The organism is Streptomyces sp. NPDC030809 (assembly GCF_055572195.1).
On record NZ_JBVIDV010000013.1, the window covers coordinates 116,002 to 168,305 of the forward strand.

Here is a 52,304-nt window from a genome sequence, read left to right on the forward strand (position 1 = left end):
CGGCGGCCGTCCGTACCTGCGCGGCTTCGACCAGATCGACGTGAGCCTGACCCACACCGACGAGATGATCGCGGTGGGCATCAGCAGCACCGGCCGGATCGGCATCGACACCGAGCCCGCCAGCCGCAGGCTCTCCTTCCGCCTGCTCCAGGACCAGGTGTGCACCCCGGCGGAGAAGGCCGAACTCGGGGCGCTGCCCGAGGAGGAGCAGCCGGCGGCGATGCTGCGGCTGTGGACCCTGAAGGAGGCGTACACCAAGGCGCTCGGGCAGGGACTGCGGCTGGGCTTCTCGGAGTTCGGCTTCGAGAACGGCGGCGGGGGCGAGACCGGCCTGCTCGCCCCGGACGGCACCCCGGCGGCGAGCGGCGAGTGGGCGTTCGGCACCTACCCGGTGCTCGGCCGCTACCTGGTCAGCGTGGCCTGCCACGACACGGGCCTGGGCTCCTCGCGCGACACCGCGGCCGCCACGATGCTCGACGAGGGCTTCCTGACGATGGTCGCGGGCCTCCTCGACCAGCGCTGAGGGGCGCGCAGCCGCGGTCGGTCCGCCCGGCCGGGCGCCGGGGCGGCCGTACGGGCCGCGGTCGGTCCGACAACCGGCGCCCGGGCGGCCGTACGGGCCGCGCTCGGTCCGACAACCGGCGCCCGGGCGGCCGTACGCCCCCACCGACCACCGCCCCCCGGCGGCGCGACCGCGGCTGCGCCGCCGCTCCAGGGGCGTCCGAGTTCTCCGGAGGAGACTCGGTTGTGCGGCCGGCACCCCGGTTCCCCCGGCCGGGAGCGAGCCGCTCCTCTTGCCCCGCCACCCGACGCCCCCCACGCTCGGGCGGCGGGGCACAGGCATGTCCGGACCCGTCCTCGACCGGTCCTCCACCGGTGCGCGACCGGTGCGCGACCGGTGCTCAAAGGGGGTTCGAAGGAGGTGCGAAGGGCGCTCCACCGCATGCCCAGAGACTGTCCGCAGCCATGCGACAGGGCATGGAGGAGGAGGGCAGGCCAGATGACCATCGAGACCGTCGGCCGCACCCGGTCCGCGGCACCGGACCCGGCGTTCGCGGCGCTGTACGCGGAGGTCCAGCGCTTCTACGACCACCAGATGCGGCTGTTCGACGCCGAGGAGGCGCAGCGCGCCGCGGGCTCCCCGGCCGCGCGGCACTGGATCGGCATGCTCGACGCGCGCCCGCAGCCGGACGGGACGGTGCTCGCCAAGTGCAGCGCGCTGGTGTACGCGACCCCGCGCGGCGGCGGCCGGAAGGGCCTGCACGTACGGGTCCTGGAGGACGTTCTGGTCCGCTCCGGGGCGCCGGGCGAGGCGGGGCCGTGGACCCTGCACCACCGTTCGGTCACCCGCGACGACCTGGTCTGAGGCACGGGAGAGGACCGGAGCAAACCGGTTCAGCCGTTTTTTGCGGGCCGCCGGACCCCGGTGCGGAGCAGCCCGCAGACAGCGAAAACCCCCTCACCGGCAGGTAGAGGGGGTTGGCGGGTCCCAGGTTCACGCCAAGGGGGACGGAACCCGGGAGACCGCGCGACATCGACACGTAGATCCAAACATACCGTTCTGCGGGTTTACAAGAGGGACGCCGAGCTTCCGCTCGCACCCGCTCAATCCGCCCCGCCGCCCCCTTCCGCGGCCCGCGCCCCCGCCACCCACGCGACGCCGCCGGCGCCCGCGCCGTCCGCAACCGCGGCCCGCGCATCCGCGGCGTCCGCACCCGTGACCGCCGCCCGCGCATCCGCGGCGGCGGTCCCGGCGGGGACCAGTCCGGCCCCGGCGGGGGCCGCCGCCAGGCACGGCAGCAGCAGGGCCCAGAACCGGGTGAGGGTGGCGGCCGAGAGCCACCAGGCCTCGCGGCCGCCCAGCACCTCGAAGCCGACCGTCGCGGCGACGACGAGCGTGGCGGCGTCATCCGCCGTCACCCCCGGGGCCAGCGCCCCGAGTTCGCCGGCCCGCACGAGCACCGCGTGCACCCACCGCTGCCAGTCACCGCGCAGATCGGCCCCGCCACCGCCCCCGCGGCCGGGTACTGCCGAGAGCGCGAACCCGGCCCGCACCACGGCATCGCCCTCCAACGCCCGGGCAAGGGCGTGCGTGGCATCGATCAACTCCTGAAGCGCCGCACCCCGCTCCGCGCCTTGCGCGGTGATCCGCCGGACCCGGTCCGAGGCCTCGGCCTCGACCGCCGCGGCCAGCTCCCGCTTGCTGGGGAAGTGGAAGTGCAGGGCCCCCGTGCTCACCCCGGCCCGGCCGCTGATCACGGCGAGCACGGCCGGCTCGAACCCGTCCCGGTGGAACACCTCGGCGGCGGCCTCGATCAACACGCGGCGCGTCCGGAGCGCGCGTTCCTGTCTCGCCATCATGGCTCCGTTGCTGCGAGGTCAGCCGCGCTGACGGGACGGTCCTTCCACTCGCGGCGGCATCCACACGCACGCGTCCCAGCGATCATGGAACGCTTTCCTCGAGGGCCGCTCGAGGCCTCCTCGAGAATGCCTCGCGTCCGTCCGCCGTTCTCCGGGCCCCGCAGCGCGCGGCCTCCGGCAGTCCCTCGGGCCCCGGCCGCCCCAGGCGTTTCCCGGTCGCCCCGCCCACAGAAACCGGAAGCCCTGCTTCATGAAATGGAGCAGGGCGGACAGCAGGTCGGTCGGGCAGCAAAAGGACCCGGCCCCGGCGCATCTGCGCCGGGGCCGGGTCCGGGCCTTCCGAAAGGGTCTGCCGGTACGGGCCTCAGTTCGCCGCGGGCCGGGCCGGGCCGGGCTTCAAGTGCGCCGAGGCCTGCGGGTCGAGGCCGGTCAGGACCACGGAGGCGACCTGCTCGCCGTCCTGGTGGAAGGTGACCTGGACGCGCATCTCGCCCGGCCGCTGCGTGGGCAGCAGCTCGGCGTCCGCCCAGCAGGGGCTGTCGAGCTCGGCGTACCGGTGGAAGGTGATGGAAGAGGAGCTCAGCGCGAAGAACTCGGGGTCCGACACCGCGCAGGCCGCCTGACGCGCCGCCTCCTGGAGGACCATGCCGGGCAGGTGGTCGCCGCCGTGGTCGAAGAGGATCGGGTGCGCGGGGTCGGGGCTGACCAGGAACCGCCCGGGCTCGTCGGCGACCGCACCGAGCACCACGTCGAAGGGCATGTGCCGGCCGACCAGGACCGGGTCGACCAGGGCGGACCGGTTGACGCAGGGCGCCGGCGCGCCGTCCTCGGCGAGCTTCCCGGCGCGGATCCGGCGGTAGCTCGCCGCCGAGATGCAGCTGAACTTGCCGCCGCCGGTGGCCGCCACCTTGCCGTCGCGCAGGATCGTGACGCGCATGGTGAAGTCGGCGAGACGGCTGCCGCGCCAGTTGATGTCCGTGCACTCGGCGTGCAGGTCCAGGTCGCTCGGGGCGGGCCCGATGACCAGGTGCTCGTGGTGGACGGTGAGGTCCATGTCCCAGATGACGAACTGGTGCCCCAGCGGCACGCCGAATTCGGCGTGCGCGAGGAAGAGGCCCACCTGGCGAATGGTTTCGGCAGCCTGCAGCGGGTCATGCCGCCGGCCGTCCGAGCTCGTGAAGAAGGTGTGCGCCCGCGGCCACTGGCCGGTGAGGGCGAAGTTCTGGTCGTCGATCTTGCAAGCGCCGGTCAGGAAGACCTCCGCGTGGGAGGCCCGGTGCACGTACTCCCTCGGCACGGTCGTCGTCAGCTGAAGCCCTCTCGCCTGGCCGGCCGCACCACGTTCCGTGGCCGTCGACCGGATGGAAGACGTGGCTGCCTGCTGAAGCGTCATCAGTGACATGGGGACCTCTCCGCGCGACGTTGGATGGGTCGAGGGTCCCCCGTTTGGACCCCACGCCTCATAAGATACGTACTAACCGGTTTTCTTTTCAAGCCGTTCCGGAACGCCCGGTCCACAGGATTCCAGCCGACGGGCTCCCGCTGGATGATCTTGACGCTTCCTTGGCGGAACGGCAGGCGGCACCTCGGAAGATCCGGAACTTCCGCTTCATACAGGCGATCCAGCGCCGCACGAGAGGCTCAAACAGGGGGGTCAATACCGGACATCGGCGCGTCGGCCAGGCGCGCGAGGGGTCTGACGAACACCCTCAGCGATCACCGGGAAGCGACCACAAAACCGCCGCCGTGGTTTATTCTCGTCCCGTCAGCCGGGGCATCCGGGTCCTCCCGGGCAGGTCTCAGCAGCCCACCTCCCGGTCCGCGCAAGGTCGCTCTCGATCACCTCACGCCACCACACAGGCATGTCTCCCCTGACGCCGCCTGAGCTTGACTGTTAAGATACGAACCTGACGGTTTTCTTTCAGCAGCCTGTAAGCGCGGGTGACGTCGTACGGAGGTGCGGGATGGCGCGACAAGAACGAGCCATTCGAACCCGGGAGGCCATCCTCACCGCGGCGGCGGAAGTCTTCGACGAAGTCGGCTACCAGGCCGCCACGATCTCCGAGATCCTCCAGCGCTCCGGGCTCACCAAGGGGGCCCTCTACTTCCATTTCGCCTCCAAGGAAGAACTCGCCCATGCCGTCCTCGCGGCCCAGGTGGACGCCGTCCCCGAGATCCCCCGGCAGGAGCTGAAGCTCCAGGAGGCCATCGACCGGGCCTACCTCCTGGCCCACCTGCTCACGAAGGAGCCGGTGCTGCGCGGCAGCGTCCGGCTGGCGGTGGAGCAGGGCCGCGACGGTGTGGACCGGGCGGCCCCCTACACGGCGTGGACCGAGGCCTCCCTGGAACTCTTCAACGAGGCCAAGGCCGCCGGCGAGGTGGTGCCGCACATCGACACCCTGAGCTACGCGAAGCTGATCACCGGCGCCTTCGCGGGCGTCCAGCTGATGTCGCAGGCCGTCACCGGCCGGGCCGACGTCCTGGAGCGGATGGCGGACCTGTACACCTGCCTGATGTCGTCGATCGCCGTGCCGTCCGTACTGGTGAGGCTGGACCTCAGGCCGGAGCGGGGCGTCGACGTGTACGAGGCCGCGACGCGGCTTCGCGAGGAGAACGAAAAGGCCCGGGCCGCCGACGCGGAGAAGAGCTCCGCGTAAACGGCGTCCGGCCGGGGGGACGGATGCAACACATGGAACAGGGCTGCCCGTACGCGCTCGATGCCACGGGACGTGATCTCGCCGGCGAAGCGGCGATGCTGCGCGAGCAGGGCCCGGCCGTGCAGGTCGGACTGCTGGGCGACGTCACCGCCTGGGCGGTCACGGGGTACCGCCAGGTCAAGCAGCTGGTGAAGGACCCCCGGGTCTCCAAGGACGCGCACCTGCACTGGCCCGCGTTCCTCGACGGGCAGATCAGCCGGGACTGGAAGTTCTACGGCTGGGCCGCGGCGCGGAACATGATGACCTCGTACGGCGAGGAGCACGCGCGGCTGCGGCGGCTGATCGCGGGCGCCTTCACCCCGCGCCGCATCGCCGCCCTGCGGCCCCGCATCGAGGAGATCACCGCCGCGCTGCTGGAGGACCTGGCAGCGGCTCCGGAGGGGGCAGAGGTGGATCTGGTCGAGTCCTTCACCCGCCCGCTGCCCATCCGGGTCATCTGCGAGCTCTTCGGGGTGGACGAGGACGTCCGGGCGGACCTGTGCGACGCGATCGCGCCCAGCGCGCGTACGGACGTCGGCCTCGAAGAGGCCCGCGCGGCCCGCGCCAGGGCCAACGAACTGCTCACCGCCCTGGTCGCCGCCCGCCGGGCCGCGCCGCGCAACGACCTGACCTCGGCCCTGATCGCGGCCCGGGACGCGTCCGGCGAGCAGCTCGACGACCAGGAGCTCATGGACACCCTCAAGCTGATGATCGGCGCGGGGTACGACACCACGGCGAGCCTGCTCGGCAACGCCGTGGCCGCACTGCTCACGCACCCCGAGGAGCGGGCCCACGTGACGGCCGGGCGGGTCGGCTGGGACACCGTCGTCGCCGAGACCCTGCGGGTGCGGGGACCCGTCGCCTACTCCCCCCTGCGCTTCGCCGCGGAGGACATCGAGCTGGACGGGGTGCTGATCCCCAAGGGCGATCCCATCATGGTCTCCTTCGCCGCCACGGGCCTCGACCCGGAGCTGCACGGGGAGGACGCCCGCGCGTTCCGCCTCCGGCGGCCCGGCGGACACGAGAGCCTGGCCTTCGGCCACGGGGTCCACTACTGCCTGGGGGCTCCGCTCGCCCGGCTGGAGGCCGCCCTCGCGCTGCCCGCGCTGTTCGAGCGCTTCCCGCACCTCGCGCAGGCCGGGCCGTTCGAGCCCCTGGAGTCCTTCATGGTCAACGGCTACCGGGCGCTGCCGGTCGTGCTCGGCACCCGGAGCGGCCGATGACCCGCCGCACCCGGCCTTCCGAAGGCCCGCTGGCGGGCCGGACCGCGCTCGTGACCGGTGCCAGCCGGGGCATCGGCCGCGGCATCGCCGAACGCCTGGCGGCAGACGGCGCGCTCGTGGCCGTGCACTACGGGGAGAACACCGCCGCGGCCCACGAAGCCGTGGACCGCATCCGCTCGGCGGGCGGGGACGCCTTCCCGCTCCGGGCCCGGCTCGGCGTCACCGGCGACGCCGCGGAGCTCTACGCGGCGTACGACGCCGAGCTGGCGCGACGCGGCATGGAGCCCGGGCTCGACATCCTGGTCAACAACGCGGCCGTAAGCGGCTCGGCGCGGATCCACGAGGTCACCCCCGAGCTGGTCGAGAGGATCTTCTCGGTCAACGTCACCGCGCTCCTCTTCGTCATCCAGGAAGGCCTCGCCCGCATGCGGCGGGGCGGCCGGATCGTCAACATCTCCTCGATCGTGACCCGCGCCGCCTATCCCAAGTCCGTCGTCTACTCGATGAGCAAGGGCGCGGTGGACACCCTCACTCCCGCCCTCGCCAAGGAGCTGGGGCCCCGGGGCATCACCGTCAACACGGTCTCCCCGGGCTTCGTGGCGACCGACATGAACGCCAAACTCCGCACCACCCCCGAGGGGGCCGCGCAGCTGGCGAGCGTGTCCGTGTTCGACCGCATCGGAGAACCCTCCGACATCGCCGGCATCGTCGCCTTCCTCGCCTCCCCCGACTCCCAGTGGATCACCGGCCAGCGTCTCGACGCATCGGGCGGCACGAGCCTCTGACCCGCAGCCACCGGCGGCGGACCCCCCAGAACAGAGGGGGTCCGGGGGGCTGGGGGCGGGCGGGGGTGGTGCTTAGGATCCGCGGATGAGGACCAGTCGGGAGATCCGTCTTGCCGCCCTGCTCCGGGGGGAGCCCGCGGAGGGGAACTTCGCGGTGGTGGAAGTGCCCGTGCCGGAGCCGGGGGCCGGGGAGGTGCTGGTGCGCAATGCGTACATGGCGCTCAGTCCGGCCGTGGTCTCGCGGATGTCCGCGGACGGGCCGCCGGTGGCGCGGTACGAGGTCGGGAAGGTGCTGTTCGGCAGCGCGCTCGGCGAGGTGGTCGCGGTGGGGTCCGCCCGGGACGCCGGTTCGGGCCCTGGGGCCGGTTCCGGGCCTGACGGCCCGGACGGGGGGTCCGCCGCCGGAGCCGGTGGGGGCGGCGGCGGGCTGCGCCCCGGGGACGTGGTCGTGCACGAGCTGGGGTGGCGGGAGTACGCGGTCGTGGCGCAGGGGCGGTGCCGGCGGGTGCCGGGGCGGGCGCTCGACGCGCCCGCCCGGTACCTGGGCAACGGGCTGCTCGCCTACCACGGGCTGCTGGACGTCGCCGCGATGCGGCCCGGGGACACCGTGTGGGTGTCGAGCGCCGCGGGTGCGGTGGGCGGCATGGCCGGGCAGATCGCCCGGCTCAAGGGGGCGGGCCGGGTGGTCGGCAGCGCCGGATCGGCCGCCAAGACCGCCCACCTCACCGGGGTGCTCGGCTTCGACGCCGCCTTCGACCACCGGGCCGGGCAGCTGGCGCGGCAGCTGCGCGCGGCCGCCCCGGACGGGATCGACGTGTACTTCGACACCGTGGGCGGGGCGCATCTGGAGGCCGCGCTCGAGGTGCTCAACCCGTACGGCCGGGTGGCCCTGTGCGGGATGCTCGCCGAGCAGCGGCAGCAGGTCGGGGGCGGCCGCGGGGCGGCCGGGGCCGCCGCCGGTCCCCGCAACCTCGGGCTGGCCGTGGCCAAGTCCCTGACCCTGCGCGGGTTCCTGGCCCGGGACTGCCCGGCAGCGACGGCCGCCCGCTACGAGGCCGACCTCGACGCCTGGCTGGCCGCCGGCGCAATCCGGCTGCCGGGGACGGTGGTGGACGGTCTGGAGTCGGCCCCGGCGGCCCTGCGGGACCTGGTGCGGGGGGACTGCCTCGGCCGGGTGCTGATCCGCATCGCTCCCCCGCTCGCCCATACCACCGGTCACACGGACACCAGCAGCAACACCGGCCCCAACGTGTGCGAGTAGCAGCGGGAGTTCCCTACGGCAACGCGGAGCAATCCAGAAGTGGTCCGCGGTTGAACGCGGCGGCAAGGATCGTCCTGCCCGGGTGCCACCGGCACCCCCGCGCGGGCCCGACCATCCCGCGCCTTCCCGCTTCACTCGTGCCAAACGGAGGATCCATGCCCGCCCAGCGCCGGATGATCGCGGCCCTGACGACCACGGCCACCGCAGTGGCCCTGGCCCTGGTGCCGCACTCCGCCCTGTCCGCGACCGCCGCGGCCAACTGCTCGTACACCTCCAGCGGGCAGGTCCCGCTGAACGACCTGGGGACGGGCACCTACCAGGGCATACAGGGCGGGCTCTACCCGAACGGCAGCAACACCCGCCCCTCCGCGCACAACACCGCCGGGATCAACCTCGCGCAGAACTCGGTGCTCCCGCGCAACGCCTCCGGCCAGGTGGACCTGGTCAACGGCAAGATCGTGCTGATCTCCATCGGCATGTCGAACACCACCCAGGAGTTCCAGAAGTTCATCCAGACCGTGAACGCCTGGGGCGGCAAGAACCCCAAGCTGGTCATCGTCGACGGCGCCCAGGGCGGCAAGGACGCCTCCGCCTGGGCCAACCCGAACGACGCCACCTGGTCCGTGCTCGCCACCCGGCTCTCCAACGCGGGCGTGACCCCGGCCCAGGTCCAGGCCATGTGGCTGAAGGAGCAGTTCATCGGGGACAACCTCGGGACCTTCCCGACCGGCGCGAACAACCTGCGCAACTCCCTCGCGTCCATCGCCCGCAACGCCCGCAGCAAGTACGCGAACCTGGCCGTCGGCTACGTGGCCAGCCGCATCTACACCTACGACCCGGCCCGCAGCGCCGGCGCGTACCAGCAGGGCTTCGCCGTCAAGAAGCTGATCCAGGACCAGATCAACGGGGACAGCACCCTCTCCTACGGGGCCGGCGGGGTCGCACCCTGGCTGTCCTGGGGCCCGTACCTGTGGGCCGACGGCCTCGGCTCCGACAACGCGGTCGGCGGGGTCCCCGGCCGCAGCGACGGCCTGGAGTGGAAGTGCTCGGACCTGGAGGGCGACGGGGTGCACCCCGGTCCCACCGGTGAGCAGAAGGTCGCCGACCTTATGCTGAGCCAGTTCAGCACGGATCCGAGCTCCACCCCCTGGTTCAACAACTGAGCCGCAGGACAGAGGAGAGCCACACCGCATGCCGCACATAGCGATTCCGGCCCAGGTCCCGGGCATCCGGGGCCTGATGGCCAGCAAGCCCGCCTCCGGTCTGAAGATGAACGAGCTGGCGCAGCAGCTGCTGCGCGGCGAGTCCCCGCTCAGCCCCGGCGAGCGGGAGCTGATCGCCGCGTACGTCTCGCACCTCAACCAGACGCGCTACTGCACGGGTTCGCACACCGCGGCCGCCGCGCACACGCACGAGGGCGGGTACGAGCTCGTCGAGGCGGTCAAGAAGGACCTGGAGAGCGCTCCCGTGGACGAGCGGCTGCGGTCGCTGCTGCGGATCGCCGCGAAGGTGCGGGGCGACGCCCGTACGGTCGGCCCCGAGGACGTGGCGGCGGCGCGGGCCGCGGGCGCGGACGACGAGTCGATCCACGACGCGGTGCTGATCGCGGCGGCGTTCTGCATGTTCAACCGGTACGTGGACGGGCTGGGGGCGATCACCCCCGAGGACCCGGCGGACTACGACCAGATCGGCGTGCACCTCGCGACGAACGGGTACCTCCCGCCGAAGACCGCCTGAGCCGGCCACGACGTGGCGAAGGGGCCGGGCGGGAGCGCAAGCCCCCGCCCGGCCCCTTCGTCCCCGGCGGGCCGTCGTGCGGCTACTTGGCGGCCGCCAGCACCCGTTCCCCGGCGGGCACCGCGACCACGGGCTCGACCGGGGGCAGGGCGGGCGCCCAGGCGCGGGACAGCAGGACGGCAACGCCGGGCAGCAGCACCATGACGGCCACGCCGCCCATGAACCAGCCGGAGGCGCCGTGTTCCCCGAGGTAGGTGGCGAGGGCCGGGGAGACCCCGCCGAGGACGGCGGTGGTCACCGCGTGCGGCAGGCCGATGCCGACGACCCGCAGCTGCGGCGGGAAGACCTCGGAGAGCAGCTTGGGCAGGACCGTGGTGACGCAGACGAGGTAGACCACGCCGCTGCCGTAGGCGAGGAGCAGGCTGCCGTAGGTGCCCTCCATGTTCAGGTAGCCGTACGAGCCGACGGCCGCGAAGGCGACGCCGGCGCCGACGATGAAGCGGCGGGCCCCGATCCGGTCGGCGAGCAGGCCGAGCGGCACGTTCACCACCAGCAGCACGGCGGTGGCGGTGATGGCCACCTGGAACATCGTGCCGGCGGGGGCCAGGCGCTGCCCGGCGGCCGGGACCACCGCGGTCCAGGTGCCGCTGACGGTGGCGGCGCCGGAGACGAAGAGCACCGCGAGCAGGACGGGGCGGCGGTGGCCGGTGAGGACGCGGCGCAGCGAGCCGCGGTCGGCGTGGCTGCGGACCTCGCGCCGGAACACGTCGGTCTCGGCGAGGCGGTTGCGCAGCAGCATGAGGATCACGCCGAAGACGCCGCCCACCGCGAACGGCACCCGCCAGCCCCAGGCGCCCATCGCCTCGGAGCCGAGCCAGGCGGTGAGACCGCCGCCGAGGCAGGAGGCGACGAAGACGCCGGCGCAGGTGGAGACCGAGAACAGGCTGCCGTAGAGGCACTTGCGGCCGGCCGGGGCCTGCTCCATCAGGTAGGCGGCGGCGGTCGGCCACTCGCCGCCCGCGGAGATGCCCTGCCCGATGCGTGCGAGCAGCAGGAGCAGCGGGGCGGCGATGCCGATCCGGTCGTACGTCGGGGCGGCGGCGATCAGGAAGGAGCCGCTCGTCATCATCGCCACGGCCAGCATGAGCGCCGGACGGCGGCCGCGGCGGTCCGCGAACCGGCCGAACAGGATGCCGCCCAGCGGCCGCGCCAGCACCCCGATGCCGAGCACCGCGAACGCTCCCAGCAGGGAGGTGACCGGGTTCGAGGACGGGAAGAACTGCGGGGCGAACAGGCTGGCGAAGAGCCCGTACGCGAGCCAGTCGAAGGATTCGACGAAGTTGCCCACCACGGTCGCGGCGACGGACCGGCGGCTGGGCGAGGGCGTACGGGAGGGCGGTGCGGTGGCTGTCATGGAGTCTCCAGGCGGATGCGCCGTAACGACGAGCAGCTCATGGTCCCGGCCACCGGGGGCCGCTCCAACTCCCAGATTGCTGACTTTCGGCACGTTGGGAGTGGGCAGCGGCCGCCGGCGGCGGGGACCATGGCCGGGTCGCCCGCACGGAAGGCTGCCGCTCATGAACCGAGACGATGGCCTTGACCTGCGGCGATGGTGCCTGGAGTTCGCCGGTTACGTCGGGCTGCCCGAGGCCGGCGGGGGTGTCTGGACGGAGCCGCCGGGCACGATCGCGTCGATCGCGGACGGCTCGAAATTGACGGCGCTGGTCCAGCCGCCGTCCACCAGTCGGAACCAGAGCGAGCTGGTGATCTCCCCGCAGGTGTGCTCCCCCTCGACCACCTCGTCGCCCACCGACCAGCCGTCGGAGTCGTAGGAGACCCAGTCCTCGGGGAGCAGCAGGCGCACGATCGGGCTGTCGAGGGAGGGCCCGGTGCGGACGTTGGAATCGCGCCAGACGGGGCCGGGCGTGCAGGGCTGCGCGAACTGCGGGGCCGGGCCCGGGGCGTGGGCGGCGGACGGAGCGGCGGCGTGCGGGTCAGCGGTGGGCGAGAGCGTGGTCACGGGTGTCTTCCTTCCGTTCGGCGGTCGGGTGCGGTGCGGGGTGCGGGTCCGGCTGCCCGGCGGGTTGCGGGCCGGGGCGGGGGCCGTGGGCGGCCCGGGGCGGGTCGGGGTGCCAGTCGTGGATGTCGGCGACGGCGGTGTCCTTGCGGCCCTGGGACCGCATGAGCTCGTCGCGGCGGCGGGCCGCCGCCGCGCCGTCGCCCTGGTCCACGGCGCCCTGGGCGCGGGAGCGGAGCACGACGGCGGAGGTGCGCGGCAGCCGGGCGCGCTCGTACGCGGCGAGGGCGCGGGGCAGGTCGGCGGGGTGGTCGGCGACGGCGCGGGCGAGGACGACGGCGTCCTCCAGGGCCATGTTGGCGCCCTGTCCGAGGGCCGGGACCATCGGGTGGGCGGCGTCGCCGAGCAGGGCGAGCCGGCCGTCGGTCCAGCGGGGGGCGGGGTCGCGGTCGTGGATGTCGGTGACGACGGTGTCCCCGGCGGCGGTCGCGTGCAGCAGCCGGACCACGGCGGGGTCCCAGCCGGCCGTGGCGGCGCGCAGCTCGTGCAGGGCCGCCGCCGGGCCCTTGGCGGGCCAGCTGCCGGCCGGTGCGGTGATCTTGGCGGTCCAGTAGACGGTGCCGGGGCCGGCCGGGGAGACGAACAGCTGCACGCCCTCGCCGTTGACCACGCGGGCCGGGTGCGGGATGCGCACGCCGCGGGCGCGGCCGCGGACCGAGGTGTAGCCGCGGTACTGCGGCGGCCCGTCGGCGAGGAGGGCCTGCCGCAGCGCGGAGTTGATGCCGTCGGCGGCCACCAGCAGGTCGCAGTCGAGGGCGGTGCCGTCGGCGAGCAGGGCCCGTTCGCCGTCCGGCAGGGCGGTGCGGCCGGTCACCGCGGTGCCGGGGCGCACGGTCGCGCCGGCGGCCTCGGCCTCGTCGTGCAGGGCCTGCCGGAGGACCGCGCGCAGGACGGGGATCTGCGGGGTGCCCAGGCGGGCGCCCTGGGCCCCGATGGGCTCCGCGGCGAGGACCCGCCCGTGCGGGTCGGTGACCACCCGGGTCTCCTCGGGGCCGGTGACGTGGCCCTCGGCCCGGATCCGGGCGCCCAGGGCGGGGCCGATGGCGTCCAGGGCCCGCACTCCGTTGGGGTACAGGACCAGGCCGCCGCCGCCCGTCCCGGTGCGGCGGGTGCGTTCGAGGACGGTGACGCGGGCGCCGGTGCGGGCGAGGGCCGCGGCCGCGGCGAGCCCGCCGATGCCGCCGCCGGCGACGAGGACGCGGAGGCGGTCAGGCACGGTGCGCACCCTCCTGTGCGGGGCCGCCGAGGAAGCGGCCGTCGTAGGCGCCGTACTCGCCGGTGGCGGCGTCCCAGACGGTGCGGCCGGCCCGCAGGGTGCGCTCGACGCGTCCGGTGAAGGTCCAGCCCTCGTACGCGGACCAGCCGCACTTGGAGCGGACGTCGGCGGCGGAGAGCATCCAGGTGGCGTCGGGGTTGAGGAAGACGAGGTCGGCGTCGGCGCCGGGGGCGATGCGGCCCTTGCCGGGCAGCCCGAACAGGTCGGCGGGGCCCGATCCCAGGCAGCGGGCGAGGAGTTCGGCGGCCCGGTCCGGGTGGTCCTCGGGACGGCGGCGCCGGCACAGTCCGGTCCAGACCGCCTGCGCCAGCTCCTGCACTCCGGGCAGTCCGGGCGGGGAGTCCTGCACCGAGCGGGTCTTCTCCTCGATGGTGTGCGGGGCGTGGTCGCTGCCGATGGTGGCCGCCTGGGAGTCCCGTACGGCCGCCCAGAGCCGCTCCTGGTCGGCGCGGGTGCGGATGGACGGGGAGAGGCGGGTGCGGGCGCCGAGGCGGGTGGTGTCCTCGTCGGTGAACGACAGGTGGTGGCCGGTGACCTCGAAGGAGACGGGCAGCCCGGCGGCGCGGGCGGCGCACACCAGGTCGGCCTCCTCGGCGCTGGACAGGTGCAGGATGTGGGCCTTGGTGCCGTGCCGTCGGACGAGTTCGAGGACCTTGGCCACGGCCACGATGCCGCCGCTGCGGGGCCGGCGGGCCTCGTACTCGCGGTAGCTGCCGGGGGCGCCCCACCAGCCGTCGAGGAGGGAGAACAGCTCGTCGTCCTCGGCGTGCAGGACCAGCTGCACCCCGCCTTCGGCGGCGGCCGCGAAGGCCTTCTCCAGGACGGCGAAGTCGCGGACGACGGTCGGCGCGGTGTGGTGGCCGCACATGAAGATCTTGGCGCTGGTGGCGACCGCCGGGTCGAGCTCGGCGAGGAGCTCCGGCCGGGCCGGGTCCAGGCCGATGTGGAAGCGGTGGTCCACGAGGGAGCGGCCGGCGATCTCGTCCGCCTTGGCGAGGACGGCCTCGTGGCTGAGGGTGGGCGGGACGGTGTTCGGCATGTCGATGACGGTGGTGAAGCCGCCGGCGACGGCCGCCCGGCTGCCGTGCTCCCAGTCCTCCTTGTGGGTCAGGCCGGGCGTGCGGAAGTGGACGTGGGAGTCGATCAGGCCGGGCAGGACGTAGTGGTTCCCGGCGTCCATCCTCGGGACGCCGGCGGGGACGGGGGCCGCGCCGGTGAGCCCGTCGGGGCCGGTGACGGCGGTGATCCGGCCGCCGCGGATGTGGACGGCGCCGGGGCGGACCCCGTCGGGGGTGACGAGCCGCCGCGCGGTGACGACGAGCTCGGGGGGCAGGTCCCGCTGCGGATCGGCGTGCGCGTGCCCGCCGCGGGCCGGGGGGGATGCTGGGTTCAGTGCTGCCATGAGGCCACCGCCAGTTCTCGGCACAGGTTGTTGGCCGGACCCATCAGGGCCACCCCGCGGGCGTCGGCGAGCAGCCGGGCCAGGGGGTCTCCCGCGAGGTATCCGGAGGAGCCCGTCATGCGGGCGATGTCGAGGCAGATCTCCTCTGCCGTCGTGGAGGCGTGGAGCTTGCTGTAGAGCGTGGTCAGGCCCGGGTCGGGCGCGGTGCGGGCGCCCGCCCGGCCGACGAGTGCGCGGGCCGCTTCGACCCGCGTGGCCAGGTCCGTCAGCCGGTGGGTGACGGTGGGGTCGGAGAGCAGGCCGTGCCGGTTGGCGTGGCAGACGGCGAGGTCGAGGGCGGCCTGGGCGATGCCGACGGACACCGCGCCGAGGGTGGCGCCCGAGCGCCGCACGCCGGCGATGATCTCGGGGGCGGCGCCCTGCGGGCCGAGCCGGCTGCCGTCGCCGACGGCGCAGTCGGTGAGCCGCACCAGGCCGGTGGCGGAGCCGCGCATGCCGAGGAGTTCGGGGCCGGGCAGGGCCACGATGCCGGGGTTGTCGGCGGGGACGAGGAAGAAGGTCTGGCCGGGCGCCCCGTACGCGGGGGCCTCGGCGTCCGGCGCCTCCGGGGCGAGGGGCGGCTGCCCGGTGCTGACGAGGACGAGGTAGAGGTCGGCGACCCCGGCGCCGGTGGTGAACGCCTTGGTGCCGTGGAGCACCCAGGTCCCGTCCTCGCGCCGGATGCCGGTACTGGCGAGGTTGCGCTTGGCCGCTCCGGCGCCGGTCTCGCTCCAGGCGGAGGCGGCCAGCATGCTGCCGTCGGCGAGCCGCGGCAGCAGGTCCTCCTTCTGCTGCGCGGTGCCCCATTCGGCGATCCGGGCGCAGACCGCGAAGTGCTGGAAGGCGATGATCGCCACCGACGGGTTGACGGCCGCGAGGGCCTCGACGACCAGGTTCACCCGGGCGCCGTCCCCGCCGGCCCCGCCGTACTCCTGCGGGACGGCGGTGGCGAGGAGGCCCGACTGCCGCAGCAGGGCGAGGACTTGGCCGTCGGGCCGGCCGGTGCGGGCGCTCTCGGCGGCCGCCTCGGCCAGCGCGGCCCGGAACGCGGGGGCGATGTGGCTGCTCAGGCGGCCGTTGACAGTGCCCGGCATGAGCCGACCTCCTTCGGTTGCCGGCGCACCGGCGGGGCGAGCGGGACGGATCCCTGGAAGCTGACGTGCTTGTCGGCGACGGTGGCCCAGGTCAGGGCCGGGCCCTCGGCGCTCTCGCCGGACACGGCCGTGACGGCGGTGCGGCCGCCGGGGGTGGTGAGGGCGAGGGGGCCGCCGGTGTGCCCGCTCTCCCGGGCGATCGCGTACGGGAGGGTGCCGGGGATGCCGGCGGCCGCGCCCAGGCAGATGGCGCCGGTGAGGGCGAGGGTCGGGTGCCAGGAGGGCACGGACACGGCGCGGACCGCGAGTCCCCCGTCCGGGCCCGGGAGCAGGGCGGCGACCTTCGGGAAGGCGCCCGTCAGGGGAAGTCCCAGGTGGGCGGCGGCGGCCCGGCGGATCGCCACCAGCCGGTCGAACAGGTCGCTGCCGGCGGCGAAGAGGGCCTCGGGGGTGCCGATGCCGAGGTGGCGGGCGTCGAGGAAGGCGTACGGGTTGCCGGCGGAGACGAGCGACACCTCCTGGAGGGTGCCGTGGGCCGCGAGGACGGTACGGGGCTCCGAGGCGGGCAGCAGTTCGGTGAAGGGGACGGCGCGGGGCTGGACGAAGCTGACGGTGAAGCGGGCGCCGGCCGCGGTGGCCTCGTCCACGTCGCAGACCACGCTGTCGGAGGTGTTCAGGACCCGGACCCGCACCCGCGCGCCGCTCTCCAGGGGCGGGAGCATGCCCCCGCGGGCGGCCGAGACCACCGCGGCGAGGATCGAGTGGCCGCAGGAGCCGCGCAGGTCGAAGCGGTCCGGCCGGCCGGGCATGGCCTGCGCGAAGCGGTAGTCCAGGTCGAACATGGGGTGTTCGGCGGGGCGGACCAGGGCCATCTTCAGGACGTGGGAGCCGCCGGCCGCGCTGAGCCGGCCGCGGACCTCGGCGAGGTGGGCGACGAGGGCGTCCTCCTCGCGGGGGGCGAGCCTGCTGTCGAGGACGACGGTGGGGCATGGGCTGCCGGTGGCGTGGGCGAGGTGGCCGATCATGCGGCGGCTCCGGCTCCGGCCAGGAGGCGGGCGGCGGGCAGCGAGGCCCGCCACACCTCGTGGACCATGAGCGCCCACAGGGTGAGCGCGGTGGTGTCGTCGGGGGCCGCGGCCTGCCGGGCGAACAGGTCCTCGACCGCCTCGGGGAGGAGCTGCCCGTCGGCGGCGAGCGCGTGCGGGTGCAGGGTGTCGCGGGCGTACTCCCACAGCGGGGTGCCGGGCACGAGCATCGCCGTGACGGGCAGGGTGAAGGGCTGCTTGGGGCGCTGGAGCACGCTGTCGGGCAGCAGTCCCCCGGCGGCGGCGTACAGGGTGCGCTTGACCTGGCCGAGGTGGATGCGCAGCCGGTCGGGGAGGCGGCGGCCCAGCTCGATCACGCGGGGCTGGCAGAACGGCAGCCGGGCCTCGACGGAGTGGGCCATGCTCAGGTGGTCCACGCGGCGCAGGTGGTAGGCGGGCAGCCGGTGGCCGAGCTCGAAGTCGGTCAGGCGGCGCTGCACCGTGGTCCGGTCGCCGCGCAGCAGGGCGTCGAGGACCTGCGGGGCGACGGGCGGGTGCTCCTGGGCGAAGGCGCGGTAGGCGGGGGTGTAGAGGGCGTGCCGCAGCCGGGCCGGGAGGACGGCGAGCTGGTCGAGGTAGGCGGAGTCCCAGGCCCGTCCGCAGGCCGCGGAGACGGCGGCGGTGCGCATCCGGTCGTACCCGCCGAACACCTCGTCCGCGGCGTCGCCGGTGAGGACGGCCTTGAACCCGGCGCTGCGGACCGCGGCGAACAGGGCGTACGAGCTGAGGGTGATGGGGTCGGCGTTCGGCTGCCCCAGGTGCCGGACGGTGGCCTCGACGAGCTGCGGGAAGTCGGCGGGGTCGAGTTCGACCTGGTGGTGGACGGTGCCCGCGTGTGCGGCGACCTCGCGGGCGAAGTGGCGCTCGTCGAAGGGCCAGCGGCCGCGGTAGGCGATGTTGAACGAGTGGAGTTCGCGGCCCTGGGCGGCGGCCAGGGGGGCCGCGAGGGCGGTGACGAGGCTGGAGTCGAGGCCGCCGGAGGTGATCACGGCGACCGGTACGTCGGCCCGGAGCAGCCGGTCCACCTCGAAGCGCAGGGTCTCGCGGACGTCGAGGGCGTGGTCTTCGAGGGCCGGGCTCAGCCGGCGCGGGGAGGGCGGCGGGGGCGGGGTGCGGTCGGTGGTCCGCGGGGTGCCGCCGAGGACGAGGCTGAGGGTGGTGGCGGGCGGCAGCACGCTGATGCCCTCGTACATCGTGTCCGTGCCGAAGGGGGTGCGGGTGGCGAGGTAGGCGTCGAGGCCGCGGGGGTCGGCGCGGTGCGGGAGGCCGCCGAAGCCGAGGAGGGCGGGGATCTCGGAGGCGAAGTGCAGGGACCGGGCGGATGGGTCCCAGTGGTAGTAGAGCGGCTTCATCCCGGCGTGGTCGGTGGCGAGGACCAGGCGGGGGGCGGCGCGCAGGTCGACCAGGGCGATGGCGTACATGCCCTCCAGGTGGTCGGTGAAGGCGTCGCCGTACTCCTCGTAGAGGGCGGGCAGGATGCCGCCGTCGCAGCGGTCGGGGAAGGTGTGGCCCTTCCTCTCCAGGCGGCGGCGGAGCTCGTCGTGGTTGTAGATCTCGCCGTTGAACACGGCCTGGATGCGCCCGCCCCGCCCGTACGGCTGGGCACCGCCGTCGAGGTCGACGAGGGCGAGCCGGTTGTTGCCGAGGCCCCAGCGGGGGGCGGTCAGCAGGCCGGTGCCGTCGGGGCCGCCGTGGCGCTGCAGGGCGGCGACCTCGCGCATCTGCCGGTTGCTCGCCGTGGTGTTGAAGTATCCGTGGATGCGGCACATGCCAACACGTCTCTCTGTCCGGGCCGTTCGGGCGGTGGGGCGGTCGGGCGGCGGTGCGGAGTGCTCGGGCGTGCGGGTGCGGTGCGGGTTCGGGTGCGGTACAGGTGCGGGTGCGGAGGGCCGGGCGGGGCCGCTAGGGCGTGCGCACCGTGGAGAGGTAGCGCTCCCCGGTGTCGGGGAAGACCGTGACGACGGTGGCGCCGGGGCGGGCGCGGGCGGCCTGCCGGCTCGCCCAGGCGGCGGCTCCGGAGGAGAGGCCGACGAGCAGTCCGGTGGCGCGGGTGATCTCGCGGGCGGTGGCGGCCGCGTCCGCGTCGGAGACGGGGACCACCTCGTCGATGAGGGCGGTGTCGGTGAGCTCCGAGACGTAGCCGGCGCCGATGCCGGGGATGCCGTGCGGTCCGGGCTCGCCGCCCGAGAGGACGGCCGAGCGGGCCGGCTCGACGGCCACCACGTGCAGCTGCGGGAGGCGTTCGCGCAGGTGGCGGGCGATCCCCATGAGGGTGCCGCCGGTGCCGACCCCGCAGACGAGGACGTCGATGTCCCCGCCGGTGGCCTCCCAGATCTCCGGGCCGGTGGTCTCGTAGTGGGCGCGGGTGTTGGCGGGGTTCTCGTCCTGGTGGGCGAGGAAGGAGCCCGGCAGGGAGCGCTGGAGGGCCTCGGCGTGCGCCCACGCGGCCGGCAGGCCCTCGCGGTGGTCGACGAGGACCACGTCGGCGCCCAGTTCGCGCAGGATCAGGCGGCGTTCCTCGGTGGCGTTGTCGGGCATCACGATGATGCAGCGGTGGCCGCGGACGGCGCACAGCGCGGCCAGGGAGATGCCGGTGGAGCCCGAGGAGCACTCGATCACGGTCCCGCCGGCCGGGGGCAGCAGCCCGTCGGCCTCGGCCTGGCGCAGCATGGCCAGGGCCGGGCGGTCCTTCACGCTGGAGAGCGGGTTGAACATCTCCAGCTTGGCCAGGAGCCGGCTGTGCTCCGGCAGCCCGGGCAGCGCGACCCGCAGCAGGGGGGTGGCGCCGACCAGTTCCTCCACGGAGCCGGCGATCCGGTGCGGCGCGGCGGTCGCCGTCAGCGTCGCGGTCATGCTCGTGCTCCTTCTCGAGTGCGGGGGGAGGGTCAGGCTGCGGCGGCCAGGCCGTGCGCGGCCGTCAGGTGGCCGGCGGCGGCCTCCTGGAGGTGGGTGATGTCGCTGGAGACGGTGGTGAAGGTGAAGCCCTCGGTGAGGCGGCGGGCCGCCTCGGCTCCGGTCATGCAGTGGATTCCGCAGGCGATCCCGGCCCGGCGGGCGGTGTCGGTGATCTTCTCCAGCGCCTCGGCGAGGTCCGCGGCGGCGGCCGGGTCCCCGAAGTGGCGGGCGCCCAGGGCCACGGACAGGTCGGCGGGTCCCACGTACACGGCGTCGAGGCCGGGGGTGGCGCAGATGGCCTCCAGGTTCTCCAGCGCGGCCGCGGTCTCGATCATCACGATGCAGGCGACGCCCGCGTCCACCTCCGCGGGTACGGAGCCCAGGTGCAGCTCGGCGCGGACCGGGCCGCCGAGGCTGCGGTTCCCGAACGGCCAGTGCCGGCAGGCCCGTACGGCCGTGAGGGCCTCCTCGGGGGTCTCGACCATGGGCACGATCACGGCGCGGGCTCCGGTGTCGAGCGCGGCGCCGATCGCGGCGGGGTCCACCGACGGCACCCGGATGACCCCCGCGGAGCGGCGGCGGGCGTCGACGGCGAGCATCGCGGCCTGCCAGCCGGGCTGGTGCAGCACGCCGTGCTGGCCGTCCACTCCGATGTAGTCGTAGCCGAGGGCGGCGATGCGCTCGGTGCCCACCGGGTTGTCGAGGGCGATCCAGTAGCCGATCAGCGGCTCGCGGGAGCGCAGCCGGGAGACGAAGGCCTCGGGTCCGGGGCGGCGGCCGTTCATGCGTCCTCCTCCCCGACCCGGTGGCTGGTGCGGCCGTCGATGCCGACGGGGAGGTCCCCGTCGATGGAGACCCGGTGCAGGACCCGCTTGTGGCTGCCGTAGTCGTTGACCGCGTAGTGCTGGGTGTTGCGGTTGTCGAAGATCAGGACGTCGCCCGGGCGCCAGGTCCACCGGACGCAGTTCTCGGGCTTGCGCACGTAGGACTGGAGGACGTCCAGCAGCGGGCGGGACTCGCGCAGGGTCATGCCGGCCAGCCGCTGGGCGAAGCCGCCGAGGAACAGGGCCGGTTCGCCGGACTCGGGGTGGACGCGCACCACGGGGTGGGCGGTCTCGTACCGCTTCTTCAGGAAGGCCTCGCGGATCCGGTCCCCCCGCTCGGTGCCCAGCCGGGGCTGCTCGGCGTGGTTGGTGTGGACGGCGAAGAGCCGGTCGGCGATCTCGCGGAGTTCGGCGGGCAGGTCGGCGTAGCCGGCGGCGCCGCTGGCGACGAGGGTGTCGCCGCCGTAGGGCGGCAGGACCACGCTGCGCAGGGTGGTGCCCAGGGAGGGGGTGAGGGTGAAGCTGACGTCGGTGTGCCAGTGGTCGGCCCGCTGGTCCTCGCCGTCGACGGGGATGACCTGCGGGGTGCCGTCCAGGGTCCGCATCATCGGGTGCGGAGCGGTGAGGGGGCCGAAGCGCGCGGCGAACGCCAGCTGTTCCTCGTCGGTGAGGACCTGGTCCCGGAAGAACAGGACCTTGTACCGGAGAAATGCGTCGTGGATCTCACCGAAGTCGGCGTCGGATATCCCCGATCCCAGATCGACTCCGGTGATTTCCGCGCCGATCCTCCCACCGAGCCTGCGTATGCCCAAATCGGCCATTCGCTCAATTCCTTCCGAGCGGTCAGCGTCCTGAAATCGATCGCTGTGAGGGCGCCGAGCACACCACGCTCCACACGACTTCGGCAACTCCGCTGAACGCCTACTTGAACAAGTCGGCGGCGAATTGTTCAAGCGGCCGCCGGCTGAACAGGAGGGTTGTACGCCCGTGCCCCCGCGCCCACAGTCGGGAAATCCACTGCAGGCAGGAGGGACGATGAAGTTCCGGGAACTGCACCCGAACATCAGGCTCCGCATCGGGGTCGGCTTCGTGCAGCGCCTGCTCGCCGTCATGCTCACCCCCCTGCTCGTCGTACATCTGGCGAAGCTCTACGGGGCAGCGGCGGCGGGCGTGCTCACCGTCGTGGTCGCCTTCGCGGCCATCGGCAGCAACTTCCTCGGCGGGCACCTCGCCGACGTGTACGGGCGCAGACCGCTGCTCGTGCTCGGCGAGCTCGGCGCCACCGGAACGTTCGTGCTGCTCGCCGCAGCCAATTCGCCCCTCTGGGAATCCGGGCCGGTCACCTTCGTCCTGTTCCTGCTGAACACCTGCCTGGCGAACATTTCCACGCCGGCCGCCGACGCGATGATGGTCGACGTCTCCACCCCGGAAAACAGGCCGCTGGTCTACACGATCAACTACTGGTCCATCAACCTCGCCTTCACATTCGGCGCACTGATCGGCGGATTCCTTTACGGGGACCATTTCTTCGGGCTGCTCGCCGGCGCCGCCGCGTTCAGTGCGGCCACCACCTTCGTCATGTGGCGCTGGGTGTCCGAGACCGCGCCCGAGGGGGCCCGCGAGGCCGCCGCGGGCATCGCGGCGATGCTGCGCGGCTACCTCTCCGTCGCCCGGGACCTGGTCTTCGTCCGGCTGCTGACGGTGGCCGTGCTGACGCGCGCCATCGAGGTGCAGATCGGCTACTACATCGCCGTCCGCCTCGCCGACGAGTTCCCCGAGCAGGTGCTGCTCTCGGTGGGCTCGTGGGCCCCGCGGGTCGACGGGGTGGAGATGCTCGGCGTGCTGCGCGCCGTCAACACCGCGCTGGTGGTGGGCCTGGCCCTGTTCGCCGGGCGGCTCTTCGGCCGGCTCTCCGAGCGCACCCGGCTCTACGCCGGCATCGGGGCCTTCACCGCCGGCTACATGGTCTGGGCGGTGGGCGAGTCCGCCTGGCCGCTGATCGCCGCGGCCGTCGTCCTCACCATCGGCGAGCTGGCCAACGTACCCATCAAGCAGGCGATCCTCGCCGACCTGGTCCCGGCCGCCGCACGCACCAAGTACATGGCGGCCTACGGGCTCAACGCCCGGATCGGGCTGGTCATCGGCTCCGTGTCGGTGATCGTCGGCGCGTACCTGCCGCCGGCCGCCATGGCCGCGCTCTACGGCGTCTGGGGGCTGGGCGCCGTGCTGATGTACCGCTCCCTGCTGCGGGTCCGCGCCGAGCGGCAGGCCGCCGAGGAGCCCACCCCCGCGAAGGCGGGCGCCGCCGCCTGACCGGGCGCCCCCGCCCCGGCGCCCTTCGAGAGAACGGACGGACGAGAGATGGCACATCCGTGTACTCCGCAGCGGCTGCTGATGGTGATGCCCTACCACCAGCTGGTCCGCAAGGCCGTGGCGGCGGGCTTCCGCGTCTGGTCCATCTGGGACCCGGCGCTCCAGGAGCCGGCCTACCTGGACGAGGTCGAGCGCCACAGCGAGCAGCTGCTCCTCGCCGACTTCAGCAACGAGCCCGCCCTGCGCGCCCTGATCGCCGAGACGGCCCGGGCCCACGGGGTGGACCTGGTCCTGCACCTGGGCGCCGAGGCCAGCATGGGCCCGGTGGCCGCCGAGGCGGAGGCGCTGGGCCTGGCCCCCAACCCGGCCGAAGCGGTGCGCAGCCTCAACGACAAGGCGGCGATGCGCCGGATGCTCAACGCCGCGGGGCTGTCCCCGGTGGAGGTCCGGCGGGCCTCGACGGTCGGCGAGGTGCGGGAGGTGCTGCGCGGGATCCGGCTGCCGGTGATCGTGAAGCCGGCGACGCTGGCGGGCAGCCGCGGGGTCGCCCTGATCCGCCGTCCCGGGGACGTGGACGAGTGGGCGGACCGGGTCCGCGCCGGCTCCCTCGCCGGGCCCTACCTGATCGAGGAGTTCCTCGACGGCCCGGAGTTCAGCGTCGAGACCCTGTCGGCGGGCGGGGTGCACCACGTGGTCGGCATCACCGCCAAGCAGACCACGGGCGCCCCGGGCTTCGTGGAGACCGGGCACGTGTTCCCCGCCCCGCTGCCCGCGGCCGCGCGGTCGGAGATCGAGGGGCTGGTGACGGCCCTGCTGGACCTCGCCGGCTACCGGTTCGGCCCCGCCCACACCGAGGTGATCCTGACCCCCGGCGGCCCGCGGATCGTGGAGTCGCAGGCCCGGCTGGGCGGTGACCGGATCCCCCTGCTCGTCGAGGCCGCCACCGGCTTCGACATCGAGGCGTGGATCTTCCGGGCGCTGGCGGGGGAGCCCGTGGTGCCGCCCGCCGCCCACCGGTACGCGGCGATCGAGTTCTTCCGGCTGCCGCCGGGCCGGCTGGAGTCGGCCGCCCCGGTGGAGCTCCTCGCGGCCGCCCCCGACGTGCACGCCCTGCACTTCCCGCTGCGCCCCGGCGACCGGGTGAACCCGGTCACCGACTCCGCGACCCGGCACGGGTACGCCGTCGTCCACGCGGCCACCCCGGCCGCCGCCGCCGGGCGGCTGGCCGCCCTCCACCGGGAGCTCTCCCCCGTCGTCCGCGAACCCCTCCTGGAAGGAGCGCTCTGTTGACCACCGCCCCCGCCGTCCTGCTGATCGGCGGCACCGACGCACATCTGGAGTACGTGAAGAAGCAGGGCGTGCGCGTCGTGTTCCTCCAGCACCCCGACAAGATCAACGAGTTCCAGACCCGCACCGCCGACGTGCTGCTGATGGTGGACTACACCGACTGGGACACGGTGCTCCCGTACGCGGAGACGGCCCGCGCCGTGCACGGCTGCGAGAAGGTGCTCTCCCTGACCGAGGGCGGGCTGAGCAACGCGGCCCGCCTGGCCGACCACTTCGGGTGGAGCGACGGCCGCCGGTACGAGGTCAGCCGCCGGATGCGGGACAAGCTCAGGATGCGCACCCACCTGGCCGCGCACGGCGGGGCGGGCGTGGAGTTCGCCCCCGTGACCGGCCCCGGCTCGCTGCGGGAGTTCGGGGAGCGCGCCGGCTACCCGTTCATCGTCAAGCCCACCGACACCACGGCCGGCTTCGGGCTGCTCAAGGCGGCCGGGCCGGAGGACCTGGACCGGGTGTGGCAGCGGATCGGGCAGCTGCACGGGCAGCGCACGGACCGCGGCTCCACCCTCTTCAAGGTGACCGGGTTCCTGATGGAGTCGCACGTCGCCGGGCCCGAGTTCAGCGTCGAGGCGTTCAGCTTCGCCGGCCGGCACGTGGTGCTGGCCGTCACGGAGAAGCTCACCGACGACGCGCACTTCGCGGAGCTCGGGCACGCCGTGCCGGCCCGCCTGGACCCGGACCGGCGGGCCGCCCTGACCTCGGCCGTCACCTCGTTCCTCACCGTCATGGGGGTCACCGACGGCCCCAGCCACACCGAGATCCGGCTGGGCGCGCAGGGCCCGGTGGTCATCGAGTCCCACAACCGGCTCGGCGGCGGGCACATCGCGGAGCTCGTGGAGGCGGCGTACGGGATCGACCTGTACGCGTACGCGGCCGGCTGGCCGCTGGGCACCGTGCCCGAGCTGCTGTCCGAGCCGGTGCCCTCGGCCGCCGCCTGCACCCGTTTCGTCCTGCGCGAGCCCGGCACGGTCACCGCCGTCTCCGGGGTGGCGGAGGTCGCGGCCCGCTCCGACGTGCTGGCCGTGTCGGTGGGCGTGCGGCCCGGCGACACCGTCCGCCCGCTGCGGGACAACTGGGACCGGATCGGCTTCGTGGCGGTGCGCGCCGCCGACACCGACGCCGCGGTGGCCCTGGCCGAGGAGCTGGCCGCGCGGGCGATCCGGGTGGAGACGGCGCCCGCGGACGGCGGGCCCGCGGCCGCCGCCGGCCGGGGGGACTGAGCGCATGCCCGGAGCGACGTCCGCCGGCCTGACGGCCGAGCTGCGCGAGGACCTGGAGACCGCCTTCGCCCGCGACCCGTCCCTGCGCACCCGCCGGGAGGCCCTCGGCCATCCCGGGCTGCGGGCCCTGTGGGCCCACCGGGTGGCGCACCGGCTGTGGCGGCGGGGCCTGCGCGGCACCGCGCAGCTGCTCGCCCGGCGCTCCCGGCGCCGTACCGGTGTGGAGGTGCACCCCGGGGCCGTGCTCGGCCGGCGGGTGTTCATCGACCACGGGGCGGCCGTGGTCATCGGGGAGACGGCCGTGGTCGGCTCCGATGTGACGATCTACCACCAGGTGACCCTGGGGGCCGTCGGCTGGTGGGTGGACCTGGGGCGCCCGCAGGGCGACCGCCGGCATCCGGTGGTCGGCGACAAGGTCGTGCTGGGCGCCGGTGCGAGCGTGCTGGGCCCGGTGGAGATCGGTGCGCGCGCCCTGATCGGTGCGGGCGCGACCGTCTGCCGCGACGTCCCGGCCGGGGCCCGCGTGTACGCCTCCGCCCCGGTCGTCGTTCCCCCGCGCCCCGCGCCCGCGACCGCGCCCGCGCCCGCCGAGGACCCCGTGCGGCTGCACGCGTCCGCGGGGGCCTGGTGACCCGGTCGGGCGGGCCGCCGCCCGCCCCCCGCCGCCCCGTCCTTGTGTCCCGACCATCCCTGGAGCAGAGCCCATGACCACCACCACCGCGCCGGCGCCGTCCGGCGTGCGCCGGATCGCCGACGGCGTCGAGGACCTGATCGGCGGCACCCCCCTGGTCCGCCTCGGCCTGCCGGGGGCCGATCCGCGCGTCGAGGTCCTCGCCAAGCTGGAGGCCGCCAACCCGTACGCCAGCGTCAAGGACCGGGCCGCCCGCCACCTGCTGCGGGCCGCCGAGGAGCGCGGGGACATCGGCCCCGGGTCCACCGTGGTGGAGTCCACCTCGGGCAACACGGGGATCGCGCTGGCCGCGCTGTGCGCCGTACGCGGCCTGCGCTGCATCGTGGTCCTGCCCGACACGGCCACCCCCGAGCGGAAGGGGCTGCTGCGGGCGCTGGGCGCCGAACTGGTGCAGACCCCGGGCTCGGAGGGGTTCGCCGCGGCGATCGCCCGCGCCGAGGAGATCGAGCGGGAGGTGCCCGGCGCCTGGTACGCGCGCCAGCACGAGAACCACGACAACGTCCTCGCCCACTACGAGACGACCGGCCCCGAGATCTGGGCCGACACCGCCGGGAAGGTGGACGTGCTGGTCGCCGGCGTCGGCACGGGCGGCACGCTGAGCGGCGCCGGCCGCTACCTCAAGGAGCGCAACCCGGAGATCGAGATCGTGGCGGTCGAGCCGGAGAACTCCCCCGTGCTCTCCCGCGGCTGCGGCGGCCTGCACCGCATCCCCGGACTCAACGGCGGCTTCGTCGCCCCCACCACCGACGAGGCGCTGGTCGACCGGGTGGTCACGGTGCCCGACGAGGCCGCGCCCGCCGAGGCCCGGGCGGTGCTCCGCAGCCAGGGCCTGTTCGTCGGGGTCTCCGCGGGAGCCGCGCTGTTCGCGGCCGGGCAGCTGGCCCGGGATCCCGCGTACGCCGGGAAGACGATCGTCGCCGTCCTGCCCGACACGGGCGAACGCTACGTCAGCATCTGGAACGAGGAGCCCGCCGCATGACCGTCCTGATCCTGCACCGCGGTTCGCTGGCCGCGACCCCCTACCACGAGTGGCTGGCCCCCACGGGCGCCAAGCTGGTGCTGCTGGCCTCCGCCGAGCTGCTGGCCTCCTTCGGGGAGAAGCTGCCGGACTTCCCGCCGTACGTGCACGCCGAGGCGGTGCGCGACTACGACGCCGACACCCCCTGGGTGGAGGAGCGGGCCGCCGAGCTGATCCGCACGTACGGGGTGACCGACATCGTGGCCTGCGCGGAGCGGGACATCGAGCGGGCGGCGCTGCTGCGGGCGCGCTTCGGGATGCCCGGCCAGCAGCCGGACACGGCGGTCCCCTACCGCGACAAGTGGGAGATGAAGCGGGCCGCCGTCCGGGCGGGCATTCCGGTGGCCGCGCACGTCCTGCTGCGCACGGCCGGGGACCTCGGCGCCTTCGCCGGGGAGCACGGCCTGCCGGTGGTGGTCAAACCCCGGCGCGGCGCGGGCTCGATCGGGCTGCGGATCCTGCGGACGCAGGAGGAGCTCGACGGGTGGGCCGCACAGGCCTCGCTCACCGCTGCGGACGGGGAGCCGGGCTGGCTGGCGGAGGCGTTCGTCGAGGGCGCGATGTGCCACATCGACGGGGTGGTGACCGGCGGTGGGACGGCTTCCATCTGGCCCTCGCAGTACCGGTACGCCCTCGCCGACTACACCGACCGCACGGGCCGCGTGGACATCGCCCTCGACGCCGGGGACCCGATGGCGCACCGCCTCGTCGGCTTCGGCCGGCGGGTGCTGGAGGCGCTGGGCGGGCCCGCCGACTTCGCCTTCCACATCGAGGTGTTCCGCACGCCCGACGACGAGCTGGTGCTGTGCGAGGCCGCCTGCCGGGCCGGCGGGGCCGGGGTGCGGGACCTGCACCGGCACATGTTCGGGCTGGATCCGGCGCAGCTGCCGGTGCTGCGCCAGTTCGGTCTGCCGGCCGAGGTGCCGGGGCGGCGGGCGCCGGAGCCGGCCGCGGGGCAGCTGGCGTTCATGATGCGGCCGGGCACCCTGCACCGGCTGCCGGACCCGGCCTCCCGGCCGCCGGGGGTGTTCAAGCAGACGTACTTCGCGGCCGAGGGCGACGTGCTGGCGGAGTCCTCGCACTCGGGGGACTTCCTGGCGGTGTTCCTCGTCGAGGGGGCCGGGCGGGCCGAGGTCGAGGCGCGGATCGAGGACCTCACGAAGTGGTTCCTGGGCGGCCTCGACGTGCACTGATTCCCCACCTGGTTCCCCCGGCCCCCCAACTCCCCCTAAAACAGAGCAATTTCGAAGAGGACCGGTCGTGTCGGCGGTGTGAGGATCGCGTGGCGGACCGTGCGCGCCGCGCCCCGGCGCCCGGCGCCGCTCCTTGACCAACCGGGTGCTCCCTTGGGGGATACGAATGCTGAACAGACGACGGATGCTGGCCGTGGGCGGCGCGCTGGCGGGCGGTGCCATGCTGTGGCCGGTCGGCGAGGCGGCGATGGCCGCCGCCGACACCGACTCCTCCCACCACGAGCACGGTGCGCCGGCCAAGGCGAAGAACGCCGCCGCGGCCGGACCGCCGCCGCCCATCACCCCGTTCTCGCAGCGGATGCCGCTGCCGCCTTCGCTGAAGCCGGTCGCCTCCATCGACAACACCGACTTCTACGAGATACCCCTCCAGGCGTCGACCACGGAGATCTTCCCCGGCTACCGGACGCCGGTGCTCACCTTCGGCGGCACCTTCCTCGGCCCCACGATCCGCGCCAAGTCCGGCCGCACCGCCAAGGTCCGGTACGTCAACAAGCTGGACCGGGCGGCCACCGTGCACCTGCACGGCGGCCACGTGGCGCCGAGCAGCGACGGCTACCCGATGGACCTCATCGAGCCCGGCACCTCCCGCCTGTTCGAGTACCCGAACAACCAGCCCGGCGCGACCCTCTGGTACCACGACCACACCCACCACAAGGAGGCCGAGCACGTCTACCGCGGCCTGCGCGGCCTGTACCTGATCGAGGGTGCGGACGAGGCGGCGCTCAACCTCCCCTGCGGCGCGTACGACGTCCCGCTGCTGGTCTCCGACGCGCGGTTCGACTCCGAGGGCGGGATGATCTTCGAGCCGAGCCCGGAGCCGTCCACGCTGCTGGCCAACGGGAAGATCCAGCCCTACTTCCAGGTCGCCGCCCGCAAGTACCGGTTCCGCGTGCTCAACGCCACCCTGCACCGCATCGTCGAGCTGGACTTCGGCGGTCTGGAGGTGCAGCAGATCGCGGGCGACCACGGCCTGCTCCCGGCCCCGCTGCCGCGGACCAGGCTGCTGCTGCCCCCGGGTGAGCGCATCGAGGTCGTCGTCGACTTCTCGAAGAACAAGGTCGGCGACCGGCTGATCCTCAACGACACCCGGCAGAACGAGGCGGTGCTCCGCTTCGACGTGGTGCGCACGGCCTCGGACACCAGCCGGGTGCCGGCCCAGCTGCGGCCGCTGCCGGCGCTGCGCCCCGCCACGAAGGTCCGCAAGATCAAGCTCTCCCTGTCGGCGTCCGGCGAGGAGTTCGCCATCGACGACAAGACGTGGGACCCGGGCCGCATCGACCAGACGATCCCGATCGGGTCCACCGAGATCTGGGAGATCTACAACGCGGACCCGGCGGACACCCCGTTCGGGGCGATCGACCACACCTTCCACATGCACCTGGTGCCGTTCCGGGTGCTGGACCGCGACGGCAAGCCGCCGCTGCCGGGCGAGAACGGGCTCAAGGACACCGTCCTGGTCCGGGCCGGCGAGACCGTCCGGGTGCAGGCCACGTTCACCGGCTACAAGGGCGTGTACATGTACCACTGCCACCTGCAGGAGCACAGCGACATCGGGATGATGGCGCAGATGGAGATCGTCTGACGGCCGTCCCCCCGCACTCCGGTGCGGGGGGACGCACGGGAGCCGGGCCGCTGGGGCGGCCCGGCTCCGGTGTTTTTCCGCACCCGCGCACGGAGGCCGCGGCGGGGTGCGGGGGTACGGGGGTACGGGATACGGGACACGGGGATGCGGGCCGGGGCGGCGGGGCCGCCCCGGCGGGCTCAGATACCGTACGCGACGCCTGTCAGGCGCTCGGACTCCTCCCACAGCCGCAGCCGGACCCGCGGGTCGCGGGCCGAGCGGCGGGGGCGCACGGGGCCGGGGTGCCCGCGGGTCTCGGTGAGGCCGAGCGGGCCGTAGTACTGGCCGCCCTGCACCGCGGGGTCGGTGGCCGCGCGGAGCAGCGGCAGGGCGCCCTGTTCCGCGCTCTGGAGGAACAGCGGGGCGAGCGGGGCGCCCAGGCGGCGCACGACGGCGGGGATGTCCCGGCCGAGGCCGGTGTCGGCGAGGCCGGGGTGGGCGGCGACCGCGAGGGTGTCCGCGCCGGCCGCGGCCAGGCGCCGCTGGAGTTCGAGGGCGAACATCAGGTTGGCCAGCTTGGACTGGTTGTACGCGGTGAAGCGGTCGGGGACGCGCCCGGCGGCGAGGCCCGCGAAGTCGATCCGGCCGAACTTGTGCAGGTAGCTGCTGACCGCGACCACGCGGGCTCCGGGCGCGGCGCGCAGCCGGTCCAGGAGCAGTCCGGTGAGGGCGAAGTGCCCGAGGTGGTTCGTGGCGAACTGCAGCTCGTGCCCGTCGGCGGTGCGGGCCCCGGGGGTCCACATCACCCCGGCGTTGTTGACCAGCAGGTCGATGCGGCCGAAGGAGTCGTTCAGTTCCTTGGCCGCGTCGCGTACGGAGGCCTGGTCGGCCAGGTCGATCCGCTGGACGGTCAGCGCGGCCGACGGCGCCGCGGCCCGGATCCGGGCCGCGGCGGTCTGTGCGCGTTCGGTGTCGCGTACGGCGAGCACCACGTGGGCGCCGCGCAGGGCGAGCGCTCTGGCCGCCTGGAATCCGAGGCCGGAGTTCGCCCCGGTGACCACGGCCGTGCGGCCGCTCTGGTCGGGTACGTCGGCCGTGGTCCACGTGCGGTTGGCGCCCATGGCGCGGACTCCTCTCAGACGGCCTGCGGCTGCGGGGAGCGCCCGTAGCCGTCGGCGACGATGCGGCGGGCGGATTCCGCGTAGTAGCCGGGGTCCTCGGGGAGCGCGGTGGCGAGCCCGCTGACGTACCGGTTGTACATGCAGAAGGCCGCCGCGATCAGGACGGTGTCGTGCAGGTCGCGGTCGTCGGCGCCGGCGGCGCGGGCGGCGGCCACCGTCTCGTCGGCCACGGCCCGCGCGGCGGCCTGGACCTCGGCGGCCACCTTGAGCAGGGCGCGCAGCTTCTCGCCGACGGGAGCCGTCGCGGGGTCGGCGAGGACCGCCTTGACGAGCTCCTCGCCGCCGTCGAGCTGGGCGGCGGCGAAGGCGCTGTGCGAACCGGAGCAGAAGCTCGTGGAGTTGAGCTCGGAGACGTACGCGGCGATCAGCTCGCGCTCGCCCGGGGTGAGCGAAGAGGGCGCCCGCAGGAGGGCGTTGGCGAGCATGCCGAGCGGCTCCGCGGTGTCCGGCCGCTGGGCCATCAGCCCGCTGATGCCCGGGAGGTCGTTGTCGAGCCTGATGTGCGCCATGGTGCAGGTCCTTTTCAGCTCAGGTCGTGCAGCGAACCGGGCCCGCTCTGTGCCAGGAGCCCGGAGAGGAGTGCGTAGGGCGGCCGAGCGGCGAGGTAGAAGTGATCGCCTTCGACGGTGCGATCACCATACGTTCCGCGCGTCTGGAGCGCCCAGGCGCCGAGGTCTCCGGTCTGGAGCAGGGGGTCCACGTCCCCGGCGATGGCCGTCAGCGGGCAGGACAGCGGCGGTCCGGGGCGGTACACGTAGCTGCCGGCGAGCCGGAAGTCCGCCCGTACGTACGGGAAGACGAGCTTGAGCAGGACCGGTTCGGCGAGCAGTTCGGCGGGGGTGCCGCCGAAGTCCACCAGGGCCTCCGCGAACTGGCCGTCGTCGAGGTCGGCGAAGCCGGTGTCGGGCCGCACCCGGGTCTGCGGGGCGGCGGCCCCGGAGACGAAGAGGTGGTCGAGCGGGATCCCGTCCGCCTCCAGCACCCGGGCGCACTCGAAGGCGAGCCAGGCGCCCATGCTGTGGCCGAAGAGGGCCAGCGGGCGGTCGGCGAGCGGGGCCACGGCCCGGGCGATGTCGGCGGCCAGCCGGTGCAGGTCGGTGGCGCAGGGTTCGGCTGCGCGCTCGGCGCGGCCGGGGTAGCGGACGGCGTGCACCTCGGTGTCGGGAAGCCCTTCCGGCCACCGGGCGAAGAACGCCGCCACGCCCCCCGCGTGCGGGAAGCAGACCAGCCTTCGCGCTGCCTCCGGCCGCGGGGTGGTGCATTGCAGCCAGTCGGTCATCTGTCAGGGCCAGTCGATGTTCTCGCCGGAGGAGGAAGACGTCAGGCCCGTCTTCGGGACGACCGGCCAGTCGATGTCGGCACCGGTGCCGGAGGCGAAGCTCGGCGCGGCGGCGAACGCGGCGACCAGGCCGAACACACCGGCCACGACGGACATCCGGGCAGCGTGCATGACGGTTCGCATGGGTTCTCCTTGGCAGAGCGGGTGCTTGAGCGGCCGTACGGGCCTGATGGAGGCAGACGCTAACGAAGCCCGACCCGGCTTGGCAAACATTTGCCAGACTTTGGCAACTTGCCTGGGTGGAGCGCAAACCGGCCACCGGTGTCATGAAAAACGGCCCCCGAGGAGGGGGCCGCAGGGCAGCGGGCGGGGCCGGACGCCGGGACGCACTCCGGGACGGGAGGAGCCGGCGTGCGCCCGCCGGGCGGGCGCACGCGGGCGGGCCCCGGACCGGCGGTCCGGGGCCTGAGCAGGAAGGATGCAGGGGAGGACGCCCCGGGAGGGCGGGGGCCCACCGGGGTGCGGGAGCGCGGCGGAGCCGCCCGGGGCGGGCCGCGCGGCGCAGGCCGCACGGCGGGCCGCGGGCGGAGATCAGGACACGCGCCCCGGCAGGGTCAGCGCGGGCCGCGGGCCGGCCGCGAGCGCGGCCGCGACCAGGCGGCTCTGCGCCCCCACGGTGGGCACGGCGAGCATGTCGTGGACGGGTACGGTGACGCCGAACTCCTTGGCGATGCGCCGCACCAGACGGGTCATCTGGAGGGAGTCCCCGCCGAGGGCGAAGAAGTCGGCCTGCTCGCCCGGCTCGGGGCAGCCGAGGAGGTCGGTCCACGCCTTGGCCACGAACCTCTCGACCTCGCCGGGCCGCACGGCCCGCCGCCCGGAGGCGCGGCCCCGGGCCCGCGAGCGCAAGGACTGCACCAGGTCGGCCTGGTCGCCGAGGTTGCGGCAGGACATGTCGTGGACCGACACCAGCACCCCGTACTCCACGGCGATCCGCCGCACCAGGCGGGTCATCAGCAGGGAGTCGCCCCCGCGGGCGAAGAAGTCGGAGTGCTCGGTCAGGCCGGTGCAGCGGAGCAGGTCGCTCCAGGCCGCGGTCATGAACTCCCGCACCTCGCGGGCCTCGTCGCGATGACTGCCGGGGGTGCGCGCCGAGGTGCCGGAGGCGGCGATGACGGCAGAGCTGTCACAGGTCATTTACGCCACTCCTGTGGGCATCGTCGGCTGATGTTGCCAAGAAGCGTACGACAATCACGCCAACTTGACAACTACTTGCCAAGGTCCGCGACAAGGGAGGTTGCCTCGATCATTGCGCTCACAGCGGAGAATCGCAGGCCAGGCCATGCGACACCTTGCTAAGCTGCGCGTTTTTTGGATACCCTGGGCACAAGAACCACGAATCATGTGACACGGCAACGGCAAAACGGTCCGGCCCGGAACCACGAAGTCAATCCACCGTTGGGGCATAAACGTGCTGGAGCAGCCATCTTTCGGTCGTCGGCTGAGGCAGCTGAGGACCGAGCGGGGCCTTTCGCAGGCCACCCTCGCCGGCGACGGCATGTCGACCGGCTACTTGTCGCGCCTGGAATCCGGCGCCCGCCAGCCGACCGAGCGCGCCGTTGCCCACCTGGCCGCCCAGCTCGGCATCAGTCCCGCGGAGTTCGAGGAGTCGAAGGCCACCTCGCTGGCCCAGAGCCTGTCCCTGGCCACCTCGCTGGAGTCGGACGAGACGAGCGAACTGCTCGCCGAGTCCCTGGAGTCCGCCCGCGGCCAGGACCCGATGCTGCGCTGGCAGGCCCTGTGGCTGCTGGCCCAGTGGAAGCGGCGGCACGGCGAGCAGGCGGCCGAGCGCGCCTATCTGGACGAGCTGGTCAAGGTGAGCGAGGAGATCGGGCTGGCGGAGCTGCGCTCGCGCGCGCTGACGCAGTACGCCCGCTCGCTGCGCGTCACCGGTGAGATCGTCCCGGCCGTCGAGGCCGCCACCACCGCCTACCGGCTGGCCCGCGACCACGCCGCGTCCTCGCAGGACGTGGCCGCGGCCCTGGTGGCCCTCGTCTCCGTGGAGGCGGAGTCCGGCCGGCTGCCCGACGCCCGCCAGCACGCGGACGAGCTGACGGTGCTGGTCGAGGGCCGCACCGACGCGCTCTGGGCCGAGGCCCTGTGGACCGCGGCCGCGCTCCACATGCGCCAGGGCGAGGTGGCCGGCGCCCAGAAGCTGCTGGAACGGGCCCTGGAGGGCTTCGAGAGCCGGGAGAACCTCACCCTGTGGCTGCGGCTGCGGGTGGCCATGGCCGAGCTGCACCTGCAGAAGCTGCCCCCGGACCTGGACGCGGCCCAGCGGTGCATCGAGGCGGCCGAGTCGGGCCTGCCGTTCGCCCGGACCCCCGCCCTGGAGCAGGCGCTGGCGGTGCTGCGGGCGCGGCTCGCCTTCGCCGAGGGCAGGCTGCCGGACGCGCGGGCCCTCCTGGACCGGCTCGCCCGCTCCGAGCTGCGGCTGTCGTACCAGACCCGGATCCGCCTCGACGTGCTCGCCAACCAGCTGCGCATCCTCGACGGCGAGGAGGACGAGGGGCTGGCCGGGCTGCAGCGGCTCGCCCTGGAGGCCCAAGAGAGCTCGAACATAGACCTGGCCGCGGAGATCTGGCGGCTCGCCGCCGAATGCCTCATGGAGGCCCGCGGCAAGAGCCGCAGCCAGGCCTGATCCCTCCGACGCACCCGTACCGGCCCGCACGACAGCGCCCGGCGCCCCCCACACGGGGGCGCCGGGCGCTGTCGTGCGCGGTGGTGGCGGCACGGTCGTTGCCAGCCACACCGACCTGTGGCAAACTCTTGCCAAGAACTGGAAACCCCAATCGCGAAAATGATCTCTGCGGCCAGGGCTGGAGGGGAGGGCAGAATGGCACGCACCGCGCTCATCAGCCATGATCCCGGCTCCGCCATCCTCGTAGACGCTGGCATATTTGGCAATGTATGGGCCCAAGCTTTTGCCAAATGGGGGGTCCGCGTCCTTCACGTACGCAGCGGGCCGGCCGTGGACCCCGCGGAGACCGCCGCCCGGCTGGCCCCGTACCGGCCGCACTGCGTCCTGGCCGGGCACGACTCCGGGCTGGCCCTCGCCGCCGACCTGACCGGGCTGCTCCGGCTGCCCGTGAACGACCGGGCCGCCGCGCACCCGCACGGCCTCCGCCCGTACGGCGCGGGGCCGGGACCCGGTCCGGCCGCGGAGCCCGCGTACGGCACCGAGTACAGCGTGGACACGGTCTCCCGGGACGGCCGCCGCCACGTGGTCTCGGTCCGCCGCCGGCACCGCCCCGGCGGGGCGCCCGGCCCCGGGGGCCACACCACCCTCGTCGCCCCGGACCGCGGCCCCGCCGCCGAGGCCGTCGCGTACACGCACACCGTGCTCGACGCCCTGGGCATCGAGCACGGGCCCGCCCGCACCCGGGTGGCGCTCGGCCCCGGCGGTCCCGTCCTGGCCGAGGCCGCGGCGGGCCCGGGCGAGGCGGTCCTCCCGGGCTACGACGACCTGTGCCTGGGCGCCAACCAGGCCGACCTGACGGCCCTCGCCTGCCTCGAACCGGACACCTTCCTCCGGCACTGGGCGGGGCGCAGCTACGAGAAGCGGTGCGAGGCCCAGGTGATCGAGACCGCCGTCCCCGGCGGCGGTCCGGCGCCCCGGCTCGCGCCCGCCGCGGCCGGCGCGCTCGAATCCCTTCCGTCCGTCTACTGGTTCGGGAGCAGACCGCACCCCTGCGGCCGCGCCCGCACCGTCGTCCACACCCTGCACGGCTCCCGGCGGCAGCTGGACCGCGACCGCCGGCGGATCCGCGAGCTGACGGCCCGGGAGCGCACCGCGCCTCCGGAGCCCCGGCCGCGCGGCCGCACCGGATCCCCCGTCTGAGGCCGGCCGCCCCACGGGCCGGACCACAGGCGGTCCCCCCGTACCGAGAAGATTGCCGAGGCGCTGCCATGACCCGAGAACTCTCCCAGCGCGCCCTCCTGGAAGCGGCGGCCGAGGGGCTGCGCAAGCTCGCCGGCGATCCCCGGTGCCATGCCGCCTTCGCCGCCCCCGGATCGGCGCTCCAGGACCTCCTGGCCCCCGCCGCCCGGCGCTACGTACTGGCCTCCGACCGGGAGGGGTTCCTCACGCAGATCGCGGGCCTGCGGGCCAAGGGCTACCGGGTGACGGCCGAGTTCGCGGGACCCGCGCACGACAACGCCGATCCGGCGGAGGTCGAGCGGGTGGTGACGGAGTACCTGCACCTGCTCGCCCACGAGTGGGCCCCCGACCGGATCGGCTTCGACCTCTCCCAGGTGGGCCTCGCCGTCTCGCGGGAGCTCGCCGCGGAGAACACCGGCCGCATCGCCGCCGCCGCGGCCTCCCGCGGCAGCGAGGTGGTCCTCAGCATGGAGCGGCACCCGTCGGTCGACGCGGTCCTGGCGGTGCACGCCGACCTGGCCGGCCGGTACGCGAACCTGGGCATCACCCTCCAGGCCCACCTGCACCGCACCGAGGGCGACGTGCAGCGGCTGGCCCGGCCCGGCCGGATGGTCCGCCTGGTCAAGGGGGCCTTCCCGGAGCCGCCGGAACTCGCCCTGGGGCGCGGCCCCGCGCTCGACGACCGCTTCCTCGCCCTGGCCGGGCGGCTCGTGGACGGCGGCGTGCGGCTGAGCCTGGCCACGCAGGATCCGGTGGTGCTCGCCGCGGCCGGGGAGAGCGGGCTGCTGGCGCGGGCCGCGGAGGTGGAGATGCTGTACGGGGTGCAGCCCGGGCTGCTGCACCGCTACCGGGAGGCGGGCCTGACCACGCGGATCTACGCCACGTACGGCACGAACTGGTGGCTGCACCTGCTCCAGCGCCTGACCGAGCACCCGCCGATGGTGCTGAGCGCCCTCGCCGACATCGGCGCGGGCGGCGACCTCGCCCCCGAGTCGGGCTACTGAGCCGCATCCTGCCCGGCGCCCCCGTGCTGCCGCCGGCCCCCGCCGCGCCGCGAGCCGACCGCGGCGGCCGCCGCTGCGCCGGACAACGTACGCAGGCACGCGGGCGAGGGGGCGAGCGGCACCCGGCGGACCGGTCGGGGCCGGGCCAGGCCCCGGCCCCGACCGGCGGCCCACGCGCCCCGGCCCGGCCCGGCGGCCGGTCTCCGGACCCGACTCCTCGGCTCCGGGCCGGACCCGACCGGTGGCTCCGCCCGGACCCCCCGCCGGTCTCCGGCCCGGCGGCCCGTCTCCGACCCCGACCCGGCTCCCGAACTTCCGGCAGGGCCCGGACCGACCACCGCCGGGACTCCGGGCCCGGACCCCACCACCCGCCTCCGACCCCCACGGCCCGTCTCCGGCCCCGACCCGGCTCCCGAACTTCCGGCAGGGCCAGGACCCGACCACCGCCGGGGCTCCGGGCCCGGACCCGAGCGTGCGCTCCGCCCGCGACCGACTCCCCGTCCCCGGAACGGCGATCCCGGGGCCCGCGCTCCCGGCCCGCCGCCGCCCTCAGGCCGCGCGCAGGGATCCGCCCGCGTGGCGGGCCGCCGAGGCGGGTTCGCGGACCGCGACGGCCGCCGCGTAGCCGGGCGGGACGGACACGTCGCGGACCCGCCACCCGGCCGGGCCGTCCGGGGCCTGCGGGCCGGTGCCCAGGTAGTCGAGGGCGGGGCTGCGGGCCAGTCCCGTGCCCAGGCCCTTGAGGTAGGCCTCCTTGCGGACCCAGGCCCGGGTGAAGGCCTCGGGCCGCAACGCGGGCGGGCAGGCGGTGAGTTCCGCCTCCTCCCGCGGGTGCAGGATGCCCCGGACCTCCTCGGTGGCCTCGGCGGTGCCCACCGTCTGGACGTCCACGCCCACCGGCACGGCGGCGAACGCGAGCAGGGCCAGGTCCCCGCTGTGCGAGAGGGAGAAGTGCAGCGGCGGCCCGCCGGGCAGCACGGGGGCGGGCCGGCCGTGCGGCTCGCCGCAGCACGGGCAGGCCTCGTGCCGGAAGCGCACCTGCCCGGCCGCGATGCCCAGCTGCGCGCCGAGCAGCAGCCGCAGGGCGACGTGGGCCGTGACGTAGCAGCGCCGGTCGGGGGCCCGCCGCAGCACGCCGGCGCGCGCCCGCTCCGCCTCGTCCAGCACGGCGCGGCCGAGCTGTTCGACCACGGCGGGGCGCACGGTCGCGTCGGCGAGCCACACCCGGACCCCGTCCGCGGGGGCGGGCCGGAGCCCGAGGGGGAGTCCGGGGGTCAGCAGGCGGGGCCGGCAGGGCTCCGCGCCGGGACGGGCGCCGGTTCCGGCGGCCGGAAGGGCCAGCTCAGCACGTGCCATGGTCTTCGGCCGTGACGACGACGAGGCGGCAGGCGTCCTCCACGACCTCGTGGGCGGTGCGGTCCCAGCCGGCCGCCGCGTGGCCCATCGGTTCGCTCTCCTCCAACTGCTCCAGTACGGAGATGAGTTCGGCCAGGAGGAGGGCGAACCGGCCGCCGTTCTCCTGGATCAGGGCCATCGCCCCCTCGCGCAGGGTGGCGCGTACCAGCCAGGCCGCCGGCAGGCCGGTCCCGGCGGCCGCGGTGGCGAGCAGCCGGGCCAGGCTGCGTTCCAGGGGGGTGGGGGTCCACTTCCCGGTCCGCGCGTCCTGCCGGAGCGCGTCCACGTGCCCGCGCAGACACGTCGCGTCGGGCACCGGCACGGTGTGGGGCCGCGTCGCCGAGGTGTTGGGCATGGTCACTCCTCACGGGTGGCGGCCGCGGCGGGCGCCGGCGGAGTCCCGCCCCGGCGTCCGCGCGGCCGCAGCAGCACGGCCCAGACCAGGGTGGTCAGGGCGAAGAACAGGGCGGCCCACAGGGCCGGCACGTAGTGCAGCGGCGCCCCTTCGGTGCGCGGGTACAGGAAGACTCCGCCGACGGCCACACCGGCGGCGGCGCCGAGCTGCTGCGCGGCGATGAACACGCCGGAGGCGGCGCCGGCGTCGGCGGCGGGCACCCGGCCCAGCACGATGCCGGCGACGAGCGGCACGCTGGTGCCCGACCCAAACCCGAACACGGCGAGGGACAGCAGCAGGGTGGCGGGGGCCCCGTGGGCGCCGGAGCCCGCGGCCGAGACGACCGCGAGGGCGCCGGCCAGGCCCGCGCAGGTGCACAGGGCCGCCGCGGTCAGGCTGCCGGCCCCCCACCGGGACCAGAGCACGGGTCCGAGGCGCGCTCCGGCCGCGATGCCCGCGGCGACCGGGGTGAAGGCGGCCCCGGCCGCGGCGGGGCTCAGTCCGGCCTGCTCCTGGAGGTAGAGGCCGAGCAGGACGAAGAAGGGCACGGTGGACATGTAGAGGGTGAAGTTGAGGAGCACGCCGAGGGTGAACGGGCGGATGCGGAAGAGGCGTACGGGCAGCAGCGCGGGGCGTCCGGAGCGCTCGCGGGCGGCCTGGCGGCGTACGAACACCACGGCGAGCACCGCCCCGGCGGCGAACAGGGCGGCCCCCGCGGGCAGGACCGGGACCTCGCGCACGGCGGCCACGGGCAGCAGGAGCAGGACGTAGGCGAGGGCGCTGAGCACGATGCCCGCGGAGTCGATCCCGGAGGCGGCGCCGGCGGCCCGCTCTCGGGTCCGGCCGCCCGCCGGGGCGCCCGGGCCGCCGTCCGGGGCGCCGTCCGGGCCGCCGGTCCGGTCCTCCGGCAGGGTGCGGCCGGTGCCGGCCCAGGCGATCAGGCAGAGCGGTACGGCGAGCAGGAACACGGGGCGCCAGCCGAGCCCGGCCAGGTCCCAGCCGGGCACGGCCCCGCCGAGCAGCTGGCCGCCGACCATGCCCAGGCTCATCGCGACCCCGTACCAGGCCAGCGCCTTGGGCCGGTCCCGCTCCGGGTAGGCGACCCGGATCAGGGCGAGGACCTGCGGCAGCATGAGCGCCGCCGCGGCGCCCTGGGCGAGGCGGGCGGCGATGAGCGCGCCGGGCGACCAGGCCAGCCCGCAGCCCAGGGAGGCCAGGGCGAACCAGAGCAGGCCCCGGCGGTAGGCGCGGCGGCGGCCGGTGAGGTCGCCGATCCGCCCGCCGGTGATCAGGCCCAGGCCGTAGGTGAGGCCGTAGCCGGCGGCGACGGCCTGGAACTCGAAGGCGGACAGGCCCATGGAGCGGTCCACCGAGGCGGCGGCCAGGTTGATGCAGAAGGCGTCGAAGAGGGCGAGGAAGGGGCCGAAGAGCAGGAAGGCCAGGGCCCGCCCGCGGCCCTGTGGAGCGGCGGGGGCCGGCGCCGGCCGTGCGGCCCGGGGGGAGGCGGACAGTCTCCCAGCCATGTCCGGTGATTCCTCTCGGAGTCGGAAGTCCGGCCCGGGATCCTGCATTCCCTTGGTCGACCGGCGCGGAATACTTTCCCAGCATTCCACCACACCCCATCCAAGTACCGCCCCCGAAGACCGGCAAGGGAACTTGGCGAAGTGTGCCGGTGAACTTGGGAAAAGGCGCGTTCGAACCTGCCGAGTGCGCACAAGAGAAGACGCGGCCGTTCACCCGGTGGTCCCAGAATGCAAATCCGACCCGGCAAGGGAGGCACTTATGATCGACCTTCACCGGAAGACGAAACCACGGCCCGCCCGAGCAGGGGCGGGTGCCCCGGCCCCGGCCCCCGCGCCCGCGGACCCGGCCCCCGTGCCTGCCGCGGACCCGGCCGGCGCCCCGCTCGCGGCCGTCGTCCGGGGGGCCGCCGCCGCGTCCCCCGCGTACAGCGCCGCCACTGCTCACAGCGCCGCCACCGCCCTGGTCCGGATGTTCGTGGAGCAGGGTGTGGTCGGTCCGGAGCCGCGCCGCGCGGTGCGGCTCCCGGCGGGCGGGCCCGAGCGGTCCACCGCCAGCCTGATGGGCGAGATCCTCCGGCAGGTCACCACCCGCCCCTACGCGAGCGCGTGTTCAAGTGCGGAACCGCGGCCGTGAGCTCCGCATTTCAGGAGAAGCGAAGCGGTCCGGCGGCACTTGAGAATGCTTCCGTGGCCGATGACCCGACGATAACCAAGGCATCCCCGACCGTGACACCGGTACGGTGCTCTCCGGCATTCAGCCGGTATGCAGCCTACCGGATCTCCGGAACTCTCGACACGGCCGCCCTCCGCACTTCCTGGAAGGCATTGTCGGGCGACCCCGATTCCCTTTGCTTCGTCGACACGAGTACGCACGCGCCCGACAATGCCGATGACATGGCCCGCGATCTGTGCGAAAGCTGGGCCGCCCGTCCGGCGGAATTCACCGGCCCGCGTCCCGTCCGGCTGGACGTGGTGCGGCTGGCCGCGGACGACCATGCGCTGCTGCTCGTCGCGCACCGGCCGTCCGTGGACGAGTTCGCGTTCTCCCGGCTGCTCGCCGCCCTCTCCGACGGCTACGAGGCCGCCCTGTGCGGGCGCCCGGCCACGACCCCCCCGTGGCCGGGCGCACCGGCGGCACCGGCGGCCGCGGAAGAGGACGGCGCGGCGGACGGCCGCGGCGGGATCCTGCGCTTCGACTGGGGCGAGCGGCTGGCCGGGCGGGCCGGCCGGCTGGCGGCCGAGCTGGGCGCGACCCGGGAGGCCGTGCTGCTGGCCGCGTTCCGGGCGCTGCTGGCCCGGTACGCCGGGGACGAGCGCGGCGCCGAGGACTTCCGCTCGCTGGTGCTCCAGACCCCGCGGGTGCGGGCGAACCCGTACCTCCTGCCGCAGGACGACGCGCAGTTCGCGCACCGGGCGGAGGCGGTGTCGGGGCTGCGCCTCGCGGGGGCGGTGGTGCGCCCGCTGCCCGTGCACAACGGCACGGCCCCGGCCGGGCTGGCCCTGGTCGTGGAGTCCCTGGACCTGTCGGTGAGCGGCTTCCTCGAATACCGCGCGGAGCGGTACGGAGAGGACGCGGCCCGCCGGGTGCTGGAGCAGCTGCACACCCTCCTGGACGCGGCGCTGGCCACTCCGGACGTGCCGGCGGCGGCGCTGCCGCTGGAGCCGGCCGCCCTGCTGGACGCCGCTGCGGCGGAGTCGGACCTGCGCCCGGAGCCGGGGTTCTCCGTACCGCCGGTGCCGGTGCTGGTGCGGGGGCATGTGGGATCGGCCCTGCCCGCCGTCAGCTGGGAGGGCGAGGAGACCGGTTACGCGGCCCTCGTCGCGGCCGGTGAGCGGATCTGCGCCGCCCTCCGGGCGGCCGGGGCGGGCCCGGACACGGCGGTCGCGGTGCGGCTGCCGGCCGGGCCGCTGCGCGCGGCGGCCCTGCTGGGCGTCATGGAGAGCGGGGCGGCCCTGCTGTGGCTGGAGACGGGCACGGCGGGCGGCCGCAGCCGTCTCCTGCTGGAGCAGCTCCGCCCGGCCTGCATGCTCGTCGAGGGCGACGCGGCCGGGGACGAGCTGGCGGGATGGTACGCGGGGGAGCTGAAGGGCCGACTCGTGGACGCGTCAGCGTCCACAGAGGCTTCCGCGTCAGCGTCCACAGAGGCTTCCGCGTCAGCGTCCGCAGAGGCTTCCGCGTCGGCGTCCGCAGAAGCCTCCGCGTCAACTCCGCCTGAAGTGGCGGCAGCCGCGCCCGTCGGCGCCGATGCGGCCGGGACCTCGTACGTGGCCTTCACCTCCGGTTCCTCGGGGCGCCCGAAGGGCATCCCGCAGACGCACGGGGCCCTGGCCCAGTTCGCGACCTGGATGGCCGGCCGGTTCGGCATGGGCCCGGGGTCGCGGGTGGCGCAGTGGGTCTCGCCCGAACACGACCCCGCCATCGCCGAGTTCAGTGCCGCGCTGGTGGCCGGGGCCACCCTGTGCCCGGTGCCGGAGCGGGTGCGGGTGAATCCGGACCGGCTGGTGCCGTGGCTGGCCGAGCAGGGCATCACCCACATCCAGACGGTGCCCAGCTTCGCCCGGTCCCTGCTGGAGGTGCTGGAGGCGACGGGGCCGGAGGCCCGGCCGGCCGCCCTCGGGCACATCCTGCTGATGGGCGAGGCCCTGTCGCCCGAGCTGGTGAACGGCCTGCGGGCGGTGCTCCCGTCGGCACGCCTGTTCAACCTGTACGGGCCCACCGAGACCATCGCCGCGACCTGGCACGCCGTCACCGGCCCCGTGCGGGGCCCGGTCCCGATCGGGCGGCCGATCCCGGGCCGGCAGGTGCTGGTCCTCGACGAGGAGGACCGGCCGTGCCCGGCCGGGGTCACCGGCCAGATCGTCGTGCGCTCCCCGTACGTGACCGCCGGCTACCTGGGCAGCGCGGACCGCTCGGCCTTCCGGCCGGTGGAGGCGCTGGCGGAGGAGCGGACCGACTCCGGCTGGTACCGCACCGGGGACCTGGCCCGCCGCCGGGCGGACGGCGCGCTGGAGTTCCGCGGCCGCAAGGACTTCCAGGTCAAGATCTTCGGCCACCGGGTGGAACTCACCGAGGTCGAGGCCGCCCTGGCCACCCACCCCTCGGTGGCCGAGTGCGCCGTCGTGCCCCGCACCAACCCGCAGGGGCTCGTCCACTGCCTGGCCGTGCACGTCGTACCGCAGCCGTCCCCCGACGGCGCCGCGGCCGGCGTGCGCGAGTGGCGCGCCCACCTGCGCGCGCGCTTCGGCCCGGCCACCCCGCCGACGGTCTTCGTCGAGCGCGGGGACCGGCTGCCGCGCAATGCCACGGGAAAGGTCGACCGGTCCCGGCTCGCCTGAACCGCATCAGACACACCAACCGACACCGCACCCCGTACGTCCCTGGTCGCGGCCCGCCGGCACCCACCGGCACCCGCCTATTTGATGGAGTGAGATCGTTGACAATCGTCGAGACCAACACCATTCCGGTCGCCTTCGACGGCGAGAGCCTGACCATCGACGCCGTCCGGCGCGTTGCCGAGGAGGGTGCGCTCGTCAGCGTCACCGCCGAGGCCGTGGCCAAGGCCCAGAGGAGCCGGGAGATCTTCGAGGGCATCGCCGAGCAGAACATCCCGATCTACGGCGTGACCACCGGTTACGGCGAGATGATCTACATGCAGGTGGACGTCTCGGAGGAGGTGCAGCTCCAGACCAACCTGGTGCGCAGCCACAGTGCCGGCGTCGGCCCGCTGTTCGCCGAGGACGAGGCCCGTGCCATTGTCGCGGCCCGTCTGAACACCCTCGCCAAGGGCCACTCCGCGGTGCGCCCCGAGATCCTGGCCCGCCTCGCCCTCTACCTGAACCAGGGCATCACCCCGGCCATTCCGGAGATCGGCTCCCTGGGCGCCTCCGGCGACCTCGCCCCGCTGTCCCACGTGGCCTCCACCCTGATCGGTGAGGGCTACGTGCTGCGCGACGGGCGCCGCGAGGCCACCGGCAAGGTGCTGCGCGAGCTGGGCATCGAGCCGCTCCAGCTCCGTTTCAAGGAGGGCCTCGCCCTCATCAACGGCACCTCCGGCATGACCGGTGTCGGCTCCCTCGTGGTGCACCGGGCGCTGACCCAGGCCCGCCAGGCCGAGATCGTCACCGCCCTGCTCATCGAGACGCTGCGCGGCTCGACCAGCCCGTTCCTCGCCGAGGGCCACGACATCGCCCGCCCGCACCAGGGCCAGATCGACACGGCCGCCAACCTGCGCGCCCTGATGGCCGGCAGCAGGCTGACCGTCGAGCACAAGGACCTGCGCCGCGAGCTCCAGGACAGCAAGGAGGGCGGCAAGAACGTCCAGCGCTCCGAGATCTACCTGCAGAAGGCGTACTCGCTGCGCGCCATCCCGCAGATCGTCGGCGCGGTCCGCGACACCCTGTACCACGCGGAGAAGAAGCTGGAGATCGAGCTCAACTCCGCCAACGACAACCCGCTGTTCTTCGAGGGCCTGGACGAGATCTTCCACGGCGCCAACTTCCACGGCCAGCCGATCGCCTTCGCGATGGACTTCACCACCATCGCCCTGACCCAGCTCGGCGTCCTCGCCGAGCGGCAGATCAACCGCGTCCTGAACCGCCACCTGAGCTACGGCCTGCCGGAGTTCCTCGTCGCCGGCGGCAACCCGGGCCTGCACAGCGGCTTCGCCGGCGCCCAGTACCCGGCCACCGCCCTCGTGGCCGAGAACCGGACCATCGCCCCCGCCTCCACGCAGAGCGTCCCGTCGAACGCGGACAACCAGGACGTGGTCAGCATGGGCCTGATCGCGACCCGCAACGCCCGCCGGGTCCTGGAGAACAACAACAAGATCCTCGCGGTCGAGTACCTGGCCGCCGCCCAGGCGGTGGACGTCTCCGGCCGCTACGACGGTCTCAGCCCGGCCGCCAAGGCCACGTACGAGGCCGTCCGCGCGCTGGTCCCGACCCTGGGCAACGACCGCTACATGGCCGACGACATCGAGCTGATCGCCGCCGCGCTCTCCCGCGGCGAGTTCCTCGACGCCGTCACCCAGGCGACGGCCACCGAGCTGCGCTGATCCCGCCCCCGAACGAGGCCGGTCCGCCTGTCCACCGCGGCGGACCGGCCTCAGCCAGTTCCGGAGCCGGATCCGGGGCGCGGCCGACGAGAGCAATCCCGGAGATGAAGCGGCCCCGGTGCCGCCACGACGATGACTCCACGGACCTTGTACGAACTTGTACGAAAGGACGCGCCACCCTCATGACAGTCACCCCGACGGCCGACTCCGCACTCCACTCCTTCCTCCAGGCGCCGTCCGACGGACTCGACGAGGCCTTCGTGGACCTGGTCGGCACCGTGTGGCGGAGCGGAGTGCCCACCGACGCCGCGGCCGGAGCGGTGGCCGCCCTCGTGTCCGCCCTCGACGACGCCTCGGACGCGCACCGCGGCCATCTCGCCGTCCTGCTCGGCCTGCTCGCCGAAGACCGCCGGCCGGACTCCGACGGCTCGCTGCGCGCGGCCGTCCTCGCGGGCCTCGACCGGTACCTCGCGCTGCTGACCCGCGCCGAGACCGGCGGGCCGCTGCGCCTGGCGCTCCTCTACCTCCTCTCGCACCTGTCGGACGGCCGCGAGCGGATCCTCGCCGCCGCCGCAGGGCTGGACCTGACCGCCGACGACCGGACCCGGCTGGAGCGCTGCCTGGCGCCGCTGGATCCCGAGAACGTCGTCCTGGGCCGGGTGTGGCCCTCGCCGCACGAGTGGCAGCTCGACTCGGGGCAGCTCGCCTTCGACCAGGGCTGGATCAAGAACCTGAGCCCGGAGGCCCTCGCGGCCACCTACGCCAGCGACACCCGCTCGGTCCTCGCGTACACCGGCGCCAAGGCCATCTGGGCGCTGCGCAACGGGGACCCGGTGGTCGTGACGGACGCCAGCCCGCACGCCGACGCCAAGCCGGCCGACCCGCCGGTCCCGCGCATCGAGGAGTTCAGCCGGTTCGCCGGGGTGCTGCGCTGCCCGCTGTGCCGCGCGGAGCTCTCCTACGCGTCCGACGGGGCGAGCTGCACGGCCTGCGAGCACGCCTTCCCGCTGCCGTACGGGGTGCTGGACCTGTCGGCGGGGGTCGCCGACTCGCACGGCGAGGACGACGTGCTGCAGAACGCGGCCGCCATGACGGGCATCGGCTTCCACTACGAGAACGTGCTGCGCCCGGCGTTCCTGCGGGTCATGGGGGCGAACTGGGACGGTGCGCTCACCCCGACCGGTGAGGACGACTACCTGCGCGAGCACCTCGGCAAGGCCGACGGGGGCCCGGTCCTCGACCTGGCCGCCGGCGCGGGGCGCTGGACGGCCGTGGTCGCGGAGACCGTCGGCGAGGACCGGGTCATCGCGCTCGACCTGATCGCCCCGATGCTGGCGGGCCTGCGCTCCCGCCTGCCGGAGGTCGCGACCCTGCGCGCCAGCGCGCTCGCCGTGCCGCTGGCCGACGCGAGCCTGGCCGCGGTCAACTGCTGGAACGCGCTCCAGGCCCTGCCGGACGCGGGCGCGGCCCTCGCCGAGGTCGGGCGCGTGCTGAAGCCCGGCGGCCTGCTCACCCTGCTGACGATGCGCTGGGGCTCCGACCCGGTCTACCGCTACTTCCAGGGCGCCCACGCGTTCCCGGGCAGCCCCGACGGGATCAAGCTCTTCGAGACCGCGCAGGTCCACGCCTGGCTGGAGGCGGCCGGGCTGGAGGTCGTCGACGAGTCCGGCCCCGGCACGTTCGTCCTGCTCACGGCCCGCAAGCGCGCCTGACCGAAGGACGCCGGCCGGCCGGTGCGGTGCTGCGGAAACGTCCCGGCACCGCGCCGCACCGTCCGGCACCGCACCCGCGGGCGGCCGCACCGCGCTTCCCCCTGCGTACCGGCACCGCCGCCCCCGCCTTCCGCTTCCCCCCTTCCACCGTTTTCAGGAGACTCGCATGACGACCTCGCTCCCGGCCCCGTCGCGCACCGACCTCGTGGCCCGCGCCACCGGCCTGATCCCGCTGCTCAAGAAGAACGCCCTGGCCAACGAGGAGAGCCGGCGGCTGTCCGAAGAGACCGTCGAGGCGCTGTCCGACTCCGGCATCCTGCGCATGCGCATGCCGCACCGCTACGGCGGCTACGAGTCCGACGCGCGCACGGTCGTCGAGACCATCGCCGAGCTCGGCCGCGGTGACGGATCCGCCTCCTGGGTCGCCGCGGTGTACGCGATCAGCGCCTGGATGGTGGGCCTGTTCCCGGACGAGGTCCAGGACGAGATCTTCGCTGACCCGGACGTCCGCGTCAGCGGCATCCTCAGCCCCACCGCCATGGCCCGCCCGGTCGCCGGCGGTGTCGTGGTCAACGGCAAGTGGACCTTCAACTCCGGTGTCCAGCACAGCCAGTGGAACACCAACGCCGCCGTGGTCATCGGCGAGGACGGCGTCCCGCAGCCGGTGATGCTGGCCATCCCGGTCAAGGACCTGACCCTGGTGGACGACTGGCACACCGTCGGCCTGCGCGGCTCGGGCAGCATCACCGCCATCGCGGAGGAGCTGTTCGTCCCCGAGGCCCGCGTGCTCCCGATGGTCCCGGTGCTCCAGGGCCAGCACCGCTCGGTCCTCAACGCCGGCTCCCCGCTCTACAGCGCGCCGTTCATGCCGACCGCCTGCACCACCGTGGCCGCCCCCGCGCTGGGCCTGGCCCTGGCCGCGAAGGACGCGTTCTTCGAGCGGCTGCCCGGCCGCAAGATCACGTACACCGCCTACGAGAACCAGCAGGAGGCGCCGCTGACGCACCTCCAGGTCGCCGAGGCCACGATCAAGATCGACGAGGCCGGCTTCCACGCCCACCGGGCGGCGGACCTCGTGGACTCCAAGGGCGCCGCCAAGGAGGAGTGGACGCTGGAGGAGCGCGCCCGCATCCGCCTCGACCTCGGTGCGGTGTGTGCACGCGCCAAGGAGGCCGTGGACATCCTCAACACGGCGAGCGGCGGCTCCTCCATCTACAGCTCCGTGCCGATCCAGCGCATCGAGCGGGACGTGCAGACGCTGAACCTGCACGCGATCCTCCACCCCAACACGAACAACGAGCTGTACGGCCGGATCCTGTGCGGCCAGGAGCCCAACACCGTCTACCTGTAAACCTCGCCGCACACCCCACCGGAGGCCTCACCATGCACACCCGCTGCCCCGTCGTACTCGACCCCGCCGGCGCCGACATCCACGGCGAGGGGGCCCGGATCCGCGCCCAGGGTCCCGTCTCCCAGGTGGAGCTGCCCGGCGGCGTGACGGCCTGGTCGGTCACCGACCACGCCGTCGCCCGCCAGGTCCTGGCCGACCACCGCTTCTCCAAGGACGGCTCCAAGCACTGGGACGCGTACGTCGACGGCGAGATCGGTGAGGACTTCCCGCTCATCGGGTGGATCCTCATGGACAACATGACGACCGCCTACGGGGCGGACCACACCCGCCTGCGCAAGCCGTGCTCGCAGGCCTTCACCCCCCGCCGGGTGGAGGGCCTGCGGCCGGCGCTGGAGGCCCTCGCGGCCGAGCTGCTGGACGAGCTGGCCGCCCTCCCGGCCGGCCGGGCCGTGGACCTGAAGGCGACCTACGCGCACCCGCTGCCGGCCCGCGCGATCTGCGACCTGTTCGGGGTGCCGGCCGAGGACCGCGCCGAGATGCTGCGCGGCGGCGAGGTCAACGTCGACACCAGCATCTCCCCGGAGGAGGCGGCGGCCAACGTCGAGCGCTGGCACCGCCAGATGCTGGACTTCGCCGAGAGCAAGCGCCGCAACCCGGGTGCCGACCTGACCAGCGACCTGGTCGCCGCACAGGCCGCGGACAGCACGCTGCTCTCCGACGACGAGCTGGTGGGCACCCTGCACATCATGCTCGCCACCGGCACCGAGCCGGTGAAGAACCTGATCGCCAACGCGGTGCTCCAGCTGCTCCTGCACCCCGACCAGCTGGAGCTGGTCCGCAGCGGCGCCGCGAGCTGGCAGGACGCCATCGAGGAGACCCTGCGGGTGCAGGCCCCGGTGGCCCACCTGCCGTTCCGCTTCGCCGTCGAGGACGTCGAGATCGGCGGGGTCACCATCGCCAAGGGCGACCCGGTGCTGGTGCACTACGCCGCGATAGGCCGGGACCCGCAGGTGCACGGCGAGAGCGCGGACGTCTTCGACATCACCCGCGCCGACAAGTCCCACCTGTCGTTCGGGCACGCCGTCTACCGCTGCATCGGCCAGCCGCTGGCCCTGCTGGAGGCGGAGATCGCGCTCGCCGCGCTGTTCGAGCGCTTCCCGCGGCTGGGACTGGCGGTGGCGCCTGAGGAGCTCGCCCCGCAGGGCACGTTCATCATGAACGGCCTCGACACGCTGCCGGTGCACCTCGACACGGCGGCCGCGGCGCAGTCCGCGGACGCCTCCGCCGCGACGATGCAGGCTGCCGTGGTCCCCGAGGTGGGCGCCGCCTGGGAGATCCGGGAGATCCCGCGGCCGGAGGCCGGTCCCGGCCAGGTGCTCATCCGTGTGCACGCCTCGGGCCTGTGCCACAACGACTTGTCGCTGACCGACGGCTCGTTCCCCTTCCCGCCCGGCGAGAACGTGGTCGTCGGCCACGAGGCCGCCGGCGAGGTGGTGGCCGTGGGCGAGGGCGTCACCACGCGCAAGGTGGGCGACCGGGTCGGCGCGACCTGGGTGCAGGGCACCTGCGGCGCCTGCTCGTACTGCGAGCTGGGGCTGCCGCTCACCGGCCAGTCCGGCATGAACTGCGCCGCGCCGGTGATGACCGGCATCACCACCCAGGGCGGGCACGCCGAGTACGTGGCGGTGACGGCCGCCTCCACGGTGCTCATCCCCGACGGCGTCACCTACGACACGGCGGCCCCGATCCTGTGCGCGGGCTACACCGCCCTGAGCGCGCTGCGCGCCGCCGAGCCGCAGCCCCACGAGCGCATCGCTGTCCTCGGCATCGGCGGACTGGGCCACCTGGCCCTCCAGTTCTCCCGTGCGCTGGGCCACGAGACGGTGGCGGTCACCCGCTCCGCCGACAAGCACGGCCTGGCCCGCGAGCTGGGCGCCGACCTCGTCGTCGGCGACGGTGCGGAGCTGCTGGCGGCCGGCGGGGCCGACGTGATCCTGGTGACGGGCACCTCGTACGAGGCGGCCACCGACGCGCTGCAGGGCCTGCGGGTCAACGGCCGGCTGGTGCTGGCCACGATCGACCCGGCGGGCTCCTTCACCATCAGCCCGGCCAGCCCGGTCTGGGCCCAGCGGCAGAAGATCATCGGCGCCACGCACAACGGCCTGGAGCACCTCGAGGAGGCGCTGCGGCTGGTGGCCGACGGGGAGGTGACCCCGCTGGTGGAGACCTTCCCGAAGGAGCAGGTCGCGGAGGCGGTCGCCCGGCTGGCCAAGGGCGAGGTCCGGTTCCGCGCCGTCATCACGTACTGAGCGCGGCGCACGCCGCAGACGCGAGGCAGGCAGACATGACAGAGCACGAGCGGCCCGGCGACAGCGGCGAGCGGTGGGACCAGTCCTCCCCCGTCTCCGACGTCTTCAACGCCGGTCAGGCGCACCTCGGTTACTGGTACGGGGCCGGCGACGGCACCCCGATGCCGGAGGCGTCCCGGCGGCTGACGCGCAAGGTGGCGGAGACCCTCGGACTGCGGCCCGGCGAGCACCTGCTCGACGCGGGCTGCGGTCCGGGCGGTCCGGCCGTCCAGATCGCGCAGGAGTCCGGCGTCCGCGTCACCGGGGTCACCATCAGCCGGTACGAGGCGGACTCGGGCGCGAAGAAGGCGGCCGAGCTGGGCCTGGAGGAGCAGGTCTCCTTCCGGCAGGGCAGCTACGCGGAACTCGCGGACGCCGACGGGACCTTCGACGCGGTCTTGGCCGTGGAGTCCCTGATGTACGCGGTGGACCTGCCGCCGGCCCTGGCCGAGCTGCGCCGGGTCCTGAAGCCCGGCGGTGCGCTCGCCATGGCCGACTACATGGCGGCGGACGCGCTCGGTGCGGCCGAGCGGGAGGAGCTGCGCGGGAAGCTGGGGCTGCCCCGGCTCCAGACGGTGGCCGACTGGGTGGCCGACTTCCGCGCGGCGGGCTTCGAGATCGAGGAGTTCACGCAGTGCGGGCCGCGGGTCTTCGGCATGGGCCCGAAGTACGTGGAGTCCGCCGACGCCCAGCGGGACACGCTGGCCTCGGCCTTCGGCGAGGAGATCGTGTCGGGGCTCAAGGACTCCCTGACCGACTTCTTCAGCCCCGGCGCCGACCGGGTCACGTACGGGATCGTCACCGCGCGCAAGCCGCGCGGCTGACCGCCCCGCACCGCCCCGTCCGGGCCGGCACCGCACCGGGGGGGGGGGGGGGGGGGGGGGGGGGGGGGGGGGAGAAGAAGGAGGGGGGGGGGGGGGGAGAGGGGAAGGGGGGGGGAGGGGGAAGAGCACGAGGAAAAGCGGGGA

Annotated in this window: 45 protein-coding genes (1 of these 45 running past the window's edge); 25 read left to right on the top strand and 20 right to left on the bottom strand. The window is 74.5% G+C overall.

Going from position 1 to position 52,304, the window contains the following annotated elements; all coding sequences use genetic code 11:
* Positions 1–523, top strand: the 3' portion of a protein-coding gene (locus tag ACZ407_RS18820) for a 4'-phosphopantetheinyl transferase family protein (RefSeq protein WP_468129497.1). 311 nt of this gene lie to the left of the window's left edge; 523 of the gene's 834 nt are visible here — the last part of the coding sequence; the start codon falls outside the window, past its left edge; it ends in the stop codon at positions 521–523.
* A gap of 477 nt (positions 524–1,000) precedes the next feature.
* On the top strand, positions 1,001–1,366 hold the full coding sequence (locus ACZ407_RS18825; protein ID WP_468129499.1) for a hypothetical protein: 366 nt from the start codon (positions 1,001–1,003) through the stop codon (positions 1,364–1,366).
* 239 nt (positions 1,367–1,605) lie between these two features.
* On the opposite strand, the gene ACZ407_RS18830 is transcribed toward ACZ407_RS18825, so the two are convergent.
* Together ACZ407_RS18830 and ACZ407_RS18835 are read right to left on the bottom strand one after the other, a co-directional pair.
* The gene (locus ACZ407_RS18830; protein WP_468129501.1) at positions 1,606–2,361 is read right to left on the bottom strand and encodes a ScbR family autoregulator-binding transcription factor; all 756 of its coding nucleotides are present in this window, start codon (positions 2,359–2,361) and stop codon (positions 1,606–1,608) included.
* 364 nt (positions 2,362–2,725) lie between these two features.
* Positions 2,726–3,658 (bottom strand): ScbA/BarX family gamma-butyrolactone biosynthesis protein, encoded by a 933-nt coding sequence (locus tag ACZ407_RS18835; RefSeq protein WP_468129503.1) that lies wholly within the window; start codon positions 3,656–3,658, stop codon positions 2,726–2,728.
* Positions 3,659–4,325: 667 nt separating this feature from the next.
* Here ACZ407_RS18835 and ACZ407_RS18840 point away from each other — a divergent pair.
* From ACZ407_RS18840 to ACZ407_RS18865, 6 genes are all read left to right on the top strand, one after another.
* Positions 4,326–5,018: a ScbR family autoregulator-binding transcription factor gene (locus ACZ407_RS18840; protein WP_468129505.1), complete on the top strand. Its 693-nt coding sequence runs from the start codon at positions 4,326–4,328 to the stop codon at positions 5,016–5,018.
* A 32-nt stretch (positions 5,019–5,050) separates the two neighbouring features.
* Positions 5,051–6,280 (top strand): cytochrome P450 family protein, encoded by a 1,230-nt coding sequence (locus tag ACZ407_RS18845; protein WP_468129507.1) that lies wholly within the window; start codon positions 5,051–5,053, stop codon positions 6,278–6,280.
* Positions 6,277–7,065 (top strand): SDR family oxidoreductase, encoded by a 789-nt coding sequence (locus ACZ407_RS18850; RefSeq protein WP_468129509.1) that lies wholly within the window; start codon positions 6,277–6,279, stop codon positions 7,063–7,065. Before ACZ407_RS18845 ends, ACZ407_RS18850 begins: the two co-directional genes overlap by 4 nt.
* A gap of 85 nt (positions 7,066–7,150) precedes the next feature.
* Positions 7,151–8,326 (top strand): zinc-binding dehydrogenase, encoded by a 1,176-nt coding sequence (locus ACZ407_RS18855; RefSeq protein WP_468129511.1) that lies wholly within the window; start codon positions 7,151–7,153, stop codon positions 8,324–8,326.
* Positions 8,327–8,481: 155 nt separating this feature from the next.
* The gene (locus tag ACZ407_RS18860; protein ID WP_468129513.1) at positions 8,482–9,489 is read left to right on the top strand and encodes a hypothetical protein; all 1,008 of its coding nucleotides are present in this window, start codon (positions 8,482–8,484) and stop codon (positions 9,487–9,489) included.
* Positions 9,490–9,517: 28 nt separating this feature from the next.
* On the top strand, positions 9,518–10,063 hold the full coding sequence (locus ACZ407_RS18865; RefSeq protein WP_468129515.1) for a carboxymuconolactone decarboxylase family protein: 546 nt from the start codon (positions 9,518–9,520) through the stop codon (positions 10,061–10,063).
* Positions 10,064–10,145: 82 nt separating this feature from the next.
* Here the strand turns inward: ACZ407_RS18865 and ACZ407_RS18870 are convergent, their stop codons facing one another.
* The 10 genes from ACZ407_RS18870 to ACZ407_RS18915 all read right to left on the bottom strand — a co-directional run bounded on the left by ACZ407_RS18870 (position 10,146) and on the right by ACZ407_RS18915 (position 21,576).
* Positions 10,146–11,477: an MFS transporter gene (locus ACZ407_RS18870; RefSeq protein WP_468129516.1), complete on the bottom strand. Its 1,332-nt coding sequence runs from the start codon at positions 11,475–11,477 to the stop codon at positions 10,146–10,148.
* A gap of 216 nt (positions 11,478–11,693) precedes the next feature.
* Positions 11,694–12,083, bottom strand: coding sequence for a hypothetical protein (locus tag ACZ407_RS18875; RefSeq protein ID WP_468129518.1), 390 nt, complete (start codon positions 12,081–12,083; stop codon positions 11,694–11,696).
* Positions 12,058–13,356, bottom strand: coding sequence for an FAD-dependent oxidoreductase (locus ACZ407_RS18880; RefSeq protein ID WP_468129520.1), 1,299 nt, complete (start codon positions 13,354–13,356; stop codon positions 12,058–12,060). Before ACZ407_RS18880 ends, ACZ407_RS18875 begins: the two co-directional genes overlap by 26 nt.
* Positions 13,349–14,818, bottom strand: coding sequence for a dihydroorotase (locus ACZ407_RS18885; RefSeq protein WP_468129522.1), 1,470 nt, complete (start codon positions 14,816–14,818; stop codon positions 13,349–13,351). The genes ACZ407_RS18880 and ACZ407_RS18885 overlap by 8 nt, the downstream gene beginning before the upstream one ends.
* A complete protein-coding gene (locus ACZ407_RS18890) occupies positions 14,806–15,951 on the bottom strand; it encodes an acyl-CoA dehydrogenase family protein (RefSeq protein WP_468129524.1) in 1,146 nt (381 codons plus the stop codon). The genes ACZ407_RS18885 and ACZ407_RS18890 overlap by 13 nt, the downstream gene beginning before the upstream one ends.
* Positions 15,924–16,976, bottom strand: coding sequence for a PrpF domain-containing protein (locus ACZ407_RS18895; RefSeq protein ID WP_468129526.1), 1,053 nt, complete (start codon positions 16,974–16,976; stop codon positions 15,924–15,926). The genes ACZ407_RS18890 and ACZ407_RS18895 overlap by 28 nt, the downstream gene beginning before the upstream one ends.
* Positions 16,973–18,805 carry an asparagine synthase (glutamine-hydrolyzing) gene (gene asnB, locus ACZ407_RS18900; RefSeq protein WP_468129528.1) on the bottom strand — a complete coding sequence of 611 codons (1,833 nt, stop codon included), beginning with the start codon at positions 18,803–18,805 and terminating at the stop codon, positions 16,973–16,975. Before asnB ends, ACZ407_RS18895 begins: the two co-directional genes overlap by 4 nt.
* Before the next feature lie 133 nt (positions 18,806–18,938).
* Positions 18,939–19,889 carry a PLP-dependent cysteine synthase family protein gene (locus tag ACZ407_RS18905; protein ID WP_468129530.1) on the bottom strand — a complete coding sequence of 317 codons (951 nt, stop codon included), beginning with the start codon at positions 19,887–19,889 and terminating at the stop codon, positions 18,939–18,941.
* Between the two features lie 32 nt (positions 19,890–19,921).
* Positions 19,922–20,716, bottom strand: a complete 795-nt coding sequence (locus ACZ407_RS18910; RefSeq protein ID WP_468129532.1) for an HpcH/HpaI aldolase family protein — start codon at positions 20,714–20,716, stop codon at positions 19,922–19,924.
* Positions 20,713–21,576, bottom strand: a complete 864-nt coding sequence (locus tag ACZ407_RS18915; RefSeq protein WP_468129534.1) for a TauD/TfdA dioxygenase family protein — start codon at positions 21,574–21,576, stop codon at positions 20,713–20,715. Before ACZ407_RS18915 ends, ACZ407_RS18910 begins: the two co-directional genes overlap by 4 nt.
* A 214-nt stretch (positions 21,577–21,790) precedes the next feature.
* On the opposite strand from ACZ407_RS18915, the gene ACZ407_RS18920 reads away from it, so the two are divergent.
* The 7 genes from ACZ407_RS18920 to ACZ407_RS18950 all read left to right on the top strand — a co-directional run bounded on the left by ACZ407_RS18920 (position 21,791) and on the right by ACZ407_RS18950 (position 30,176).
* Positions 21,791–23,068, top strand: coding sequence for an MFS transporter (locus tag ACZ407_RS18920; RefSeq protein ID WP_468129536.1), 1,278 nt, complete (start codon positions 21,791–21,793; stop codon positions 23,066–23,068).
* A 48-nt stretch (positions 23,069–23,116) separates the two neighbouring features.
* The gene (locus ACZ407_RS18925; RefSeq protein WP_468129538.1) at positions 23,117–24,358 is read left to right on the top strand and encodes an ATP-grasp domain-containing protein; all 1,242 of its coding nucleotides are present in this window, start codon (positions 23,117–23,119) and stop codon (positions 24,356–24,358) included.
* Positions 24,355–25,632, top strand: coding sequence for an ATP-grasp domain-containing protein (locus tag ACZ407_RS18930; RefSeq protein ID WP_468129540.1), 1,278 nt, complete (start codon positions 24,355–24,357; stop codon positions 25,630–25,632). The genes ACZ407_RS18925 and ACZ407_RS18930 overlap by 4 nt, the downstream gene beginning before the upstream one ends.
* 4 nt (positions 25,633–25,636) lie before the next feature.
* The gene (gene epsC / locus ACZ407_RS18935) at positions 25,637–26,263 is read left to right on the top strand and encodes a serine O-acetyltransferase EpsC (RefSeq protein ID WP_468129542.1); all 627 of its coding nucleotides are present in this window, start codon (positions 25,637–25,639) and stop codon (positions 26,261–26,263) included.
* A gap of 73 nt (positions 26,264–26,336) precedes the next feature.
* Positions 26,337–27,302 (top strand): PLP-dependent cysteine synthase family protein, encoded by a 966-nt coding sequence (locus ACZ407_RS18940; RefSeq protein WP_468129543.1) that lies wholly within the window; start codon positions 26,337–26,339, stop codon positions 27,300–27,302.
* Entirely contained in the window at positions 27,299–28,534 is a 1,236-nt protein-coding gene (locus ACZ407_RS18945) for an ATP-grasp domain-containing protein (protein ID WP_468129545.1), read from the top strand. Before ACZ407_RS18940 ends, ACZ407_RS18945 begins: the two co-directional genes overlap by 4 nt.
* Before the next feature lie 166 nt (positions 28,535–28,700).
* A complete protein-coding gene (locus tag ACZ407_RS18950) occupies positions 28,701–30,176 on the top strand; it encodes a multicopper oxidase family protein (RefSeq protein WP_468129547.1) in 1,476 nt (491 codons plus the stop codon).
* A gap of 179 nt (positions 30,177–30,355) precedes the next feature.
* Here ACZ407_RS18950 and ACZ407_RS18955 read toward each other — a convergent pair whose 3' ends face one another.
* The 5 genes from ACZ407_RS18955 to ACZ407_RS18975 form a co-directional block, all read right to left on the bottom strand.
* Positions 30,356–31,276 carry an oxidoreductase gene (locus ACZ407_RS18955; protein ID WP_468129549.1) on the bottom strand — a complete coding sequence of 307 codons (921 nt, stop codon included), beginning with the start codon at positions 31,274–31,276 and terminating at the stop codon, positions 30,356–30,358.
* Positions 31,277–31,290: 14 nt separating this feature from the next.
* Entirely contained in the window at positions 31,291–31,845 is a 555-nt protein-coding gene (locus ACZ407_RS18960; protein WP_468129551.1) for a carboxymuconolactone decarboxylase family protein, read from the bottom strand.
* 14 nt (positions 31,846–31,859) lie between these two features.
* Positions 31,860–32,615, bottom strand: a complete 756-nt coding sequence (locus ACZ407_RS18965) for a thioesterase II family protein (protein WP_468129553.1) — start codon at positions 32,613–32,615, stop codon at positions 31,860–31,862.
* Positions 32,616–32,618: 3 nt separating this feature from the next.
* On the bottom strand, positions 32,619–32,798 hold the full coding sequence (locus ACZ407_RS18970) for a hypothetical protein (protein WP_468129555.1): 180 nt from the start codon (positions 32,796–32,798) through the stop codon (positions 32,619–32,621).
* 408 nt (positions 32,799–33,206) lie between these two features.
* A complete protein-coding gene (locus tag ACZ407_RS18975; protein WP_468129557.1) occupies positions 33,207–33,812 on the bottom strand; it encodes an acyl carrier protein in 606 nt (201 codons plus the stop codon).
* Positions 33,813–34,086: 274 nt separating this feature from the next.
* Here ACZ407_RS18975 and ACZ407_RS18980 point away from each other — a divergent pair, with 274 nt between their 5' ends.
* The 3 genes from ACZ407_RS18980 (at position 34,087) to ACZ407_RS18990 (ending at position 37,559) form a co-directional block, all read left to right on the top strand.
* Positions 34,087–35,316 (top strand): helix-turn-helix domain-containing protein, encoded by a 1,230-nt coding sequence (locus tag ACZ407_RS18980; protein WP_468129559.1) that lies wholly within the window; start codon positions 34,087–34,089, stop codon positions 35,314–35,316.
* 330 nt (positions 35,317–35,646) lie between these two features.
* A complete protein-coding gene (locus ACZ407_RS18985; protein ID WP_468129561.1) occupies positions 35,647–36,516 on the top strand; it encodes a hypothetical protein in 870 nt (289 codons plus the stop codon).
* A gap of 68 nt (positions 36,517–36,584) precedes the next feature.
* Entirely contained in the window at positions 36,585–37,559 is a 975-nt protein-coding gene (locus ACZ407_RS18990) for a proline dehydrogenase family protein (protein WP_468129562.1), read from the top strand.
* 549 nt (positions 37,560–38,108) lie between these two features.
* Here ACZ407_RS18990 and ACZ407_RS18995 read toward each other — a convergent pair.
* Genes ACZ407_RS18995 through ACZ407_RS19005 form a run of 3 tightly spaced genes read right to left on the bottom strand, consistent with a single transcriptional unit; the run spans position 38,109 to position 40,871 of the window.
* Positions 38,109–38,915 carry a 4'-phosphopantetheinyl transferase family protein gene (locus ACZ407_RS18995; protein WP_468129564.1) on the bottom strand — a complete coding sequence of 269 codons (807 nt, stop codon included), beginning with the start codon at positions 38,913–38,915 and terminating at the stop codon, positions 38,109–38,111.
* Entirely contained in the window at positions 38,902–39,309 is a 408-nt protein-coding gene (locus tag ACZ407_RS19000) for a hypothetical protein (protein ID WP_468129566.1), read from the bottom strand. Before ACZ407_RS19000 ends, ACZ407_RS18995 begins: the two co-directional genes overlap by 14 nt.
* A gap of 2 nt (positions 39,310–39,311) precedes the next feature.
* Positions 39,312–40,871 carry an MFS transporter gene (locus ACZ407_RS19005; RefSeq protein ID WP_468129568.1) on the bottom strand — a complete coding sequence of 520 codons (1,560 nt, stop codon included), beginning with the start codon at positions 40,869–40,871 and terminating at the stop codon, positions 39,312–39,314.
* A 352-nt stretch (positions 40,872–41,223) separates the two neighbouring features.
* Between ACZ407_RS19005 and ACZ407_RS19010 the strand changes: the two genes are divergently transcribed.
* The 7 genes from ACZ407_RS19010 to ACZ407_RS19040 all read left to right on the top strand — a co-directional run bounded on the left by ACZ407_RS19010 (position 41,224) and on the right by ACZ407_RS19040 (position 52,160).
* Complete coding sequence (locus tag ACZ407_RS19010; protein WP_468129570.1) at positions 41,224–41,505, top strand: hypothetical protein; 282 nt, start codon at positions 41,224–41,226, stop codon at positions 41,503–41,505.
* Between the two features lie 260 nt (positions 41,506–41,765).
* Positions 41,766–44,207: an amino acid adenylation domain-containing protein gene (locus tag ACZ407_RS19015; RefSeq protein ID WP_468129572.1), complete on the top strand. Its 2,442-nt coding sequence runs from the start codon at positions 41,766–41,768 to the stop codon at positions 44,205–44,207.
* Between the two features lie 98 nt (positions 44,208–44,305).
* A complete protein-coding gene (gene cmdF, locus ACZ407_RS19020) occupies positions 44,306–45,925 on the top strand; it encodes a tyrosine 2,3-aminomutase (protein ID WP_468129574.1) in 1,620 nt (539 codons plus the stop codon).
* A gap of 182 nt (positions 45,926–46,107) precedes the next feature.
* Complete coding sequence (locus ACZ407_RS19025) at positions 46,108–47,637, top strand: methyltransferase domain-containing protein (protein WP_468129576.1); 1,530 nt, start codon at positions 46,108–46,110, stop codon at positions 47,635–47,637.
* Positions 47,638–47,803: 166 nt separating this feature from the next.
* Positions 47,804–48,988, top strand: coding sequence for an acyl-CoA dehydrogenase family protein (locus tag ACZ407_RS19030; RefSeq protein ID WP_468129578.1), 1,185 nt, complete (start codon positions 47,804–47,806; stop codon positions 48,986–48,988).
* A gap of 32 nt (positions 48,989–49,020) precedes the next feature.
* Complete coding sequence (locus tag ACZ407_RS19035; protein WP_468129580.1) at positions 49,021–51,297, top strand: cytochrome P450; 2,277 nt, start codon at positions 49,021–49,023, stop codon at positions 51,295–51,297.
* Between the two features lie 35 nt (positions 51,298–51,332).
* Positions 51,333–52,160, top strand: a complete 828-nt coding sequence (locus ACZ407_RS19040; RefSeq protein ID WP_468129582.1) for an SAM-dependent methyltransferase — start codon at positions 51,333–51,335, stop codon at positions 52,158–52,160.
* Positions 52,161–52,304 lie beyond the last annotated feature (144 nt).

Bases quoted from the DNA above. Each gene is read 5' to 3' on its own strand.
- ACZ407_RS18825 (WP_468129499.1), top strand. From the start codon at position 1,001: ATGACCATCGAGACCGTCGGCCGCACCCGGTCCGCGGCACCGGACCCG.
- ACZ407_RS18830 (WP_468129501.1), bottom strand. From the start codon at position 2,361: ATGATGGCGAGACAGGAACGCGCGCTCCGGACGCGCCGCGTGTTGATC.
- ACZ407_RS18840 (WP_468129505.1), top strand. From the start codon at position 4,326: ATGGCGCGACAAGAACGAGCCATTCGAACCCGGGAGGCCATCCTCACC.
- ACZ407_RS18845 (WP_468129507.1), top strand. From the start codon at position 5,051: ATGGAACAGGGCTGCCCGTACGCGCTCGATGCCACGGGACGTGATCTC.
- ACZ407_RS18850 (WP_468129509.1), top strand. From the start codon at position 6,277: ATGACCCGCCGCACCCGGCCTTCCGAAGGCCCGCTGGCGGGCCGGACC.
- ACZ407_RS18855 (WP_468129511.1), top strand. From the start codon at position 7,151: ATGAGGACCAGTCGGGAGATCCGTCTTGCCGCCCTGCTCCGGGGGGAG.
- ACZ407_RS18860 (WP_468129513.1), top strand. From the start codon at position 8,482: ATGCCCGCCCAGCGCCGGATGATCGCGGCCCTGACGACCACGGCCACC.
- ACZ407_RS18865 (WP_468129515.1), top strand. From the start codon at position 9,518: ATGCCGCACATAGCGATTCCGGCCCAGGTCCCGGGCATCCGGGGCCTG.
- ACZ407_RS18870 (WP_468129516.1), bottom strand. From the start codon at position 11,477: ATGACAGCCACCGCACCGCCCTCCCGTACGCCCTCGCCCAGCCGCCGG.
- ACZ407_RS18885 (WP_468129522.1), bottom strand. From the start codon at position 14,818: ATGGCAGCACTGAACCCAGCATCCCCCCCGGCCCGCGGCGGGCACGCG.
- ACZ407_RS18890 (WP_468129524.1), bottom strand. From the start codon at position 15,951: ATGCCGGGCACTGTCAACGGCCGCCTGAGCAGCCACATCGCCCCCGCG.
- ACZ407_RS18895 (WP_468129526.1), bottom strand. From the start codon at position 16,976: ATGATCGGCCACCTCGCCCACGCCACCGGCAGCCCATGCCCCACCGTC.
- asnB (WP_468129528.1), bottom strand. From the start codon at position 18,805: ATGTGCCGCATCCACGGATACTTCAACACCACGGCGAGCAACCGGCAG.
- ACZ407_RS18905 (WP_468129530.1), bottom strand. From the start codon at position 19,889: ATGACCGCGACGCTGACGGCGACCGCCGCGCCGCACCGGATCGCCGGC.
- ACZ407_RS18910 (WP_468129532.1), bottom strand. From the start codon at position 20,716: ATGAACGGCCGCCGCCCCGGACCCGAGGCCTTCGTCTCCCGGCTGCGC.
- ACZ407_RS18915 (WP_468129534.1), bottom strand. From the start codon at position 21,576: ATGGCCGATTTGGGCATACGCAGGCTCGGTGGGAGGATCGGCGCGGAA.
- ACZ407_RS18920 (WP_468129536.1), top strand. From the start codon at position 21,791: ATGAAGTTCCGGGAACTGCACCCGAACATCAGGCTCCGCATCGGGGTC.
- ACZ407_RS18925 (WP_468129538.1), top strand. From the start codon at position 23,117: ATGGCACATCCGTGTACTCCGCAGCGGCTGCTGATGGTGATGCCCTAC.
- epsC (WP_468129542.1), top strand. From the start codon at position 25,637: ATGCCCGGAGCGACGTCCGCCGGCCTGACGGCCGAGCTGCGCGAGGAC.
- ACZ407_RS18940 (WP_468129543.1), top strand. From the start codon at position 26,337: ATGACCACCACCACCGCGCCGGCGCCGTCCGGCGTGCGCCGGATCGCC.
- ACZ407_RS18945 (WP_468129545.1), top strand. From the start codon at position 27,299: ATGACCGTCCTGATCCTGCACCGCGGTTCGCTGGCCGCGACCCCCTAC.
- ACZ407_RS18950 (WP_468129547.1), top strand. From the start codon at position 28,701: ATGCTGAACAGACGACGGATGCTGGCCGTGGGCGGCGCGCTGGCGGGC.
- ACZ407_RS18955 (WP_468129549.1), bottom strand. From the start codon at position 31,276: ATGGGCGCCAACCGCACGTGGACCACGGCCGACGTACCCGACCAGAGC.
- ACZ407_RS18960 (WP_468129551.1), bottom strand. From the start codon at position 31,845: ATGGCGCACATCAGGCTCGACAACGACCTCCCGGGCATCAGCGGGCTG.
- ACZ407_RS18965 (WP_468129553.1), bottom strand. From the start codon at position 32,615: ATGACCGACTGGCTGCAATGCACCACCCCGCGGCCGGAGGCAGCGCGA.
- ACZ407_RS18970 (WP_468129555.1), bottom strand. From the start codon at position 32,798: ATGCGAACCGTCATGCACGCTGCCCGGATGTCCGTCGTGGCCGGTGTG.
- ACZ407_RS18975 (WP_468129557.1), bottom strand. From the start codon at position 33,812: ATGACCTGTGACAGCTCTGCCGTCATCGCCGCCTCCGGCACCTCGGCG.
- ACZ407_RS18990 (WP_468129562.1), top strand. From the start codon at position 36,585: ATGACCCGAGAACTCTCCCAGCGCGCCCTCCTGGAAGCGGCGGCCGAG.
- ACZ407_RS18995 (WP_468129564.1), bottom strand. From the start codon at position 38,915: ATGGCACGTGCTGAGCTGGCCCTTCCGGCCGCCGGAACCGGCGCCCGT.
- ACZ407_RS19000 (WP_468129566.1), bottom strand. From the start codon at position 39,309: ATGCCCAACACCTCGGCGACGCGGCCCCACACCGTGCCGGTGCCCGAC.
- ACZ407_RS19005 (WP_468129568.1), bottom strand. From the start codon at position 40,871: ATGGCTGGGAGACTGTCCGCCTCCCCCCGGGCCGCACGGCCGGCGCCG.
- ACZ407_RS19015 (WP_468129572.1), top strand. From the start codon at position 41,766: ATGGCCCGCGATCTGTGCGAAAGCTGGGCCGCCCGTCCGGCGGAATTC.
- ACZ407_RS19025 (WP_468129576.1), top strand. From the start codon at position 46,108: ATGACAGTCACCCCGACGGCCGACTCCGCACTCCACTCCTTCCTCCAG.
- ACZ407_RS19030 (WP_468129578.1), top strand. From the start codon at position 47,804: ATGACGACCTCGCTCCCGGCCCCGTCGCGCACCGACCTCGTGGCCCGC.
- ACZ407_RS19035 (WP_468129580.1), top strand. From the start codon at position 49,021: ATGCACACCCGCTGCCCCGTCGTACTCGACCCCGCCGGCGCCGACATC.
- ACZ407_RS19040 (WP_468129582.1), top strand. From the start codon at position 51,333: ATGACAGAGCACGAGCGGCCCGGCGACAGCGGCGAGCGGTGGGACCAG.